50 protein-coding genes (1 of these 50 running past the window's edge) are annotated in these 57,671 nt (G+C 28.8%); 24 read left to right on the forward strand and 26 right to left on the reverse strand.

All coding sequences use genetic code 11. From position 1 onward, the window contains the following. The 3 genes from ASC36_RS08700 to ASC36_RS08710 all read left to right on the forward strand — a co-directional run. The coding region (locus tag ASC36_RS08700; protein WP_055426112.1) for a nucleoid-associated protein at window positions 1–966 on the forward strand (966 nt) is incomplete at its 5' end. Between the two features lie 54 nt (window positions 967–1,020). Then, window positions 1,021–1,650 (forward strand): 4'-phosphopantetheinyl transferase family protein, encoded by a 630-nt coding sequence (locus tag ASC36_RS08705; RefSeq protein ID WP_055426113.1) that lies wholly within the window; start codon window positions 1,021–1,023, stop codon window positions 1,648–1,650. A gap of 49 nt (window positions 1,651–1,699) precedes the next feature. Further along, entirely contained in the window at window positions 1,700–3,574 is a 1,875-nt protein-coding gene (locus tag ASC36_RS08710) for a glycosyltransferase (RefSeq protein ID WP_055426114.1), read from the forward strand. Window positions 3,575–5,493: 1,919 nt separating this feature from the next. Here the strand turns inward: ASC36_RS08710 and pncA are convergent. Next, a complete protein-coding gene (pncA, locus tag ASC36_RS08715) occupies window positions 5,494–6,093 on the reverse strand; it encodes a bifunctional nicotinamidase/pyrazinamidase (protein ID WP_055426115.1) in 600 nt (199 codons plus the stop codon). A gap of 162 nt (window positions 6,094–6,255) precedes the next feature. On the opposite strand from pncA, the gene pncB reads away from it, so the two are divergent. Then, window positions 6,256–7,425: a nicotinate phosphoribosyltransferase gene (gene pncB / locus ASC36_RS08720; protein ID WP_055426116.1), complete on the forward strand. Its 1,170-nt coding sequence runs from the start codon at window positions 6,256–6,258 to the stop codon at window positions 7,423–7,425. Window positions 7,426–7,587: 162 nt separating this feature from the next. Beyond that, the gene (locus tag ASC36_RS08725) at window positions 7,588–7,809 is read left to right on the forward strand and encodes a hypothetical protein (RefSeq protein ID WP_055426117.1); all 222 of its coding nucleotides are present in this window, start codon (window positions 7,588–7,590) and stop codon (window positions 7,807–7,809) included. Between the two features lie 300 nt (window positions 7,810–8,109). On the opposite strand, the gene ASC36_RS08730 is transcribed toward ASC36_RS08725, so the two are convergent. Together ASC36_RS08730 and ASC36_RS08735 are read right to left on the reverse strand one after the other, a co-directional pair. Further along, complete coding sequence (locus tag ASC36_RS08730) at window positions 8,110–8,994, reverse strand: GRP family sugar transporter (RefSeq protein WP_055426118.1); 885 nt, start codon at window positions 8,992–8,994, stop codon at window positions 8,110–8,112. Between the two features lie 27 nt (window positions 8,995–9,021). Then, window positions 9,022–9,801, reverse strand: coding sequence for an SDR family NAD(P)-dependent oxidoreductase (locus ASC36_RS08735; RefSeq protein WP_055426119.1), 780 nt, complete (start codon window positions 9,799–9,801; stop codon window positions 9,022–9,024). Between the two features lie 540 nt (window positions 9,802–10,341). Between ASC36_RS08735 and ASC36_RS08740 the strand changes: the two genes are divergently transcribed. The 4 genes from ASC36_RS08740 to ASC36_RS08755 all read left to right on the forward strand — a co-directional run bounded on the left by ASC36_RS08740 (window position 10,342) and on the right by ASC36_RS08755 (window position 15,775). Further along, the gene (locus tag ASC36_RS08740; RefSeq protein ID WP_055426120.1) at window positions 10,342–11,394 is read left to right on the forward strand and encodes a lactonase family protein; all 1,053 of its coding nucleotides are present in this window, start codon (window positions 10,342–10,344) and stop codon (window positions 11,392–11,394) included. Window positions 11,395–11,511: 117 nt separating this feature from the next. After that, window positions 11,512–12,804 (forward strand): phosphopyruvate hydratase, encoded by a 1,293-nt coding sequence (eno, locus tag ASC36_RS08745; RefSeq protein ID WP_055426121.1) that lies wholly within the window; start codon window positions 11,512–11,514, stop codon window positions 12,802–12,804. 329 nt (window positions 12,805–13,133) lie between these two features. After that, window positions 13,134–14,417, forward strand: coding sequence for a citrate synthase (locus ASC36_RS08750; RefSeq protein WP_055426122.1), 1,284 nt, complete (start codon window positions 13,134–13,136; stop codon window positions 14,415–14,417). A gap of 95 nt (window positions 14,418–14,512) precedes the next feature. Further along, window positions 14,513–15,775 carry a DUF2851 family protein gene (locus ASC36_RS08755; RefSeq protein WP_055426123.1) on the forward strand — a complete coding sequence of 421 codons (1,263 nt, stop codon included), beginning with the start codon at window positions 14,513–14,515 and terminating at the stop codon, window positions 15,773–15,775. A 136-nt stretch (window positions 15,776–15,911) separates the two neighbouring features. Here the strand turns inward: ASC36_RS08755 and ASC36_RS08760 are convergent, their stop codons facing one another. The 10 genes from ASC36_RS08760 to ASC36_RS08805 form a co-directional block, all read right to left on the reverse strand. Next, complete coding sequence (locus ASC36_RS08760; RefSeq protein WP_055426124.1) at window positions 15,912–16,580, reverse strand: rhomboid family intramembrane serine protease; 669 nt, start codon at window positions 16,578–16,580, stop codon at window positions 15,912–15,914. An 8-nt stretch (window positions 16,581–16,588) separates the two neighbouring features. Next, window positions 16,589–17,632, reverse strand: coding sequence for an NAD(P)/FAD-dependent oxidoreductase (locus ASC36_RS08765; RefSeq protein WP_055426125.1), 1,044 nt, complete (start codon window positions 17,630–17,632; stop codon window positions 16,589–16,591). A 106-nt stretch (window positions 17,633–17,738) separates the two neighbouring features. Continuing rightward, entirely contained in the window at window positions 17,739–18,674 is a 936-nt protein-coding gene (gene porN / locus ASC36_RS08770; protein ID WP_055426160.1) for a type IX secretion system ring subunit PorN/GldN, read from the reverse strand. 28 nt (window positions 18,675–18,702) lie between these two features. Next, a complete protein-coding gene (gene porM, locus ASC36_RS08775; protein ID WP_055426126.1) occupies window positions 18,703–20,229 on the reverse strand; it encodes a type IX secretion system motor protein PorM/GldM in 1,527 nt (508 codons plus the stop codon). Window positions 20,230–20,262: 33 nt separating this feature from the next. After that, on the reverse strand, window positions 20,263–20,940 hold the full coding sequence (gene porL / locus ASC36_RS08780) for a type IX secretion system motor protein PorL/GldL (RefSeq protein ID WP_055426161.1): 678 nt from the start codon (window positions 20,938–20,940) through the stop codon (window positions 20,263–20,265). A gap of 74 nt (window positions 20,941–21,014) precedes the next feature. Further along, on the reverse strand, window positions 21,015–22,433 hold the full coding sequence (gene porK / locus ASC36_RS08785) for a T9SS ring complex lipoprotein PorK/GldK (protein WP_055426127.1): 1,419 nt from the start codon (window positions 22,431–22,433) through the stop codon (window positions 21,015–21,017). A gap of 107 nt (window positions 22,434–22,540) precedes the next feature. Further along, window positions 22,541–23,659 carry an arginase family protein gene (locus ASC36_RS08790; protein ID WP_141656245.1) on the reverse strand — a complete coding sequence of 373 codons (1,119 nt, stop codon included), beginning with the start codon at window positions 23,657–23,659 and terminating at the stop codon, window positions 22,541–22,543. Beyond that, a complete protein-coding gene (topA, locus tag ASC36_RS08795) occupies window positions 23,660–25,978 on the reverse strand; it encodes a type I DNA topoisomerase (RefSeq protein WP_055426129.1) in 2,319 nt (772 codons plus the stop codon). A gap of 420 nt (window positions 25,979–26,398) precedes the next feature. Then, window positions 26,399–27,718, reverse strand: coding sequence for an aspartate kinase (locus tag ASC36_RS08800; RefSeq protein WP_055426130.1), 1,320 nt, complete (start codon window positions 27,716–27,718; stop codon window positions 26,399–26,401). Window positions 27,719–28,077: 359 nt separating this feature from the next. Beyond that, complete coding sequence (locus ASC36_RS08805) at window positions 28,078–28,365, reverse strand: hypothetical protein (protein ID WP_055426131.1); 288 nt, start codon at window positions 28,363–28,365, stop codon at window positions 28,078–28,080. Between the two features lie 317 nt (window positions 28,366–28,682). Between ASC36_RS08805 and dnaE the strand changes: the two genes are divergently transcribed. After that, complete coding sequence (gene dnaE, locus ASC36_RS08810) at window positions 28,683–33,053, forward strand: DNA polymerase III subunit alpha (RefSeq protein WP_055426132.1); 4,371 nt, start codon at window positions 28,683–28,685, stop codon at window positions 33,051–33,053. A 146-nt stretch (window positions 33,054–33,199) separates the two neighbouring features. Here dnaE and ASC36_RS08815 read toward each other — a convergent pair whose 3' ends face one another. The 4 genes from ASC36_RS08815 to ASC36_RS11235 all read right to left on the reverse strand — a co-directional run bounded on the left by ASC36_RS08815 (window position 33,200) and on the right by ASC36_RS11235 (window position 34,517). Further along, window positions 33,200–33,733 (reverse strand): hypothetical protein, encoded by a 534-nt coding sequence (locus ASC36_RS08815; protein WP_221400579.1) that lies wholly within the window; start codon window positions 33,731–33,733, stop codon window positions 33,200–33,202. 146 nt (window positions 33,734–33,879) lie between these two features. Then, window positions 33,880–34,053 (reverse strand): NAD(P)-binding domain-containing protein, encoded by a 174-nt coding sequence (locus ASC36_RS10700; RefSeq protein ID WP_156332324.1) that lies wholly within the window; start codon window positions 34,051–34,053, stop codon window positions 33,880–33,882. 6 nt (window positions 34,054–34,059) lie between these two features. Further along, on the reverse strand, window positions 34,060–34,314 hold the full coding sequence (locus ASC36_RS08820; protein ID WP_055426133.1) for an NAD(P)-binding domain-containing protein: 255 nt from the start codon (window positions 34,312–34,314) through the stop codon (window positions 34,060–34,062). Between the two features lie 98 nt (window positions 34,315–34,412). Beyond that, window positions 34,413–34,517: an NAD(P)-binding domain-containing protein gene (locus ASC36_RS11235; RefSeq protein WP_141656248.1), complete on the reverse strand. Its 105-nt coding sequence runs from the start codon at window positions 34,515–34,517 to the stop codon at window positions 34,413–34,415. Between the two features lie 139 nt (window positions 34,518–34,656). Here ASC36_RS11235 and ASC36_RS08825 point away from each other — a divergent pair, with 139 nt between their 5' ends. Next, window positions 34,657–35,040 (forward strand): winged helix-turn-helix transcriptional regulator, encoded by a 384-nt coding sequence (locus ASC36_RS08825; protein ID WP_245630763.1) that lies wholly within the window; start codon window positions 34,657–34,659, stop codon window positions 35,038–35,040. Window positions 35,041–35,072: 32 nt separating this feature from the next. Here ASC36_RS08825 and ASC36_RS08830 read toward each other — a convergent pair whose 3' ends face one another. The 5 genes from ASC36_RS08830 to ASC36_RS08855 form a co-directional block, all read right to left on the reverse strand. Further along, the gene (locus tag ASC36_RS08830; RefSeq protein ID WP_055426134.1) at window positions 35,073–36,083 is read right to left on the reverse strand and encodes an FUSC family protein; all 1,011 of its coding nucleotides are present in this window, start codon (window positions 36,081–36,083) and stop codon (window positions 35,073–35,075) included. A gap of 744 nt (window positions 36,084–36,827) precedes the next feature. Next, entirely contained in the window at window positions 36,828–37,700 is an 873-nt protein-coding gene (locus tag ASC36_RS08840; RefSeq protein ID WP_055426136.1) for a DMT family transporter, read from the reverse strand. Window positions 37,701–38,048: 348 nt separating this feature from the next. Beyond that, window positions 38,049–38,342, reverse strand: a complete 294-nt coding sequence (locus ASC36_RS08845) for a Dabb family protein (RefSeq protein WP_055426137.1) — start codon at window positions 38,340–38,342, stop codon at window positions 38,049–38,051. A 62-nt stretch (window positions 38,343–38,404) separates the two neighbouring features. Then, a complete protein-coding gene (locus ASC36_RS08850) occupies window positions 38,405–39,940 on the reverse strand; it encodes a YifB family Mg chelatase-like AAA ATPase (protein ID WP_055426138.1) in 1,536 nt (511 codons plus the stop codon). Window positions 39,941–40,093: 153 nt separating this feature from the next. Beyond that, window positions 40,094–40,495 (reverse strand): hypothetical protein, encoded by a 402-nt coding sequence (locus tag ASC36_RS08855; RefSeq protein ID WP_055426139.1) that lies wholly within the window; start codon window positions 40,493–40,495, stop codon window positions 40,094–40,096. A gap of 177 nt (window positions 40,496–40,672) precedes the next feature. On the opposite strand from ASC36_RS08855, the gene typA reads away from it, so the two are divergent. Further along, complete coding sequence (typA, locus tag ASC36_RS08860; protein ID WP_055426140.1) at window positions 40,673–42,427, forward strand: translational GTPase TypA; 1,755 nt, start codon at window positions 40,673–40,675, stop codon at window positions 42,425–42,427. An 84-nt stretch (window positions 42,428–42,511) separates the two neighbouring features. Here the strand turns inward: typA and trxA are convergent, their stop codons facing one another. Then, complete coding sequence (gene trxA, locus ASC36_RS08865) at window positions 42,512–42,847, reverse strand: thioredoxin (RefSeq protein ID WP_260182376.1); 336 nt, start codon at window positions 42,845–42,847, stop codon at window positions 42,512–42,514. 504 nt (window positions 42,848–43,351) lie between these two features. On the opposite strand from trxA, the gene lipB reads away from it, so the two are divergent. The 6 genes from lipB to ASC36_RS08895 all read left to right on the forward strand — a co-directional run bounded on the left by lipB (window position 43,352) and on the right by ASC36_RS08895 (window position 50,513). Then, window positions 43,352–44,065: a lipoyl(octanoyl) transferase LipB gene (gene lipB, locus ASC36_RS08870; protein ID WP_055426142.1), complete on the forward strand. Its 714-nt coding sequence runs from the start codon at window positions 43,352–43,354 to the stop codon at window positions 44,063–44,065. Between the two features lie 424 nt (window positions 44,066–44,489). Continuing rightward, complete coding sequence (locus ASC36_RS08875; RefSeq protein ID WP_055426143.1) at window positions 44,490–46,439, forward strand: DUF349 domain-containing protein; 1,950 nt, start codon at window positions 44,490–44,492, stop codon at window positions 46,437–46,439. 31 nt (window positions 46,440–46,470) lie between these two features. Beyond that, on the forward strand, window positions 46,471–47,523 hold the full coding sequence (gene ribD / locus ASC36_RS08880) for a bifunctional diaminohydroxyphosphoribosylaminopyrimidine deaminase/5-amino-6-(5-phosphoribosylamino)uracil reductase RibD (RefSeq protein ID WP_055426144.1): 1,053 nt from the start codon (window positions 46,471–46,473) through the stop codon (window positions 47,521–47,523). A 33-nt stretch (window positions 47,524–47,556) separates the two neighbouring features. Further along, a complete protein-coding gene (locus ASC36_RS08885; RefSeq protein WP_055426145.1) occupies window positions 47,557–48,174 on the forward strand; it encodes a YigZ family protein in 618 nt (205 codons plus the stop codon). A 459-nt stretch (window positions 48,175–48,633) separates the two neighbouring features. Then, on the forward strand, window positions 48,634–50,064 hold the full coding sequence (gene dnaA / locus ASC36_RS08890; RefSeq protein ID WP_055426146.1) for a chromosomal replication initiator protein DnaA: 1,431 nt from the start codon (window positions 48,634–48,636) through the stop codon (window positions 50,062–50,064). Continuing rightward, window positions 50,061–50,513, forward strand: a complete 453-nt coding sequence (locus tag ASC36_RS08895; protein WP_245630764.1) for a low molecular weight protein-tyrosine-phosphatase — start codon at window positions 50,061–50,063, stop codon at window positions 50,511–50,513. Before dnaA ends, ASC36_RS08895 begins: the two co-directional genes overlap by 4 nt. Window positions 50,514–50,528: 15 nt before the next feature. Here ASC36_RS08895 and ASC36_RS08900 read toward each other — a convergent pair whose 3' ends face one another. Next, complete coding sequence (locus ASC36_RS08900) at window positions 50,529–51,398, reverse strand: NifU family protein (RefSeq protein ID WP_055426147.1); 870 nt, start codon at window positions 51,396–51,398, stop codon at window positions 50,529–50,531. Between the two features lie 76 nt (window positions 51,399–51,474). Here ASC36_RS08900 and ASC36_RS08905 point away from each other — a divergent pair, with 76 nt between their 5' ends. Beyond that, complete coding sequence (locus tag ASC36_RS08905; RefSeq protein WP_055426148.1) at window positions 51,475–52,017, forward strand: gamma carbonic anhydrase family protein; 543 nt, start codon at window positions 51,475–51,477, stop codon at window positions 52,015–52,017. A gap of 109 nt (window positions 52,018–52,126) precedes the next feature. Then, entirely contained in the window at window positions 52,127–52,501 is a 375-nt protein-coding gene (gene crcB / locus ASC36_RS08910) for a fluoride efflux transporter CrcB (protein WP_055426149.1), read from the forward strand. A gap of 175 nt (window positions 52,502–52,676) precedes the next feature. Here crcB and ASC36_RS08915 read toward each other — a convergent pair whose 3' ends face one another. Together ASC36_RS08915 and ASC36_RS08920 are read right to left on the reverse strand one after the other, a co-directional pair. Continuing rightward, the gene (locus tag ASC36_RS08915) at window positions 52,677–54,236 is read right to left on the reverse strand and encodes an Rne/Rng family ribonuclease (protein ID WP_055426150.1); all 1,560 of its coding nucleotides are present in this window, start codon (window positions 54,234–54,236) and stop codon (window positions 52,677–52,679) included. 262 nt (window positions 54,237–54,498) lie between these two features. Beyond that, window positions 54,499–54,792, reverse strand: coding sequence for an HU family DNA-binding protein (locus tag ASC36_RS08920; RefSeq protein ID WP_055426151.1), 294 nt, complete (start codon window positions 54,790–54,792; stop codon window positions 54,499–54,501). A gap of 95 nt (window positions 54,793–54,887) precedes the next feature. Between ASC36_RS08920 and mutY the strand changes: the two genes are divergently transcribed. The 4 genes from mutY to ASC36_RS08940 all read left to right on the forward strand — a co-directional run. Then, window positions 54,888–55,880, forward strand: coding sequence for an A/G-specific adenine glycosylase (gene mutY / locus ASC36_RS08925; protein WP_055426152.1), 993 nt, complete (start codon window positions 54,888–54,890; stop codon window positions 55,878–55,880). 47 nt (window positions 55,881–55,927) lie between these two features. Continuing rightward, window positions 55,928–56,308, forward strand: coding sequence for a single-stranded DNA-binding protein (locus ASC36_RS08930; protein WP_055426153.1), 381 nt, complete (start codon window positions 55,928–55,930; stop codon window positions 56,306–56,308). 332 nt (window positions 56,309–56,640) lie between these two features. Then, on the forward strand, window positions 56,641–57,222 hold the full coding sequence (gldD, locus tag ASC36_RS08935; RefSeq protein WP_055426154.1) for a gliding motility lipoprotein GldD: 582 nt from the start codon (window positions 56,641–56,643) through the stop codon (window positions 57,220–57,222). A 22-nt stretch (window positions 57,223–57,244) separates the two neighbouring features. Next, on the forward strand, window positions 57,245–57,671 hold the start of the coding sequence (locus tag ASC36_RS08940; protein ID WP_073961260.1) for a hemolysin family protein. The gene runs 899 nt beyond the window's last position; 427 of the gene's 1,326 nt are visible here — the first part of the coding sequence; its start codon is at window positions 57,245–57,247; its stop codon lies beyond the right edge, outside the window.

The raw sequence follows: 57,671 nt of genomic DNA on the forward strand, positions 1-57,671 counted from the left end.
GATTTATTCCATCTAAACGAGAAAGAAGAAGAAGAAATGCAGCCCTATTTCCTTTCTCCCTTTAAAAAAAATCTGGAATATTTCCAATTCACACATTATACGAAAGACATAAATTTTAATATTTTATATTCTTTATGTAAAGATATTTTCGAAGATACCATCGATTTTGTTAGTTTTTCAGATAAAGTGTTGGATCATCTTTTTGAAAGATCCAATCATCCACAAATTAAAAATGGCGAAATTTTTATTGCCCTATTCAATGATATTGACATAGGACAAGAAACTAAAATATCCGGCATCGGAATATTTAAATTGGAAAATAAAAATAAATTTATCCGATTTCGTCATTCCGATATTGTAGAATGCGCCATACAGAAAGGTTTTAGGTTAGATTCGCCTATAGATAAGGGTTGTCTAATATTAAATACACATAAAGAAAGCGGTTATAGAGTATTGGTCCATGATGACGCCAAAGTGGAATCTGAATATTGGAAAAAATCTTTTCTGGAAGTAGATTATATTAATGATGATTCATATCAGACTAAAAATTATATTAATTTATTATCCGATTTTTCACAACAAGTAATTTTTGAAGAAAAAGGCAAAAAAATTCAAACCGAATTTATCAGTAATTGTCTACAACTATTTAACGAAAACGAAACTATTACCGAAGAAGTTTTGGAAAAGGAATTGTTAGAAAATTATAATGCAGTAAATGAATTTCAAACATATAAAAAAGATTACTCAGAAAATACAGGTATTCAATTCTCCGAAATATTTGATGTTTCCTCAAGCGCTCTGGCAAGAGAAAAACGAAAAATTAAAACAGACATAAAGTTAGATACTTATATTCAAATTAAATTAGATATTAATAGACCTGAAGCTTCTGAAGATTTTTTAGAGCAAGGATATGATGATGAAAAGAAAATGTTTTATTATAAAGTATTTTATAATTCAGAATTATAATTAACTTAATATAATTTTATATATTTATTTACTGATCTATTTAAATTATCTTAAATGCCTATTGTAGATTTTATTATACCAGATTATTTTACGAGAATAGTTACCTGGAAGGTTAGTGAAACCAATGAAGAATTATTACGGATATTAAAATTAGATAAGATAAGGCAAGGCAAATATGATTTATTAACTCCCAAAAGAAAACGTGAGTATTTAGGATTACGAGCATGTTTAATGGCATTAGGCTTAGATAACAAAGTGAAATACACTAAAGAAGGAAAACCATTTGTTGAGGGAACCTATAATATTTCAGTATCTCATTCACATGGGGTTGTATGTGTTGGCGCTTCTACTTTCAACATTGGGGTAGATATTGAGCTTGAGAGAGATCAAAAAATTAATACCATAAAATATAAATTTATCCGAAAAGATGAATTTGAATATATACCCGACGGCGAAGAGAAAGATTATTATCACATTTTATGGGGGTTAAAAGAGGCTTTATATAAAATACACCATGGTAATTTATGGTCATTTTTAAATCACTATAGGGTAGAACCATTTCATTTAAAAAGTGATAAACCGATAGTATGTTGGATTATTGATGAAAAAGCTAGCGTTAAATATTATGCATATTATAAGAAAATAAACAATTATTATATGACATATGTTCTCAATTATGAATAAAATTTTTTTCTACTTTTGCCGAACTATTTTATAATTAAATATTATATTTTTGAAAAAAGCATTAATTATACAAAATAAATTTATAGGAGATGTGTTAGTTTCCAGTGTACTCGCTAAAAACTTAAAAAAAATATTTCCTGACATCCAAGTTCATTTTTTTTGTTATAACAATGCCATAGATATTCTTCAAAATAATCCTTATATAGATAAAATAATTGGATTTGATGATATTGAGTTAAAAAAATTATCTGTTTTATGGGAGTATACGAAATATATAAAAAATGAAAAATATGATATTCTTTTTGATCCTTATGCAAAATTACAAAGTCGATTTATAACGTTATTTTCTAAAGCTAAAAGCAGAGTTAGTTTTGATAAGCCTTTTTTTAAATATTTTTATACAGATGTTTTTGTTGAAGAAAAATTTCCTAAATTCATTCATTGTACTTCAATTGAAAATAGATGCCTTTTACTTTCTCCCTTCGTAAAAGATTTTACAAAAATTGACTTTCAAACCGAAATATTTTTAACTGACCAAGAAATTGTAAATGCCAAAAATTTAATGATAGATTTCGGAATTAGTTTTACAAAACCTATCATTATTGTTGGAATATTAGGCAGTAGTTTAAAAAAATCTTGGCCTCTATCCTATATGGCTGAATTAATAAATTATCTGTTAGATCAATACGATATAGATATTTTATTCAATTATATACCTAATCAACATAAAGAAGCTGATGCTCTTTTAGAAGATATCAAGTGTAAAGAAAAAATATTTACTTCCATACTTGGTAACAATATAAGGGAGTTTGCAGCAATATTATCTAATTCCGACGCACTTATAGCTAATGAAGGAGGTGCAGTTAATATTGCTAAAGCTATACAAAAGCCATCGTTTTCAATCTTTTCCCCTCACAAATTTAGAAAAGATTGGGGTTGCTATGAAAATTTACTTATTCATAAGAGTTTTCATCTTATGGATGTCTTTCCTGAAATTTACACTGAATATTCACTTAAAGAAATCTTACGAAAGCCTGACCCATTTTATAAACTAATGGACCCGAAAATGTTAATTGGTAAAATTGAAGATTTTCTACAAAATATTCTTGGAATTACTAAATCGAATTCTAATTTATTACATGAAATTGAAAGCAAAAAACCAAAAATAACTGCTTTATGTATAACTTATAATGAAGAAGAAAATGTAGACCGTTTTATGAAGGATATTTCTTTTGCCGATGAGATCATTGTTATTGATTCTTTTAGCACAGATAAAACTAAAGATCGTTTCAAAAAATATCCTAATTTAATTTTCATTGAAAGAAAGTTTGATAATTTTACTAATCAAAAGAATTTTGCAATCGAACACGCTACCCATGATTGGATAGTCTTTTTTGATTTAGATGAACATATTCCAACTGCACTCGTCAATGAGATTTTAATTACTGTAAATTCTCCCAACCCTAAAGATGCTTATTGGATAAGAAGAAATTTTTATTTTAGAGACAAACTTATGCGGCATAGTGGTTGGAAAAATGATAAAGTTATACGATTATTTAAAAAAAACAAATCTATCTATAAAAAAAATAAATTAGTTCATGAAGAAATAGAATGTAAAACCGAACCAGGTTATTTAAAAAACAGATTGGATCATTATTCTTTTAATTCAGAAAAAAAATATTTAGAAAAATTAGATAAATATTCCAAGCTTAAAGCTAAAGAATTATTTGAAAAGGGAATAAAATCTAATTTTTTACATCATCACATTAAACCTATTTATCGTTTTATTCATCATTATATCATTCAATTTGGTTTTTTAGATGGTAAAGAAGGATATGCTATATCTAAAATGTATGCCAAATATGTATCTGATAGATATAAGTATTTAGACCAACTTTGGAAAACAAAAAATAAAAAAAATTGACTTTATAAGCCTATGATTGTACTTAAATAACACTGATGCTTATCCAAGTTATTAATCAAAAAAATATTCATATTATTTATTAAATTGGGAACAAGAACCAAAAATGAATTTGATTTCAATCAAAAAGTTCACTAAAAAACGGGTTATTTATCTTCTATATCTAAAAGGATTATACAAAATAAATTTGTAAAACTAATGAAGTTATAATAACTATAAGCACCAATAAAAATAACGACATTGGCAGATTTTAACGTAAAAAAAAGTTTCGATTGATGGTTCAATGGTATCAATGAAATTATACGAAATTGTAATAATTAATAAAAAAAAATATTTAATATCTAAGTCAGGAAATTTTCATAATAGTTAATGTTAATTTTAAGTACAGGTTTTATCTGTGGGATTTTTTAATTAAAAATCATTATCAACCTTAGTATTTCTATTAATTTATTTGGATTTATAACATATAAATATATTAAAATACTATGGCATGAATTTTGTTTTTATACAAATGTTCATAAGGCAGTGAATTTTCGTAGTAGTTAGTTTTAAGCCCTATTTTCAGTAATAGGGCTTTTTTCATCCCATTCAACAGTATTTATCATATTTAAAAATTATCAATTAAAAATATTTATATATTCATAATTAAACTCAATATATAAATTATAATTAATATTTGTTATGGCATGAATTTTGTTTTTATGTAATTGTTCATAAGGCAGTGAATTTTCATAGTAGTTAGTTTTAAGTCTCACTTTCAATAGTGGGACTTTTTTATTAGCACAATTATTTAATCATACTGTTTTATAGTTAAATTATTTCTATTGAATTATAACATTTAAATACAATTATATATTTACATTATTACATAAATTTTATTTTAACATAATTGCTTATCTGTCATTGAATTTTCATAGTAATTGGTATTAAGTCCTGCTTTGATCATTGATTTTTTATTTAAAAATATCAATATCAACCTTAGTAATTCTAACAATTTATTAAAATGTTATAATGTATAATTACTTTAAATACTATGGCATGAATTTTGTTTTTATATAATTGTTCATAAGGCAGTGAATTTTCATAGTAGTTAGTTTTAAGTCCCACTTTAATAGTGGGACTTTTTTATTTAACACTACATGTAAGTATATTATTCTAATTAACCAATCATTTTTATTAAATTATAATATTTAAATACATTATTTACCGGTGTTATGGCATGAATTTTGTTTTTATATAATTGTTCATAAGGCAGTGAATTTTCATAGTAGTTAGTTTTAAGTCCCACTTTGATAGTGGGACTTTTTTTATTTAACACTACATGTAATTATATTATTTTAATTAATTAATCATTTTTATTAAATTATAATATTTAAATACATTATTTACCGGTGTTATGGCATGAATTTTGTTTTTATGTAATTGTTCATAAGGCAGTGAATTTTCATAGTAGTTAGTTTTAAGTCCCACTTTGATAGTGGGACTTTTTTTTATTTAACACTACATGTAAGTATATTATTTTAATTAATTAATCATTTTTATTAAATTATAATATTTAAATACATTATTTACCGGTATTATGGCATGAATTTTGTTTTTATGTAATTGTTCATAAGGCAGTGAATTTTCATAGTAGTTAGTTTTAAGTCCCACTTTGATAGTGGGACTTTTTTTATTTAACACTACATGTAAGTATATTATTTTAATTAATCAATAATTTTTATTAAATTATAATATTTAAATACATTATTTACCGGTATTATGGCATGAATTTTGTTTTTATATAATTGTTCATAAGGCAATGAATTTTCATAGTAGTTAGTTTTAAGTCCCATTTTCAGGAGTGGGACTTTTTTTTACTATGAATAGGTTATTGAGCTAAAATTGAATTTAATTAGTTATTAATTATATACCTTAAAGGCCTATATATCATTAATAACATTACCTCCATTTTTAATAAATTTCTTTTTGCTATTTTCAAAATTTACTAAATTAATAGCTTTAGTTGCATTTTCAATAATATTTGATTTAAATCCTAACTCTAGTGCATCTTTAGCTGTAAAATATACACAATAATCTGCGGCCAACCCACACACAAAAACCTCATTCACACCTCGTCCTTTTAAAAAATCACCTAAACCTGTACATTTTAATTTTCCATTATCAAAAAATCCACTATAACTGTCAACATTACTATTCATTCCTTTTCTAAAGATCGCTTCAATTTTATTTTGGTTCAATTCCGAAGAAATTTCCGCTCCAAAGGTATTTTGAACGCAATGATCCGGCCATAGAGTCTGTTTAATATTATTTAATTCAATCTTTTCATATTCTTTTTTATTACTGTATTGAGAGGCAAAACTTTTATGACCTTCAGGATGCCAATCTTGAGTTGCAACAACAAGATCAAATTTTTCTTGGATTGAATTAATTATAGGAATTACCTCATTTCCACCTTTTACAGCTAATCTTCCTCCTTGAAGAAAATCATTTTGTATATCAACTATTATTAATGCTTTCATTTATAAAGTTTATGTTATGATCTGATAAAGATAAACTTTTTATTTTTATCTTATATTCAATAAAAATATAAGGTTTTATTAATTAAATAGTTTATAAATAATAGTTTTAATCATAAAAATTGTAACTTTGACAAATATCTTTTTAGAAAATATATTTTAATTATGATAATTAAGTATTTTACCGACAACGATTTATATAAATTTTCAGTAATGAATGCCATACAAAGATTGTATCCATGGGCATATGTTAGATATGATTTTATTAACCGTGGAAAAGATGATTTTCCAAAAGGTTTTGCGGCTAGGTTGAAAGAAGAAATAAATAAAATGATTAGTTTGAAATTAACTAATGATGAAAAAAATTTTATTTTACAAAGATGCTATTTTTTAGATCCATTTTTTGTAGATTTTCTAGAAGGATATAAATATAACCCAGATGAAGTACATGTTTCACAAGAAGGTGGTAAATTAAACCTATATGTTGAAGGATATTGGTATAGAACTGTTTTATGGGAAGTTCCGCTTATGGCCATGATTTCTGAATTATATTTTGAAATGATAGGCACTAAGCCAAAAGATATTGAAATAAAGGCTAAAGAAAAGGCCATTGGACTTAAAAATTTGAAAGCAGATTATTCTGAATTTGGCACTCGAAGAAGATATTCTTTTGACGTTCAAGATAAAGTAGTAGGAATATTAAAGGAAAATTCTGATAAATATTTTAAAGGGACCAGTAATGTGTATTTAGCTATGAAATATAATACTACTCCTATCGGAACTATGCCTCATGAATGGTTTATGTATCACGGAGCTTTATTTGGTTATCGCTCTGCTAACATAAAAGCATTAGAGGCTTGGGTAGATGTTTTTCAAGGAAGCCTCGGTATTACCTTAACTGATACTTATACTACACAGTCATTTTTTAAATCCTTTAATTTAAAATTAGCTAAATTGTTTGATGGAGTACGTTGTGATAGTGGCGACCCTTTGGAATTTACAGAAAAAATTATTGATTTTTATAATAAAAATAGAATTGATCCTTCTTCTAAAACTATAGTATTTAGCGATTCATTAAATTTAACTGAAATTAAAAAAATTAAAGAACACGTCAAAGATAGAATTCATGACACCTATGGTATCGGTACATACTTATCTAATGATGTTGGTGTTAAACCCCTTAACATGGTGATTAAATTAACTCATGTAAAAGAAAAACCAAGTGATGAATATTTAAATGCTGTAAAATTATCGGATGTGTTAGGAAAAAATACCGGCGACGAAAATGAAATAAATTTTAGTAAATTATCATTAGGCTTAAATGTAGATTTGTAAATTCAATGGAATAATAATTTTATTACTTTTGGTTGCTTTTAAATTTGAATTGTTTAAATATATTGTTTTTAACTATTTTCAGATGTTTTTTTGAACCTCTATAAGTTTTGATGATATAAACTTATTTATTTCTTTGGTTCCTTAAAATTATTTGTCAATCCAATGGATTGGCATATATTTGAGTATATTCTTATGTTAAAAATATTACAAAGATATACCTGCTTATCAAAAGTGATTCTTCAAGCTTTGTCATTGGAACGCAAACTTATTATGGAAGATTTAACCAAAGCCTTAAATTTAGAGCATATATATGCACCAACTACTCCTACACTAACATGCTCAGAAAATCTTCAATTATACCAGATAATAGTAATACCTGTATAGGTATTAACAGGTTTAACCTTATCAGACTAACAACTTATTATTGCTGTAAAATTAGGTGATGAAAATCGTGGAATAAAAGATTACAATCTTTATACTTAATTTTTAACAGGTTTCTCTAAATTTTATGATACATTAAGATATTAATTTATTTAAGAAGTTTTTTTGTATCAAATATTTTACATAGTTCCTTATCTAATTAATTAAACAACTGTTTCAAAATTAATTATACTTTTGCCATTCCTTTAAGTCATTCAATTAAATTTTTATATTATTTTCTATAATCGTTGTCAATTTCTAATTTTAAATATTATCAAAAAATCCGGATAAATAAATAAAAAACAATCCTAAAACGATGATAGCCATTCCCATTATGGATGATAGCCATTCTTTCTTGGTCTTCATCTCCTTATTAATATATACTCCGGCTATTACGGACACAATAATTGAAGCTTGACCTACCGGATAAGCTACTGACAGTCCTAATTTCATTTGAGAAACTAATATTGCTATATTACCTAATGCCCAAATAACTCCAACTATACTATTTTTGATAGCAATAATTTTATATGGATTGACTTTAAAAAATAAAAAGGCTATAATATTAATTCCAAGTATTTGTCCAACTGATTGTGGTAAAAGGCTAGACCATCCCTCTATATTATAATATTTTAAAATTCCTACATATAGAGTAAAACCTAAAGAAGAAAACAAATTAACAGTTATACCTTTACCCCAATATATTTTTTCCTCATTTTCACCTACTCCCAATTCCTTATATGATGTAAAAACGATACCTATAATTATTAATCCTAAGGCTGTAAAACCGCATATTTTAGAATTAAATGTTGACCAATCTCCTAAAAACATTCCCAATATAGAAGTGCCTATAATCTGTGTTCCATTTGAAATAGGCATAGATTTAGAAACCCCTAAATACTTCAATCCCATGTATTGCCCTACTGATCCAAAAGCCCAAAATAACCCGGATGCTATACCGATCCATATAATATGAGGATCTATTATAGGTTGTTTTATAGCATAAACTATACAAGCAAATATAAAGCTACCTATTGCAACACCCAATGATTGTTCAATAACTTTCCCTCCAATATAAGTGGAAATAACAGGAACAAAACCCCAAGATAAAATAGGAATACAGGCTATTAAAAAGTCCGTTATATTCATATTTTAAAAATTACTGTATAGATTCATCTAAGCATTTTGACCTAAAATAGATAATGCACCATCTACAGTATAGGTAGATCCTGTAACATAGGAACTTGCTTCAGAAGCTAAAAATAAAGCTACATTAGCAACTTCCTCAGGGGTACCTCCTCTTTTCATAGGGATGATATTTTCTTTTTCTTTCAATAAGTTAGCATCATCTGTAAATTTCTTATTTATAGGAGTAAGTATCATTCCGGGAGCAATATTATTAACCGTTAATTCCTTTGGTGCTAACTCTATTGCTAGAGTTCTTGCTAAATTTCTCATACCTGCTTTAGCGGTATTATAATCAGCATCACCCGGTCTACAGATGTATTCATGTATAGAAGTTACATTTATAATACGAGACCCTTTATAAGAATTATTTTTCTTCTTAAGATTTAAAAATTCCTTTATACAGTAGAAAGGACCATATAAATTGGTTTTTATGGTTTTATCCCAATCTTCAATATTCATATTTTCAACACACATATTTTTACCATTGATTCCGGCATTATTTACTAAAATATCTATATCTCTAAAATCTTGATTTATATGATCAAAAAAATTTTGCGTTTCTTTATAATCAGAGATATTTACCTGGTAAGCCTTAACTTTTATATTCAATCCGGATAATTCTTTTACTAAATTCTCTGCTCTATCTTTACCTGAGTGGTATGTAATAATAACGTTGGCTCCTTCTTGTGCAAATTTGGTGGCAATTGATTTACCTATACCTGAGCTTGAACCAGTCACCAATGCTGTTTTATTTTGTAAAATTCCCATATCTAAATTATTTTATTTATAAATTAATTCATATTTTTTTAGCTTTTAATGTAAAATATTATTATACTTCTATATAGTATTTAAAAAAATGATATATTTTACAGCATTAATTCATCAATAATTAACAACACTAACTGAAGTTTTAAATGCTATTTTTAAACCCTATTTTATTGACATTAAATTAAAATGAGCAATTAATCACAATTTATTGACTTTATTAACTCAATAACGCTATTAAATCTCTTTGTTAAATTCTAATTAGTAGTAAGTAATTCTAGTATAATAGTAAGTAGTTATGTAATAAAAACAAATATTTTATGTATCATTTTATTATCAAAACAAAAATATCAGTTTTTATTATAAATGTTTTCTAATATAAATAATACATGATTTAAATAAATGTTAAGCATTATAAATCCGTATAAAACCAAATATATTATTTAATTATATAGATACCTCATTTAGTATCACATTTATACTTCAAAGTTATAAAAATAATTTATAACTTTATATAAATATTTTAATATATAAAAAAGAAAAATGAAATTTTATTTAGTTATAGGTACTTATACTGACGGAGAAAGTAATGGTATCTATATTTATGATTTTGATTCAGAAACAGGTAATACCTCATTTATTGATAATGTTTCGATAAACAATCCTTCCTATTTAGTTATAAACCACAAAAAAAATCACATATATTCTGTTAGTGAAAATGAGGATAAGGAGAGTTCAACAGTTAATTCCTTCCTATTTAACAAAGTGTCAGGAAAAATATCTTTTCAGAATTCTCAATCTGCCTATGGTGCGGCGCCATGCTATATTAATATTGGATATCAAGATAAATATATAGTTACGGCTAATTATATCGGGGGTAGTATTTCAGTTTTTAAGACAAAGTCTGACGGAAGTCTAAGCCCTATGATTCAGCAAGTCAATTTTTCAGGAAGTAGTATACACGATGTAAGACAAAATCAATCACACCTTCATTGTGTAGTATTCTCTCCGGATTATAAATATCTTTTTGCAACAGATTTAGGTAGTGATAGAATTTATAGATTCAGTGTAAATTACTCCACAGAGAATAATTTTCTATCCTTTCTCGATCCTGCTTATATTAATGTTGCTCCCGGCTCCGGCCCGCGTCACCTAGTTTTTCATCAAAATAAAAAATTTGCTTACCTAATTAATGAATTGGGTGGAACGATAGTTGTTTTTAAATATAAAGATGGTAATTTAGAAGAAATTCAAACGACTGTTTCTGATGAATATAAAGCAGAAGGAAGTGCTGATATTCATATTCACCCCAATGGAAAATTTTTATATTCTTCAAACAGATTAAAAAAGGACGGTATCTCTATATTTGGTATTGATCAAATCACTGGTAAATTAACGCCTATTGATTATGAGAGAACAAATATTAATCCCAGAAATTTTGTAATATCACCGAATGGTAAATTTTTGTTAGTAGCTAATCAAGACAGCGATACCATTCAATTTTTTTCAATAGATCAAAACTCAGGATTTTTACAAGATACGAATCAAAATATTAAGATAGATATGCCGGTATGCTTAAAATTTATTTATCCATAAACAATTTTATGTTTTATATTAATTAAATTACATTAAAAAATAAACAATTCATAACCACTATATATTAATAAATGAGTATTTTTGTATAAAATTTTAACAAACAAATTTTATAATATTATGAGTCTAATAGCACAAATTCATGCAAGACAAATCTTGGATTCCAGAGGAAATCCAACAGTAGAAGTTGATGTAATCACTGAATATGGTACTTTGGGAAGAGCTGCTGTTCCATCTGGAGCATCAACTGGTGAATATGAAGCTGTTGAATTAAGAGATGGAGGAAAAGAGTATTTAGGGAAAGGAGTACAAAAGGCTGTTGAAAATGTAAATGATGTTATTGCACCTGAATTAGTTGGAGTTGATGTCTTTGAACAAGCTTTAATAGATAAAACAATGATTGACCTGGATGGTACTCCTAATAAAGGTAAATTAGGTGCTAATGCTATTTTAGGAGTATCTTTAGCTGTTGCTCAGGCTGCCGCAAAAGAATTAGGATTACCATTATATCGATATGTAGGAGGTGTAAACGGTAAAGTACTTCCTGTACCTATGATGAATATCATCAATGCAGGTGCGCATTCAGATGCTCCAATAGCATTTCAGGAATTTATGATTATGCCTGTTGCTGCAGATTGTTATTCTACTGCAATTCGTATGGGAACAGAAATTTTCCATTCTCTTAAGAAAGTTTTACATGACAGGGGGCTAAGCACTGCAGTAGGTGATGAAGGTGGTTTTGCTCCTAACTTTAAAAATATTGAAGATGCTTTAGATACTATTTTAGATGCTATTAAAAAAGCCGGATATACACCGGGTCAAGATGTTATGTTGGCTTTAGATTGTGCTTCTTCCGAATTTTTCAAAGACAATAAATATGATTATTCAATCTTTGAAGGTCAAGGAGGAAAAATAAGAACCAGTGAAGAACAGGCTTCTTATTTAGCTGAATTAACAGAAAAATATCCAATTATCTCTATTGAGGATGGTATGGATCAAAACGACTGGGCAGGTTGGAAAATCCTTACCGAAAAAATTGGTGAAAAAGTACAATTAGTTGGTGATGATTTATTTGTAACCAATGTTAAGAGACTTGAAGATGGTATTAAACAAAAAGTTGGTAACTCAATTTTAATTAAAGTTAATCAAATTGGAACTCTAACAGAAACGATTGATGCTGTACAAATGGCTCAAAACGCCGGATATACTGCCGTGATGTCCCATCGTTCCGGAGAAACAGAAGACAACACAATTGCAGATCTTGCTGTTGCATTAAACTGTGGTCAAATTAAAACAGGTTCTGCTTCAAGATCTGACCGCATGGCTAAATACAATCAATTATTAAGAATTGAAGAAAGTTTAGGTGAAGTTGCTGTTTATCCTCAATTCAAAGCATTCAAAGTCGAAAGATAATTTATTATATTAATAAAGACAAAACGGAAGGGTTAGTTAAATCTTTCCGTTTTTTATTATACTAATTAATCCAAACAATATCCAATATAAAAATTAATAATTAATTATATTGGAAGAATACGTTTTTTTCATATATTTGATAAGTACACTTATTTTTACTTTAAAAAACTATAAAGATGAAAAATTCTTATTTAAACTGGTAATTCTAAATTTACTGTTATTTTTACAGTTTTATTCAATAATTCTTGTATAATTTTTTTTCTAATAATTTTAATTTCATATATTTCACAAGCATAAAAAAACTAATAAAATTAGAAAGAACATAAAATATGTCAGAGACAGTAAAATTATTCCATGAAGGTAAAGAATATGAATATCCAATTGTTGAGAGTGTTATTGGAGACAGAGGTATAAATATTTCTAAATTACGAGATGAAACGGGACTAATTACTTTAGATGTAGGTTTCAAAAACACTGGCGCTACTAAGAGTACTATTACATATCTTGATGGAGACTTAGGGCAATTATATTATCGAGGATATCCTATTGAACAAATTGCTAAGAAATCAACCTTTACAGAGGTTATGTATTTATTATTAGAAGGAGAACTTCCTACTTTGGAGCAATTAAACAAATTTGAAGGAGATATAAAAAAGAATAGTTTAGTTAGTGAAGAGATGAAACAAATTCTAAAAGCATTCCCTCGATCTGCACACCCAATGGGCGTTTTATCAACTCTTACAAGTGCCTTAACTGCTTTCAATCCTCATGCTGTTAATGTCAAATCTGAAAAAGATCTATATAATGCTTATACCTTATTATTAGGTAAATTTCCTGTTTTATGCGCTTGGACTTATCGTTTAAAATTAGGTTTGCCATTAAATTATGCTAATAATAGGCTAGATTATCCTCATAATATTTATCAAATGATGTTCAGAATGCCAACTGAAGATTTAGAAATTGATGAAGTTTTTGTAGATGCAATCAATAAACTGCTTATACTACATGCAGATCATGAACAAAATTGCTCTGCTTCTACAGTGAGAATGGTTGGATCTGCACAAACCGGTTTATTTGCTTCAATTTCGGCAGGCGTTTCTGCTCTTTGGGGACCATTACACGGAGGGGCTAACCAAGCCGTAATAGAAATGTTGGAAATGATCAAAGACGATGGTGGTGACCTTCAAAAATGGATCGATAAGGCAAAATCTAAAGATGATAGTTTCCGTTTAATGGGATTTGGTCACCGTGTATATAGAAATTTTGATCCTAGAGCTAAGGTTATAAAAAAAGTTGCAGACGATGTATTTAGTAGACTAGGAGTTGAAGATGAAACACTTGAAATTGCTAAAAAGTTAGAAGAAGTAGCTTTAAATGATCCTTATTTTATCGAGAAAAAACTATATCCTAATGTTGATTTTTATTCCGGAATTATATATCGAGCCTTAGGTATTCCTACAGAAATGTTTACCATAATGTTTGCTTTAGGAAGATTACCCGGATGGATTGCTCAATGGAAAGAAATGAGAATGAATAATGAGCCTATTAACAGACCAAGACAAATCTATATCGGCAATCCAAAACGTGATTATATTGATATAGATAAAAGATAATATAATCTATCTTAAAAAAAGTTTTAGCTAAATTGCTAAAACTTTTTTATTTTTCATTAATTTTATCTTATTAATTACTTGAATAGGAATAAATTATGAAAGAAGAGTTACTACACCATATTTGGCAATTTAAAAAATTTAATACACAAAATTTATATACTATAGAAGGAAATAAAGTTGAAATTATTGATGTAGGTTCTTATAATACGAATGCCGGCCCGGATTTTATTTTTGCAAGAATAAAAATAGATAATATAGAATGTAATGGAAATGTTGAAATTCATGTAAAATCATCAGATTGGTCTAAACATAATCTTGACAACAACTATTCAAATTTAATTTTACATGTAGTCTATGAGGTCGACGATAATAACAATAAAATTCTTAATTCATATTTTCCAATTCTCGAGCTCAAATCTTATATATCCAATGAAATTCGGAATAACTACAATCTATTGGGAAATAGCACATTCCAATTTATTCCTTGTGAAAATTTGATTAACAATTCATTATTTTCAAATATTTTTTCTGTTTCTGAGAATTTATATTTGGATAAATTAGAAAATAAATGTGTCCATATTTATGATATTTTGAAAAGAAAAAAGAATGATTGGGAAGCTACTCTTACAACAGTTTTAGCGCATACGTTAGGTCTCAAAATAAATGCAGATGCATTTGAACACTTATTTTTATCTTTAGATTATAGAATCATTAGGAAAATTTCTAAGAGTCAATTTCAAATGGAATCTTTATTATTCGGAATAACTCATGATTTAAAAAATAAGAGGGATAGTTACCCTCAAGATTTATATAAAGAATTTAAATTTATACAAACAAAATTTAATATACCGAATAAGTTTATTGACGTAAAATATTTTAGGTTAAGGCCCTTAAATTTTCCCTCTATTAGATTATCTCAACTTGCAAACATTATTTCAAAATATCAAAATTTATTTTCATATATCATCGGAATAAAATCAGTAAATCAATATTATCGTCTTCTGGATGATGTAAAATCATCCGATTATTGGACTGATCATTATGTTTTTGATAAAAAAACAGTACGTGGTAATGAAAAAAAGTTATCTAAGTCTCAAAAAGACTTGATTATTCTTAATGCATTTCTACCGATAAAATTTGCATATTCTAAAAATATCGGTAAACCCTTGGAAGAGGAAATTTTTGAAATCCTTTATGAAATAAGATCTGAAAATAATTCGATTATACAAAAATATAATAATTTAGGAGTTAAATTCAATTCGGCTTTAGACTCACAAGCATATCTCTATTTATATAAAAACAAGTGCCTGAAAAAACAATGTTTAAGCTGTGTAATAGGATATAAAATTCTAAAATAAAAAAATTATTTACCTTTAATTTTTAAGGTTATTTAACTAAGAATTACAAATCTTATGAAAGTATTTATAAGGTTTAAATTTATGGTATAGTTATATAATACTTTCAAAAATATGACTCTATGATTAACTTACTAATTTAATCGTTATATTTATTAAAAGCTAAATATATCAAATAAATCAGTGGAATCAACATAAACAGTAAATATAATGGCCTAAAATTAATTAAAGGATAGTACGGATACATAATGACAAATCCTAAGCCACTGAGTATACCAAAAATTGCTCCACCTAAATGAGCATCATGCCCAATGTTTCCCAATTGAGTTTTCATACCATATAATGAATAGGTTAAATAAATAATACCGAATATCCAACCCGGTATTGAGAAAGGTAAGGGAAAAATCCCAATTGAAATTTGTGAATTTAGAATTATAGAAGCAAATAAAATTCCGGATACTCCACCCGAAGCTCCTATTGCACTGTAATATGGATTATTTTTATGCATCCATAATGCCAAAAAATTACCAATAATAATTGAACCGAAATAAGTTATAATGAAAAATGGTACACCATAGTTTAATATAAAGTTTGAAAAAAAATAAAAAGTATACATATTAAAAAACAGATGGGCAATATCTCCATGTAAAAATGCTGAGGTCACCATCCTATCCCATTGTTTTCCTTTTAGAATAGTATCAATATTAAATTTATATCTATTAAAAAAAATCTGATCATTAAAACCTTTAAAACTAATTAAACCGGTGATAATAATTATGCCTATAACAATAATATTTGAACTTTCCATTTATGCATTTATAAATTAAATCTTTTGATACTAACTTCCGAAAGTAATTCTTTAGAATTTTCCATAAAATGGTATAATTCTTCCGCCATAATAGGGGCTAACATTACTCCTCTACTACCTAAGCCGTTAAATATAAACATATTTTTAAATTCAGGATGCTCCCCTAATAAAGGTCGTCTGTCGACAACGGTTGGTCTTATTCCTGCAAATTTTTTGACAATTTTATAATCAATATTTAAAAATTTATTTAAACTATTAATTAATTCATTTTGACCTTCTTCAGATATTTCATCATTCACTTCACGATAATGGTAGGTAGCCCCTATATAATAATAATCCTTATCCATAGGCATAATAAAAACTTTTGATTTTACAATATCGGTAAGGCCTAATCCATTTGCATGTATAACCATAGTTTCTCCTTTAACACCTTCCATGGGCAGATAGTTAAAATAAGGATTATATTTCAAAGAATAACCATCACAAAAAACGATTTTTTTTGTTTTAATACCTTTATATTCATAATAATTTATTTCCTTGTTTAAATGATTAAAATCAAATATATCATCGATTAACCTATTATCCTTAAGTAAAAATTTTCTAAATTCTCTTAAAAGTTCTCTTACAAATATTTTACCTGATTTATAAACTTTCCCCATACCAAAATTTGCTATAATATTTGGATTAACTGAATCATAAATTTCCGGATCTAAAAATGGTTTTAAATTTTCATTCCTTTCAGACTTTTTTTTCCATGTTCTAACTTCATCCTCATTGGCAAAAATCCTGTATAAATCTGAATTATATATTAATTTTACTTTTAATAAAATTTCAAAATCTTTAAATTCTTTAAGTAATTTATTGATTTCTATTTCAGCATTCCAAACAGGTGTAAATCTTTTTAATACCACGGGATTATACATCCCCGATGAAACAAATGAGGCAGAATTAGAAACTATATCAATTATTTTATATGATTTATTTTCTTTTAATAATCTATGAGCCAAGCAAGAACCTGCCAATCCCTGGCCTATAATAAGATAATCTAGCATACATTTTTTATTATCAGGAAATAATATTATTTTTTAATAGTAAAGTTAAAAAAAAGTCCTGAATCAAAAGCTTGATTCAGGACAGTACAGGGTTAAAATTCGGTTATTAATAATTCCACATATTATTTTCTTTCTGTAGAATTTCATTTTTAATTCTATTACTTTCTTCAAGCTGAGATTTTGCATCTCCAGGTATATAATTAGAAATTAGCCCATCACCATATTCGGATTGTGATTTATAAATAATAGAACTAAATCTTCTAGCATTTAAAACGTCATCATATGTAATAGATGATGATCCATTTTTAGGATTATATATTGTACAATTTGATAAAACCTCTCTTGCTCCTGGATAAAAAATCCAAAATAAGTCAATCATTTCTTCATCTCCTTGATATCCTAACATTGTAGCTTCTGAAAGACCTAATACTTGAGGATCTGGTCCCATAGGTGCAATTCCCAACAAACGATACTTCATTTGTCCTAATCTTTTATCTATGTACCACATTCCTTTTATCTTAATTAATTTAACGCTACGCGTATCGGTTTTATAATGATCAACCCCCTCGATAAGATCTTGAGCAGTAATTTCTTCCCCTGAGGCTCTTTTATCTTGAAGCCATTCAGATTCTCTTATTGCTTGAATTTTACTTTGAAGATTTTCAGGAGAAATTCTTGATGTAAAGTTATCATCATCATATACTTCAGTTATATTACCTGAATCGATACCTTTAAATAGAGCATCGTATAAAGATATATAAGTTGCTGTAACATCTTCATAAGAATAGTAATAAGGTTGATTTAATTTTTCATTTAAATCTATAATCTCCCATACTACTTTAGACCACAAAATATCTTTATCTTCAATATACCCGTAAGGTAGAACAGTCGGAGCAGTTGAGATTGTGTCAGTTCCATTTACAATATCATACCCCTCTTCTCTCATTTCTCTTAATTCTACAGGGGATTTTGCATTTAAGATATTTTGTGCAAATGCTCCTGAACTTATTAAGACTGTTAAGCTAAGTAATAAAGATTTCATGTTAAAAATAGTATTATTAATTTCTTTTTTATTGAACATTTATAAGAATAGGTGAAATACTTTGTTGAGAAATTCCTGATGCTGTTGCAGCAATATCAAATATTAATACTTGATCACCTGATTTTAATCCTTTTAAATAATCTGCAGCTGATCTTAATGAATTACCTGAATAAGGTCTTGCAGCAGCACCCGGCCTCTTTAATTTGAATCCTGTAACGTTAAAGGTAACTGGGAATTCAAAATCCGGTATAGCCGCAGATACTGTTTGATTAGGCACAGAACTAGCCGGCATACTTACTACATTAGCACCTCGAATGGTACCTTGCGCTTTAGGTACATTCTTAATTCTAAATGCTACGGTAGTAGAAACAGTTTTACCTGAAGAAGTTTTACCTGATATCGTAAAGTTTGTTGTTGTTCCTGGTCCAGCTTTGTATATCCAACCTTTACCAGCTCGTGTTAGACTACCGTTAGATGTACTCATGCTTATGGTAGAAGCATCTACTCCAGTAACAGATCCACTCATTGGGTTTTCAACTCCTCTATAAACTACGTTCATTTTATCCGCTACTACAGTTCCTCCGGTTGGTAAATCTTTTACAACATCTTGAACAACTTCATAAGTTTCATTAAATGGTTCCGTTTTAATACCATTTGGTGTTTGGTAAGAAATATTTCCCGATAAACGTTGTTTGCCTATTCCAGATGCAACCATATTAACTACTGCTTTTCCTCCAGATAATGGTATATTTCTTCCATTTAAAGTTATTGAACCTTTTAATGAATTGTCATACGCCCCAAAACCAATAGTAACATTAAATTTCTCTCCTGCTCTAACAAATTTAGGAGCAGACACAATAGGTACAAAGGCTTTTAATTCAATTTCATCTTCAAGTTTATTAGCCAATAAATCTCTAACTCTATTACCTTCTTCAGTTCTAATGTTTGATTGTAATCTTGTCAAGTTGGTTAGTGCTGAGATCATAGGTTGATCGTAAAACTGATTTACAATCCATGGTTTATTTTGTTTATCTGAAAAATCAAACAATTGATCTATTCTCGCCTTTGCTTTTTCATTAGCTCCTTGCAATATAAATTTAGTAAAATCTTGTACTTTAGCTATCATTTCTTCTACAGCCTTAGTAGGTGTGTTATCATTTACAAAAAATATTTTATTAACTACATCTGTATTTTGAAGAGAATTATAATTGGTTTCTTCACCTGCTGATGGAGGAGTATAATCTGCAGCTGTTGCCAAATGATTTTTTACTTCTTCAATCGCTTCAATAGCTGTTTGTGCTTGTTTTTTAACCTCATCTGATTTTTTCGCTATCTCTACATATCCTTCATTTCCATCTGCCTTCTTAGCTTCTATTTGATCATAAAAGGTTTTATTATTTTCATCTGTTAATTTAGTGGATAATTGTAAAGATTCATTTATACCTTCAAAAGAACGTAAAACCTCTCTGTCCACATTCATTGCCAACATAGCAATAAACACTAAATACATTAGGTTTATCATCTTCTGGCGTGGTGTCTGTTTTCCTGCTGCCATTTTTACTTATTTAATTTTTAAAATTTAAAATTATTAAGCTTTCATGGCATTAAGCATACCACCATATACCTTATTTAAATTATTTAGATTTGCTGTTAATTCAGCCAATTGTTTTTGGAATGTATGAGAATACTCCCCTGCTTTTGATAAGTCATCTACAAATTTTTGGTTTGCTTCTGTATATCTCTTACCATTATCTAATTGTAATTGGTATAATGCATTTAAATTTTCTAAATGAGAGGAAGCTATACTTAATTGATTCTTATATTTCTCTGTAACAGTACTTGCCTCAACGGTTTTATTTATCCCTTCAACAGCATGACCAAAGTTTTCAATACCCCCTCGTAATCTTTCTAATAATCCTGCATCTAACTTGGCTTGAGAAAGCATTTGATCTAATTTCGTAGATAAAGAAATCTCAGCTTCTTGTATTGAAGAATCTTGAATTTTAGATTTTGATCTTTTCTGTGCTGATGATCCATCTATTAATTCCGGATATGCTTTTTCCCACTCATATTCTGCCGGAGGTGGATCAAAAGCAAATACAACAAATATGAACGCTTCCACAATTAAACCTATTGCTAATATAGCACTACCGGTTATAGGGCCTAATCCCCAGTGATTAATTTTAAATAAAGCACCAATGATAACTACTGCTGCACCTAAAGAGTACACCATATTTAACACCTTATCCTTTGAATTTGTTTTCATTGCCATTTTTTTAAATTTTTCTAAATTATTAATCTATATTATATATTATTTATTTATCAATGCTAATTATAATTTTATCTAACTGGAGCATGTTTTTTAACTATTGGAAATCTACCTTTTGAACCTTCCGGTATGGTTTGAACTCGTCTAAAGCCAATAAAACTTCTTGCAGAATCTTTGTGTTCCCAATCTCTTTCGCTCACCATAAGCATGTAACCTATATCTTTCCAAGATCCACCTTTTATAACTTTTCTTGGATCTTCAATTCTGTTGCCTAAATAAGGATTTAAAGTTGATGATATTGTATACGAACTACTATTATATGCCGATACAGTCCACTCTGAAACATTCCCAGCCATATCGTATAAACCAAATCCGTTTTTGTTGAAAGACTTTACAGGAGCAGTGTACAGGTATCCATTTTGGTTTTCCATATAATCACCTCTTTTAGGTTTAAAATTTGCTAAATAACAACCTCTATCATCAATTAAATACGGACCTCCCCATGGATAAGGGGCATTTTCTAAACCACCTCTTGCTGCATATTCCCATTCTACTTCTGAAGGTAACCTGTATGGAAAAATTTTATCTTTCTTTTTCTTCCTACTTTGGTTGTAATCATTCTTGGATTTAGTACTATATGCACAAAAAGCTCTTGCTTGATCCCAAGTTACTCCTACTACAGGATATTTCGAATAAGCTTTATGCCAAAAATATTGTTCAAATAAAGGTTCATTAAATGAATAATTAAAATCTCTTAACCAAACAGTAGTGTCAGGATAAATTGCAATTTCTTCTTTTTTAAGAAAATCCTTTCCCCTTCCCTTATTTTTAACTGCTTCTAATTGATCTATCCAAGTATACTGATATATTAATTTCCTGGAATCTATTATTCTTTCATTGTTAAATCTTTCTTCAGGTGGGTAATATAAAGATTCTAATACTTCAGCATAGGCAACATCAGGGTATCGAGAAGTATTCCATTCTAAAGGAACTGACCAATCCAATTTTTTAGATTCATCATAACCTTCTCTTCCTCCTTGTTCTTCTAACATTTGTTGATAGGCTGTCTGTTCATTTTCAGATTTTTTATTTAAATAGGAGTATCTACCTATTCCTTCGCCTTCTCCTCCTTCATTACCTACTCTTTCTGCCAAAAGTGAACGAACAATTGAATCTCTAACATAGTTTACAAATACTCTATATTCAGCATTAGTTACTTCGGTATCATCCATATAAAATGCTGATACAGTAACAGTAGTTAAAGGTGCTTTTGTATTTGTCCCGGTGAAATCTATGTCAGATTGTCCTAAAACAAATGCTCCACCTGGAATAGGTACCATACCATACGGTTTTTTATTATTCCATTGCTGACTCTTTTGCGCAACTACAATCTCTCCTTGTGATCCCGGCTTTCCTGCTCTTCCTTTTCTGGATGAGTTACAAGAAATTATTGTTGACGTTGCCAATAAGAGTAATAATACTTTTCTCATTATAACTAAAATGTTTCTTTTAAAAATTGTAAAACTACTATTTTTTTATTTTATTTAAAAATTTTTTTGCTCCTCAAATAAAATTAGAGTTAATTTATCTATTAGCTTTATAAAAATTTCTTGAAGGTTTTCCAATATCGTTCGGGAACATTTCCTTCTAATGCATCTCTGTAATCATTTATTGAACAAGGTACTAAGAAAACAGAACTTTCATTGTCCTCAAAATCTATAGCTAACCACCACCTGTCAACATATTGATCTTTTAGAAAGACCAGTTCTTTATCTTCATGTAAAACAGTGTATTTAATATATTCATCATTTTCATAATATTCTTGCTGATTTTTACCATCTAATAGATACCACAGTATTTGAGAAACTAATTTTTCATTCATTTTATTGTATGAATATCCTAAAAAATTATATATTCCTACTATTTTTACCTGCTTAGATAAGCCTATATACCTAGATAAACTACAAATTTCTCTGTTGGTAAATCCATTTACCGTACTTCCGGTAGAAAGAGTTCCATCATAAGACTCAACGGAATCCAAATTAATACCTACAAAATCAGAGCTTCTAAATATAGGCTCAGAATCTTTTATATTAGTTGTTATATTTCCTAAACGTATTCCTTCAAAATCTAAAGTGTCAAATTTTTTTAAGGTTGATTGTGGAACATAATAACTTTGATATCCAATATTAGTAAAATTGAACAATAGATTAAAATCTTCAACTATCATTTTAGAAAGATAGTTCTTATCTGTTAACTTTCCTTCTGTATTTCCTATTTCAATTTTAGTGTCAACTGCGGTATAATTTAAGGGCTTTTTTAGTATGGAAAGTGCTTTATAAGCTGTATAATTCAGCCCCATACTTCCTCCTAAAATGATGGGCTGTACTTTCATTTCCAATAATTCTTTTAAAACTTTTTTTAGAGCAAATTCAGTATCCTCCCATTCTCTCCCCGCTATAATATCACCCAAATCATATAATTTAAAATTCCAGTTATTCCAGATTAAACGATAAAATTCTTCCCTTATTAATCTTAAATTGGAATATTCTTTTATATGATCGGTACCTCTTAAATCGGGACAACCAATAATTACAATACTATTTTCTTCAAGTTTTTTTTCCCAATAAAATTGTATCTTGCTTCCTATGGATTCTGGTTGTCCATATAACATGGATTCATCAATTGGATGCAAAAAATCTCTCAGTGCTTCCACTTATTTCTTCTTTGTTTTAGTTTTGGATTTAGTCTTATTTAATGATTCCGAAATTAATTTTTTTACTTCTTCAAGGGTTAACTTATCTGCTTCCGTGTCTTTAGGTATTTTATAATTTTCTTTTCCTTGCTTTATATAAGGTCCCCATCTTCCATTTAAGATTTCTATAATTGGATCCTCTGTTTCAAACGATTTTATAAATTTATTTCTATCAGCCTCTCGTTTGTCTTCTATTAGTTCGATAGCTCTTTCTAAAGTTATGGTTGAAATTTCATCTCCTTCTTTGGGTTTCAGAGAAAAAAATTTGCTGTTATGCTTTACATAAGGACCGAATCTACCCGTATTGACTTCTACTTTTTTATCTTCATAATCTCCTAAATATTTGGGCAATTCAAACAGTTTAAGTGCTTCCTCTAAAGTTATTGAATTAATATGTTGTCCTTTCATCAACCCGGCAAATTTGGGCTTTTCCTCATCTTCTGTTTCACCCATTTGAATCATGGGACCGAATCTACCTATTCGTGCATAAATATTTTTACCGCTTTTAGGATCTTGTCCTAACAATCTTTCCCCTGTGGCTCTTTCAGCTGTTTCTTTTACTTCTTCTACATGTGGATGAAAATCGTCATAAAAACCGGTCAGCATTTCTTTCCAATTTTCATTTCCTCCTGCAATATTATCAAAATCTTCTTCTACTTTAGCTGTAAAACCATAATCTAATATGGTTGGAAAATGTTCGGTCAAAAATTCATTTACTACTAATCCAATATCAGTAGGCATGAGTTTTCTTCGATCCGCTCCATAATTTTCGACTTCAACAAATTCTTTTATAGTATTATCTTTTAAAAGAATCTTTTTAACCTCCCTTTGATTAGGATCCAAATCCCTAATTTCAACATATTGTCTTTTCTGAATTGTAGAAATGGTAGGAGCATAAGTGGAAGGACGTCCGATTCCTAATTCTTCTAATTTTTTCACTAATGATGCTTCATTGTATCTTGCTGCAGGCCTACTGAATTTTTCTTCTCCAATAATTTGTGATAATTGAACTTCTTCTCCTTTTTCCACTACAGGTAATAATCCTTCATTATTATCTTCATCTGCTGAGTCTTCCTCTTTTTGAATTTGATATACTTTTAAAAATCCGTCAAAAACGATCACTTCACCTTTAGTGACAAACTTCTCTTTTAAATGGGGATTTGATATATCAATAATAGTTCTTTCTAATTTGGCATCTGCCATTTGTGAGGCCAATGTCCTTCTCCAAATTAAATGATATAATTTTTTCTGAGAATCATCTGCTCCAGCTTCCTGAATAGATAAATTAGTAGGTCGAATTGCTTCGTGAGCTTCTTGTGCTGATTTATTTTTAGTGGTATATTGACGTGTATTTAAATATTCATTCCCAAACTGCTTAATAATAACATCTTTTGCAGAATGTAAAGCTTCTTCCGATAGATTTACACTATCGGTTCTCATGTAAGTTATATATCCCAACTCGTATAGCTGCTGAGCTAACATCATAGTTCGACTAACTGAAAATCCTAATTTAGAAGCTTCTTGTTGTAAGGTTGATGTGGTGAAGGGGGCTGAAGGGCTTCTTTTACTAGGACGTGTTTCAACATTGGATATGGTAAATGTTTTGCCTTTTGCTCTTTGTATAAAATCCAATGCTTGTGAATAGTCTTCAAAATCTGTATTTAACTTACTTTTTAATAAATTATTTGACTTATTATAAAAAACTGCTTCTACTTTATAAGTTGGAATCGGGATAAATTTTTCAATTTTCTCTTCTCTTTCACAGATTAAACGTACTGCTACAGATTGTACTCTTCCTGCAGATAAGCCAGCCTTTATTTTAGACCAAAGAATTGGCGACATTTCAAAGCCTACCAATCTATCCAAAACCCTACGAGCCTGTTGTGCATTTACTAAGTTAATATCTATATTTCTAGGGTTTTGAATGGCTTTTTGAATGGCATTTTTGGTTATTTCATGAAAAACAATTCTTTTAGTATTTTCTGATTTAAGATTTAGCTCATTAAATAAATGCCATGCAATGGCTTCTCCCTCACGGTCTTCATCGGAAGCCAACCAAACAGTATCTGCTTTTTTCGCTAATGATTTAAGTTTTTTAACGATCTCTTTTTTATCTGCAGAAACCTGATAAATGGGTTCTAAAGTTTTCATATTTATACCCATATCTTTTTTTGCTAGATCTGTTATGTGTCCATAACTTGATTCTACCTCAAAGTCATTTCCTAAAAATTTTTTTATTGTTTTGGCCTTTGCGGGCGATTCAACAATTACCAAATTCATGCTAAAATTTTTTTGCGAAATTAGAAATTTTTTACCAATATTATAGTTCAACTTTGATTTTTTATTTTCTAATAAACAATTTTATCCAGATATAAATAATTAATAATCATATTATTGTAATTCACCTACCTTCTTCTACCAACAACTTTATTTTATTTCATATTTTTTACTTCTCTGTATGTATTACTTAAGGATGTTCTTATACACTTTTAAATAATATTCAATTTTTATTTTAAACTAAAATTCATATTTCTAACTTAACTGTGTGAAAAAATTATCCTTTTTTTATTTAAATCAATTAGTAAATTTAAATTATTAAGATTTCAAAATTATATCGATAAAAAATGTCTTTAAGTGGTTACTTAAAGACATTTCGTTTAACAATATATTTGCTATTTAAAACTGAAAAATTCTATAATTTTAATATCCAAAAATATTAGTATTCAGAGCTTGCAAAGCCTCTTTTTTACTTTTGCTGTCTATTACCACTGAAATATTATGTTCACTTCCTCCATAGGATATCATATGTAAAGGTATATTTTTTAATGCTTCCAAAATTTTAACTGCATATCCCGATTCATTTTTTGCAATATTTCCTACTATGGCAATGATTGTTTGATCCTTTTCATATTCTACATTAGCTATTTCTCTTAATTCCTTTAAAATATTTTCCAAATTTGACGGATTGTCTATGGTAAGTGAAACAGCTACTTCTGAAGTCGTGATCATATCTATAGAGGTTTTATACTTATCAAATATCTCAAAAATAGTTTTAAGAAAACCATATGCCAATAGCATTCTACCACTTTTTATGGTTATTGCATAAATACCATCTTTTGCAGCAACAGCACGAATTCCTTCCGGTGTATTGATGTTACCAATTAACGTACCTTTAGCTTCAGGTTGCATAGTATTCTTTAAGGCGACAGGAATACCTCTCTTTTGTGCCGGAAGAATACAGGTCGGATGTAAAACCTTTGCTCCAAAATATGCTAATTCTGCGGCTTCTTCAAAACTTAATTCGTCTATTGGATGGGTTTGGTTAACAAATCTAGGATCGTTATTATGCATCCCATCAATATCCGTCCATATTTGTATTTCTTCAGCATCAACCACGGCTCCAATGATACAAGCCGTATAATCACTTCCACCCCTTTGTAAGTTATCAATATCCCCTTGAGCATTTTTGCAAATATATCCTTGGGTAATAAAAAAATCTATGTCGGGATACTTTTTAAGTTCTTCTTTTATATGTTTTTCTATATAAGGAAAATCCGGTTCTCCATCTTTGTTAATTCTCATAAACTCCAATGCCGGAAGCAGTATAGTCTTCTCTCCTATTTCGCTCATATAAAAATGAAACATATGTGTACTCAAAAGCTCTCCTTGTGCCAAAATTATTTTCTCTTCTTTTGATGTAAATATGGGAAAATTTAGGAATGAGGATAAATAACTAAAATATTCTTCCAAAAGTTCATTCCCTTTTTTTAAAATGGTTTCATTCTTGTATAAATTTTTTATTTCCTTCCTATATTTATCTTCAAGTACTTGTATAAGTTCTTTTGCCTTAGTTATATTTTTTTCGTACATGGCCTGGGATATTTCAACCAAGGCATTAGTTGTACCGCTCATAGCAGATAATACAACAATTTTCGATTTTTGCCCTTTAGTTAATTCAGCTAAGTTTTTTATACGTTCAGCACTTCCTACACTGGTGCCTCCAAATTTTAATATTAACATTTTTATCCTATTAGAGAAGAGATACAAAAATAAGTATTTTATGGGTTATTTACTATTTTTATATAAAAAACATTTCTATTTTTTACGATTATTTTATAACCAGTATTAAATATATTTACATTTTCAACATTGGTAATAAATTTAATTGCGGATTTATCTAAACCCATTAAAACTTAATGTTTAGTGATTCGATATTTTTCAGAAAGAGTTTTATCTTTATTTAAATAAGAGTTAGATAAATAAGTAGTATTTATAGTTTTTTTGAATAAAGAAAGATTTTATATTATTTTTAAATAAAAAAGAAGCTTAGTTTATAAGCTTCTTGTATTTAATCCATTTAATTTATATGCTTAATTGGTCTAATCTTTATTTTTAGATACATCTTTCATTTTTTGTTTCGCATCCGTTGTTAAATCTTCAACCTTATCTCCTATTCTATCACTCCAATCTTCAGCTTTATCAGATATTTTACTAAAAAATGTTGATACTGAATCTTTAAAATGCTCGTACTTTCCTTTAAAGAATTTTTCCCAATCAACCTGTAAATTTTCCTTATCCATATATTCCTTTATAACTTTCAAAGATTTTACCGCTTGATCTTCATTAAGACCTACTTCTTTTTGAAGCTTTTCAATAATATTTTCCATACTATATTTTTTAAATGTTTAAGCAAAATCAAAAATTAGACCTAATAAACGGTTTTCTTATAATTAGTTTATATTTTATAAATGTAAAACTGAAACCTATTTTTATTTTAAAAAATTTATTAAATTGTTTGAAAAACATGAAGCTTAAATGAATTAATTCTTCTTCTCTCTTGTATTTTTTTGTTATTTTTTAAACAATACCCCTCGTATATTATTTATTTACAATACTTTTTTAAGCACACAAATGAATTAATCAAACATTGTAGGATCTTTGAATTTAAAATTTAAATTCATTATAAAATTCCTAATTTTGCATAATGAAATTCCTAGTTTTCGATACTGAAACTACAGGTCTACCAGCAAATGCAAATGCACCTGTTTCCGATTCAGACAATTGGCCTAGAATGGTACAAATTGCCTGGCAGTTACATGATGAAAATGGTAATTTAATTGAAAACTACGATTACATTATTAAACCCGAAGGATACGACATTCCGTTTAATGCTCAAAAAATTCATGGTATAAGTACTGAAAAAGCTCTGGCTGAAGGTCATGATCTTAAAACAGTACTGAATCAATTTAATTCTGTATTAGCTGAAAATCCCATTTTGGTTGGTCAAAATATAGCATTTGATATACCTATCGTAGGTGCGGAATTTTATCGAAAATCGATACAAAATAATATTGCGGATCTTTCACTCATTGATACCGCCCGTGAGGGAACTAACTTTTGTGCTTTGCCCGGGGGTATGGGAGGTGGATTTAAATTCCCTAAACTTTCCGAATTATATGAAAAATTATTTGGTCATGGTTTTGATGAAGCTCACAATGCCGCAGCAGATGTTAACGCTACTGCTCAGGCATTTTGGGAATTAGTAAGACGTAACCAAATAAGTGCACAAAAACTGAATTTTACAGAAGAAGAGCTAAGTACTTTTATTGAAGAACATACCGAACCTTTTCAACCTTTTGATATTGTTATACGCGAACAGGTCAAAGATTTTAATAAGCAACTGAAAGGTAAATCAGAAAGTACTATAAAATCTATCAATGAAATAAATTATTCATCTTTTTTCCACTTTCATAATCATTCTGTTTATTCCATACTTTCTTCAACCAGTAAACATTCTGATTTGATAAAAAAAACTGTGGAATATAATATGCCCGCTTTAGGCGTAACTGATACAGGCAACTTGATGGGGGCTTTTGCTTTTCTTAATGAGATTAAAAAAGCTAACGAGTCTATCAAAGAACATAATGATAAAATTTTAGATGGTACCAGTTCGGAGCCTCTAAAAAAAGAAATTATACCCATTATCGGATGTGAATTATATATATCTGATCATTATTTACAAAACAAGTTTACTAAAGATAATCCGGATCGTAGATATACCCAGATATTAATTGCTAAAAATCATGAAGGATTTAAAAATCTTTCCAAATTATCAACTTTAGGGTATAAATTAGGATTATATGCAGGATTTCCAAGAATAGGAAAAGAACTTGTTGAACAATATAAAGAGAATTTAATTGCTACAACCGGAAACCTATCTTCTGAAATTCCCAGTTTAATATTAAATGTTGGTGAAAAACAGGCAGAAGAAGCATTTGTATATTGGTATGAATTATTTGGAGATGATTTTTATGTAGAGTTGTTTAGGCATCAGTTAGATGAAGAAGAACACCTTAACAAAGTTTTAATAAAATTCGCTAAAAAATACGGAGTTAAAGTTTTAGCTCAAAACGATACTTTTTATATAACCAAAAAAGAAGCAGAAACCCAAGATATCCTTTTATGTATTAAAGACGGAGAAAAACAATCTACCCCTAAAGGTAGAGGTTTCGGAAAAAGATATGGCCTTCCTAACGATGAATATAACTTTAAATCTCAAACCGAAATGGCTCAATTGTTTGCAGATATACCGGAAGCCATTGAGAATTTTGAAGAGTTTATCACAAAATTTGAACCCTATCAATTAACCAGAGATGTATTACTTCCTAAATTTGATATCCCGGATGAGTTTAAAGATCCACAAGATGAATTAGATGGAGGCAAAAGAGGAGAAAATGCTTATTTAGCCTATCTTACCTGGGAAGGAGCTAAAAAAAGATATGGAGAAAATTTATCCGATGATACTAAAGATCGTTTACAATTTGAATTGGAAACCATTGCCAAAACGGGATATCCGGGATATTTTCTCATCGTTCAAGATTTTACATCTCAAGCTCGTAAAATGGGAGTATCTGTTGGTCCCGGACGTGGTTCTGCTGCCGGATCTGCAGTTGCATATTGCATAGGTATTACCAATATAGACCCTATTAAATACGACTTACTTTTTGAACGATTCTTAAATCCGGACCGAGTATCATTACCCGATATAGATATTGATTTTGATGATAGAGGACGTGAAAAAATTATTCAATGGGTGGTAGATAAATATGGTGAAAACCAGGTTGCCCAAATTATTACCTATGGTACTTTAGCAGGACGATCAGCTATAAGAGATGCCGGGAGAGTTTTGGAATTGCCTTTAAGTGATACAGATCGTTTGTCTAAAAATCTTCCTTCCAGCTTAAACCTTACCAAGTTAAAAAATAAATCGGAAAACGAGCTGATTAAAGATTTCGGTAAAGAAGAATCCGTACCCGTGCTTCAACTAAAACAAAAATTTAACGACAATGACCTGGAAGGCCGGGTAATACAAAATGCTTTTCAATTGGAAGGAAGTTTACGGAATACGGGAGTTCATGCTTGTGGAGTGATTATCACTCCTGAAGATATAACTAATTTAATTCCGGTTGCCGTTGCCAAAGATTCTTCTTTATTAGTATCTCAATTTGACAACTCCGTAGTAGAAAGTGCTGGATTGTTAAAAATGGATTTTTTAGGATTACGCACATTGACTATAATTGCCGATACCGTTGAAATAATCAGAAAAAGGACCGGAAAAGTTTTAAATCCCGACGAATTTCCTCTAGATGATGATAAAACATATGAAATATTCAAAAATGGAAATACGGTAGGTATTTTCCAATATGAGTCGCCAGGAATGCAAAAGCACCTTAAAGCATTGCAACCCGATAAGTTTGAAGACCTTATAGCCATGAATGCCTTATATCGTCCCGGACCGTTACAATACATTCCTAACTTTATTAATCGTAAACATGGAAAAGAAGAAATTTCTTACGATTTAGAAGATATGGAAGAATATCTTGCGGATACTTATGGAATTACCGTTTATCAAGAACAAGTAATGCTTCTTTCTCAAAAGTTAGCCGGTTTTAGTAAAGGCGATGCAGATGTGCTTAGAAAAGCTATGGGTAAAAAGCAAATACAAGTCCTGAATAAAATGGAAGCTCGTTTTCTTGAGGGAGCTATTCAAAGAGGACATCCGGAAGATAAGTTAAAAAAAATATGGGAAGACTGGAAGGCTTTTGCTCAATATGCTTTTAACAAATCTCATTCTACTTGTTATGCATTTATTGCCTTTCAAACCGCTTATTTAAAAGCTCATTTTCCGGCAGAATTTATGGCCGCTTTACTCAGCAATAATCTAAACAACCTTACCACCTTAAGTTTCTTTATGGAAGAATGCAAAAATATGGGATTGGAAGTGCTTGGACCTGATGTTAATGAAAGTGATTATGAATTTACAGTAAATGAAAAAGGAGCTATTCGTTTTGGAATGGGAGCTATAAAGGGAATTGGTGAAAATGCCGTTGAGGCTGTGGTAAGTGAAAGATATAATAAGGGAAAATACAAAAATTTGTTTGAATTTTTTGAAAGGGTTGATTTAAAAAATATTAATAAAAAAGTACTTGAAAATTTAGTATTGGCAGGGGCTTTTGACGGATTGGCAAATAATAATCGTGCTCAATTTTTTAGTGAGGAAAATGGTTCCAGCACTATTGAAAAACTGGTAAGATACGGTATGGCTTATCAGGATAATAAAAATTCCGCTCAAAATTCTTTATTCGGTGATCTGGGAAATGAAGGGTTTGATGTTATGAAACCGGTAATTCCTGAAACTGAGGAATGGAGTACCATGTATAAATTGGGCAGAGAAAAAGAAGTAGTGGGAATATATATATCTTCTCATCCAATGGATAATTATAAATACGAAATTGCTTTAATTAAACCTGTTGACATTTCCGAAATTAATGAAAATAAAGAAAATTATATTAACAAGGAGGTTTATATTGCCGGGATGATCTCTCGTTTTGAACATAAAGAAATCAACGATGGCAGAGTAAGAATTGCTTATTTTGACTTGGAAGATAAAACGGGCACTATTTCTCTTAAGCTTAAAAAGAATTATCTGGATTTACAAAAATATTTAATTCCAAATTTATTTGTATTAGTAAAAATTACTGTAGGGATGATTAAAGATAACGGCTTTGTATATATAAATGTATTGAACATCGAGGAACTTAGCGAGGTAATAGGAAAACATGCTAAAAAATTAACCATTAAGATAAATTTAGAAAGTTTAGATGAAAATACAATTGTTACTTTAAACAAAGTATGCGATGAAAATGCCGGATCTAAAGATATACACTTTGAAATTATTGATAAAAAAAATAATATATATTTAGAATCTCAATCAATGAATCGGAGGGTAACTATTAATAAACAAATCTTAGATGTAATAAGCAATGACCTCTATTTGGATTTTAAATTAAATTAATAAATATTCCGACTTTTTTACAAAGTCGGAATTAGGTGGTACGTTTTATTGTAAATAGACCTTCAAATCTTTAAAATATCCTTCTGTTCCTACATCTACAAAAAGTCCGATTGCACCAGCTTCGTCACCCCCTAATTTTAAATCGTTTACGATAAGTGAGGGTTATTATTATTTATATATAATTTAGCTTTTTGTCCTTGAACTTCCAGCCTTAATTGTATCCATTCGTTAAGTGCCATATCTGCGTAAGATTCATATTTATTCTGAAATTCTTTTCGCAATCGTTGATATTTAAAATCCGGATATGAAAAATATTGTATACTTCTATTTCTACGAATTTGATCTTCCACTCTAGCATTTAAAGGATGTATATAAATACTTTCAAAGTTAGAATTTGAATCATTAATGTGAAATGCTATTCCAATGAATCCGCGAGCAAAATCTGGAGCATCGGCTAAAATTCGACTCAATACTTTTACTTCTATAATTCCATTGGTAAAATTTAAATGATCGATACGCACAAAAGTCGGTTCATCAAATTTTTTTACAATCGGATTTTTTACGAACCTTACTACTTTTTCACCATCCATTTTTTCCAAAGTCATAAATGTATTTACCGCTTTCAAATTGGTAGTAGTTAAGTCAATTATTTTTTGCGCTTTTAATTCAGAAATAATCATTACAATAAAAAAACCATAGTAAAAATCATGATTTTTTCATCATTTTTAAATTCAAATGTTTTCAATTTATATAGTTTAAAAACTCTCATTGGTTTTTTATATATAGTTTCCTCTATACTATATATTTAAAGGTTGTATTCCAATTTTTATAAAAAATTCCTTGCTCTTATATGCAACTGTCCCATATACTCCAACGCTCGAGAAGATTCGATTTTACCTGCATCATATGGATCCCACCCTAATGATTTAACAATTCTGGAAACTTTTTCTTGGGTCTGCTCATTGTTTCCGGCAATAAATGCGGTGCCGATTTCCTTCAACTCAGGTTAATACATAAGATGCACTTCAATGGTATTCATAGCTTTTACAACATGATATAAAGGTATAAGCTTTTGTACATTTTCAGAGAGGAATTCCTCTGAGGAAGAAATTAATTTTATTACTCCATTTACCGGAGCGTCCGACGAAAATGCATTGGTAATATCCCACACTGTTTTTCCTTCTAACTTTTTAATTCCAATATCTTTTATTGTTTCCAACAATGCAAATCCGGGAATTGAAAAAATTATAATCTCCCCCAACTCAACTACCTCTCTATAGGAAACAATTTTTATTGTATTATATACTTTTCTTAACTCTTTCGTATTCTCACTCTCATTTTCAAAATTTCTTGAGCCAATTACCCAGTTATATTTTTACTGATTAATCCTTTTATTAGAGCTTGTGCTACATTTCCTGTTCCTATTATTGATATTTTTATGTTTATGTATATTAAAATATTTATACTCCGAAATTAGCTTGTTCAGCTTATTTAAACAAGTAAGTTTGTTACGAACTATTAGGGTTATAATTACTAATTATCAATCAATTATATATAAATAATTAACATTTTTTAACAAAAATTATTGCTCTATAATTAATAGTTGTATTCTTTTGGAGAGTATTGTATATTCGATGGAAAAATAAAAACTCATAAACTCGATTTAAAATATCCCATCTGTCCCATAAGGAATATATTAAGCCGATTTAGTGATAAATGGTCTTTACTTATATTAGCCGTTTTATACACAGGCAAGACCATGAGGTATGGTGAAATAAAAAAAAGTCTTCCTGATATTTCTCAAAAAATATTAACCAGCTCACTTAAAAATTTGGAAAAGTATCATTTAATCAAGAGAAAGGCATATGCAGAGATCCCCCCAAGGGTTGAATATAGCCTTACTGAAACAGGAAACAGTTTAATACCGTCTATTCAAATGTTGATTACTTGGGCTGAAAACCATTTTGAAGAAATTTTAAGAAAATAAAAAATTACCCAATAAACTTAGTTATCTCCTTGTTAGTTTTTATTTTTTAAGAATTTAATAGGTAATAAGCTTAAACTCATAGTTAAAATCGCCGATATTCCTCCTACCGATGTGGCAATGAATCTATCAATAGCTATTTCATTGCCTGATGATCCATTAATGGCAAACATTAAAACTGTTGTAATGGTTAAAAAGATAGACAATATTGCATATCTATGATTGGCGAACACGTAGCAAACATATAACGAAACCAAAATTTCAAATGTCATGATATAGTTGGAGGGAAACCAAAATATTAATAAATCTGCTAAGATAATACCCAAAAATGTTCCCAGTAACCTAAGACTTGCCTTTTTAAGAGTATCGATAAAATCCGGCTTTAAAATAACTAAGGCGGTCATAACAGCCCAGTAATAATATTTGATATCAAAAATAGTAATAAAAAAAAAGCAAACAAGTATGGTTAATGCCGTATATATAATGGACATATGAAAGTGTATTTTTTTATCAATATCTTCATATATATTTTTAAAAATGATCAGCATTTTTCCGGGACTACTTATATTTCTTTTAAACGAGGATTTTTCAATTAGAAATATGATGCAAACTGATTGAAATAATCCTCCCGCAAGTATCAAAATTCCCCTATGCATAGCTGCATATATATCTCCAACATAATATCCACCTACAAAAAAAGCAATGGACCATTGTAAAACGATCCACCATGCATTTTGGTCGATGGCTCCGACACACGTTGCTAGGCATGCCAATAAAACACAACATAGTATGTACCAGAAGTAAAAATGTCCTAATAATGAACCTAAAGTGGCACATATGCTCATTCCTAATATAGCAATGATCATGGGGGCAAAAGGATATTTTAAAATTTTTTTATTTGCCCCATATCCCGCTGTAACAGCCCCTCCTGCAACTATACTGGCAAAAATGATATTATTAAATATAAATCCGATACTATAAATTATTAATATACCCGGTAAGGAATAAAGTGCCAGAATGAAGTCTTTTTTATTATCACTTAACATTAAAAATTAAAATTTTAACTATTTGGTATAAGTATTTTTCAGATTATTTATTTTAAATAAAATAATAATTTAAGTTTCAAAGAAATTTAATGCATTTAATGAATTCAAACGTTTTTTTTGATATTAATTTTCTTCCTCATTAAGTTAGCATAAATTAAACTTGTTCATCATGCATCCACTGGGTAATATAATATGTATGAGTAACTCATCAACATAGCAAATTTAATGCACAATCATAGTCAGATGTCAAAAGAATTCACTATGAATTAAAGCTTAAAATTGAAATAAAAGCCAAAAATAAAGTTATGATCCAAAATTTTAAAGAATAAGCATAAGTGCTTACTTCCTTTTCATAACGCAATGGGCTAATCAAAGAACATATTGTTTCCAAAATAATCACTCAGTATAAATTTATAATTTGCTTTAAATATAGCAGATCTTACTATCCATGTTGAAATTGCTGTAGATATCCAAAATATAATATCAATCACACTATCCATTCTTATTAAATTATAAATAATTACCTTGTATCTTATGGAAATGATTCCACCAAATATAGTAATTATCATACCTAGACATATTAGAAAAACAATCAAAGTACAACATGCATCCTTATAATGATAAAATAATATTCATGGGTACAAATATGAATTTGAATAACATCAGAATTTTAGGAATAGTACACATAATTCTAATAATTATCTTATACCAACTCAAAAATAGTGCAAATGCTACATTATTAATTTAGGATCTTTTATTTTTAGATTTTAAATAGCCATTGAAACAGATCGCAGCAATCATTACAGAGGTTGAAACATAAAATATTGGACTCATTTTTTCAGAATCTTTCCAAATTAAATAGGCTATTAGTATGGCATAAACCGGCTCCAAATTTATGGATAACATTAGTGTAAAAGGAGTGATATGCTTCATTAACTTCATGGTCATAACTAAAGGAAAACTTGTTAATAGTCCGCCTAAAACTAAAAGCCATACTATATCCCAACCTTTTATTGTCGTTATTGATCCCCAATCGTTGAACAAAAACATAAAAGCGGTTAAGGTTACAAAAGCTCCTGTCATTTCATAAAAGGTAATTATTTCAGGACTTTCATGGGAATGCATTATTCCATTTACTACTGAAAATAAAGCTGACAAAAATGCACATGCGATACCAAGAAGTATACCCTTCCAATAATTCATTTCTGTATTGAATATAAATAGTATACATATTATTATGACTAAACTTAAAATTATTTCGGAAATTTTTATTTTACGCTTGAAGAAAAAGGGTTCTAATAAAGCTACAAATAGAGTTCCTGTGGACAGTGTTGAAGTAGCTATTGATATATTAGATATTTTAATAGAGCTATAAAATAATGACCAATGAATACCCACAATTACTCCACAACCTAAAAGTTGAAACATTAGTTTTCTGGAAATTTTAATTTTTTTTCTTTTGGAAAAATATAAATAACCAAATAAAAAAAAGGCTGCAACTAATGTCCTACCCCATACCAAAGGTATAGCATTAAGAGATATAAGTTTACCAATTACCCCTGTAAATCCCCAAATAAATACAATACTGTGCAGTTGAACTATTGCCGGTAATTTCATAAATAATTAATGAGTTGAATATTAGGTGCAAATTTACATCCTTTATTTAAATACTAAAAAAAATAACCTTTTAATAAATTATTAATAATTTTTAAAAGTGAATATCTATAAAAATTACGTTATTCGTATTTTTTAACCATTATTGAACTTAATCATTTCTTCAAATTAAAAAATATTTCCTAAACTTAAATTTATGCATTGTACTAGAAGAAAATTATGTTTTTATCCACTTTTATATGGTGATATACAGAAGAGTGGTACTGTAAAATATAATATATTTATACCTAAAAAAGGATGAGCATTAAAAAAATAAACATCCTTTTTTTATACAATGATTTTTATTTTGAGCTATATTTCGTAATCGATAGCTACCCTTTGCTCAATTACTGTTTTTATAAAATTAACAACTTTAAGATGGTCAGGATGATTGGCATATTGGGTAAGATCATCAAAACTTTTAAACCTGGAATCTAATATCACATCAAAATTTGACTCGGGAGCCATTTCAATATTAGTATTTACTTGAATATGCTCCAGTTCCTTAATAATTCCTTTTAAAGCTTCTAAATCGTTTTTTATTTTTAAAGCATTATTTTTTTTATTGCTTTCTTTAAGTTTCCACATTACAATATGATGTACCATTTTTAATATTTTTTAAAATTATAACAAATCTCTTTAAATTTTTTCAATAAATTAATATTTAATTATTTACTCCAACTTTCCCTGTCAAGACTACGATATTGTATGGCTTCTCCAATATGATGTGATTGTATTATATCGGATTTTTCCAAATCGGCAATGGTTCTTCCAACTCTCAAAATACGATCATATGCCCTGGCAGATAATCCAAGTTTTTCAATTGCAGACTTAAGTAGTTTTTTAGAAATGTCATCCAATAAACAAAATTCATCTATTTGTTTGGGACCTATTTGAGCATTGTAATGAATACCTTCTGCTGTTTTATATCTTAGGGTTTGTATCTTTCTAGCTTCAACTACTCGGGTCCTTATCTCAGCACTTGATTCCCCTTTTCTTTTATTTGACAGATCATCAAAAGTAACGGGCGAAACCTCAACATGAATATCTATTCGATCAAGCAAAGGTCCGGATATTTTATTCATATACCTTTGCATCTCCTGCAATGTACTCGTGTTTTTAGGATCATTAGGAAAATATCCGGAGGGAGTAGGATTCATAGAAGCAATTAACATAAAACTGGCAGGATAAGTTATGGTAAATTTTGCCCTCGAAATAGTAACCACTCTATCTTCCAAAGGTTGTCTCATTACTTCCAGTACTTGCCTATTAAATTCAGGCAGTTCATCCAGAAAAAGTACTCCATTATGAGAAAGAGAAATTTCACCCGGTTGGGGATAGCTTCCACCGCCTACTAAAGCTACTCCCGATATGGTATGATGAGGATTACGGTAAGGTCTAACGGTCATTAAAGAGGATTCCGATCCTAGCTTTCCTGCAACGGAATGAATTTTCGTTGTCTCTAAAGCTTCAGATAAGGTTAAGGGAGGTAAGATAGATGGGATTCTTTTTGCTAACATAGTTTTTCCGCTTCCCGGAGGTCCAATTAACAGCACATTATGTCCTCCGGCAGCTGCAATTTCCAAGGCCCTTTTTACATTTTCTTGCCCTTTGACCTCAGAAAAATCAAATAAAAATTTATTATTATTTTCAAAAAACTCTTCTCTGGTATTTACTATGACTTGATTTAATTTAATGTTTTTTTCAAAAAAATCAATTACTTCTTTTATGTTATCCACTCCGTATACCTCCAGATCATTTACTATAGCAGCTTCTTTTGCGTTTTGTTTGGGAAGAAAAAAGCCTTTAAAACCATCTTCTCTTGCTTGAATTGCGATAGGTAACACACCTTTAATAGGTTGTAAAGAACCATCTAGGGATAATTCACCCATAATTAAATATTGATCTAAATCATCACCTTGTATTTGCTCAGAAGCTGCCAATATTCCCATGGCAATGGTTAAATCATAGGCGGAACCTTCTTTTCTTAAATCTGCAGGGGCCATATTAACAGTAATTTTTTTACCCGGCATTTTATATCCACAGTTTTTCAATGCTGCGGAAATACGATGGGCACTTTCTTTAATCGCCATATCCGGCATGCCTACCAATTGATATCCTACTCCTTTATCCACATTAACCTCTACAGTTATCAATTGTGCATGGACTCCATAGACAGCACTTCCAAAAGTTTTAATTAGCATAAAAAATAGTTTTATCCCTATAAAGATAAAAAATATTTTGGTTTATTTTATGTGTTGCATTGGAATAGATTAACAATCATAGATAAAAATTAAACTAATTATCTTTAAATAGCATTGATGAGCTATTAGTTATAATTCGGAAAGCCTCAGTTCTTACTTGGAAGCGGTGTCTACTAATTGCATGTACCATTCTGTAAGTTTTTTTTGTTGTTCTGTATTTAATTTCTTTAAAACCTTTTTATAGTTTTCATCTATATCATTGGCTTTAAGTTGCAATTCTATAATTTTATTGTCATTACCTATTTTATTGGCTTCTGCCATTTGCTCAAAATATATTTTGATTTCTTGAATAAAATTATTCACTTCTTTATTATCAAATTTTGGCACATTTTTTATGGGAGATAGACTTATCGTATTCAATGAGTCCGGCTTTATAACCATCGTACTATCCTTAGCTTGGAGTTTATTCGGATCTTTTTTAACAGTGTTATGTTCATTACAAGAGCTAACACTTAATACAACACCTAAAAAGAGTAGGGATAAGAATATTTTCATTATATTATTTTTAAATATTAACCAAAATTACAATTAAATTATTCATTTTGATAGTATTTTTAGCCTTCTACTGATAATATCATAAATATCGAATAAGACAATGCCTTAATTTAATAACACAAAACCATATATTTGGCAATAATATCTTACCTTTGCACCTGAATTTTAATATCATATATGCAATCAATTAGAAATATAGCAATAATAGCTCATGTCGATCATGGAAAAACAACATTGGTAGATAAAATTATTCAGTCATGTCATGTTGTTGAAAAAAATGACGGAGACTTAATTCTTGATAATAACGATCTGGAACGTGAAAGAGGAATCACCATTTTATCTAAAAATGTTTCTGTAAACTATAAAGGTGTCAAAATTAATATTATTGACACACCCGGACATGCTGATTTTGGAGGAGAAGTTGAACGTGTTCTTAAAATGGCTGATGGTGTTTTACTGCTTGTAGATGCTTTTGAAGGTCCTATGCCTCAAACACGTTTTGTGCTTAGTAAAGCAATTGAATTAGGATTAAAGCCCATCGTGGTAATCAATAAAGTTGATAAAGAAAACTGCCAACCGGAACATGTACACGATCAGGTATTTGAATTGATGTTTAATTTAGATGCAACGGAAGAACAATTGGATTTTGAAACAGTATATGGTTCATCTAAGCAAGGTTGGATGTCTGGGGATTATAAACACCCTACGGATAACATTACCTATTTATTAGATAAAATTATTGAGTTAATACCGGAAGCCCCTTATGTGGAAGGAACTCCTCAAATGCAAATTACCTCACTGGATTTTTCAAGTTTTGTAGGAAAAATTGCTATAGGTCGAGTATATCGTGGAGATTTATCTTCAGGAAAAGATTATACTCTTTGTCAAGAAGATGGTAAAAATAAAAAAATACGTATTAAAGAATTACAAGTCTTTGAAGGTTTAGGAAGAAAACCCGTTGAGTCTGTTAGAAGTGGTGATTTATGTGCAGTGATAGGAATTGATGATTTTGAAATTGGCGATACTATTGCCGATTTAAATGATCCGGAAGCATTACCTCGTATTGCGGTCGATGAACCAACTATGAGTATGTTATTTACTATTAACACTTCACCATTTTTCGGTAAAGAAGGTAAGTATGTTACCTCACGACATCTTAGGGATCGTCTGATGAAAGAAACTGAAATAAATCTTGCCCTACGAGTTGAAGAAACTGATTCTGAAGATAAATTCAATGTTTTTGGTAGAGGGATACTCCATCTGTCTGTTCTTATCGAAACGATGCGACGTGAAGGATATGAATTACAGGTAGGAAGACCTAAAGTTACCATTAAAGAAATAGACGGCGTGAAACATGAGCCGTATGAACATTTAGTAATTGATGTTCCGGATGCTGTTGCCGGTAAAGCTATAGAACTGGTTACCCAAAGAAAAGGAGAGCTCAAAGTGATGGAACCTAAAGGAGATTTACAACATTTAGAATTTGACATTTCATCTCGCGGACTTATCGGATTGCGTAATCTTCTTCTTACTGCAACTTCGGGAGAAGCTATCATTAATCATCGTTTTAAAGATTTTGAACCTGTAAAAGACATCATACCTCAAAGGCAAAATGGATCTATGACCTCATCAGAAACTGGACAAGCTTTGGCTTATGCAATAGACAGGCTTCAAGATAGAGGTAAATTTTTTGTTGAACCGGGGGATCAAATATATAAAGGTCAGGTAGTTGGGGAACATAGTCGTGATAACGATTTAGAAGTAAATCTTATTAAGGGAAAAAAGTTAACTAACGTAAGAGCCTCCGGATCTGATCAAGCAGCTAAAATTTTCCCTAAAGTTGAATTTTCATTAGAAGAAGCTATGGAATATATTAAAGATGATGAATATCTTGAAATAACCCCTAAGAACTTACGAATGAGAAAAATTTAATTTTTAATTTAAATAGTTAGCATTTATTATAAATAAAAATATCCTGAATAATTCAGGATATTTTTTTTCATGGATTAATTTGGTTTAACCCAATAATGCATTCATTTTTTCTGCAAGCTTTTCTTTGGGCTGAACCCCTATTACTTTATCAACAACTTGTCCGTTCTTAAAAAATAAAAGTGTAGGAATGTTCCTGATTCCATATTCCACTGAAACCTCTTGATTGGCATCAATATCAATTTTAGCAACTTTTACTTTTCCTTTAAATTCTTCAGACAATTCATCCACTATAGGTTTTAAACTCCTACATGGTCCACACCACTCAGCCCAAAAATCTACTAATACCGGTTCTTTGGAACTTAATACCTCTTCTTTGAATGTTTGATCACTAATTTCTAAACTCATTTTTGTACTATTTATATCTGTATCTTTACTAATGTTTAACAAAAATAATTTAAAAATTGTAATTTACACTATTTAAAAATCGTAATTTACAATTTTAAAAAAATTACATTTTTAATGATTTAAGTGAATAAAAAATTAATATATATTAATTTTTAAAAATAAAATGAAAGTAAATTATTTTTTTAACTTAAACTTTAACCTTAACATTATAGTAACAAGATTAAACATTTTATTAACAATTTTCCCATAAATCTATTAAATATTTTTGTATTTAAGAAAAATGATGTATATTTGCATCAATAATTAGTTGTTCTTTAATAAAGTTTTTTAGTGTTAATGAACCCTTTCATAGTTTCTATTGAAAGGGTTTTATTTTACAGTAAAGTTAATTAATATTAAAATTTACTTTCTTATCCCAATTACCATCTACAATTTAACCCGTTATTCCCCCCAATATCATCTTTTTTACAACCTATATAAATATTATCTTTTTTATATTTATAAAATTAATTTAACTAAATGAACAAAATTCAAAATAAAAAGGTAATATATAAAGATTTACATCAAGCTGATTATCTTAAAACTTGGAAGTTGCAAGAAAAATTACTCCAACATATTATTTCAATTAAATTAAAAAATAAAAAATCCGTGAATGATGAAATAAGTCTTACTCCTAATTATTTTTTATTTGTATCTCATCCACATATATTTACTTTAGGTAAAAATGGCAATTTAGACAATCTACTGATTAGTAATTTTAAACTCCAAGATATTAAAGCACAGTTTATAAAAACTAATCGTGGAGGAGATATTACTTATCATGGTCCCGGACAGATTGTGGGTTATCCTATATTTGATCTAGATAATTTTTTTAATGATATACATAAATACATGCGCATGTTGGAAGAGGTAATTATTAAAACAGTAAATTTTTATGGAATTAAGGGGGAAAGATCCAATGGTGAGACAGGTGTTTGGATTGACGTAAATAAACCCTTTGCGAGAAAAATATGCGCTATAGGGGTAAAGGCCAGTCAATGGGTTACCATCCATGGTTTTGCTCTAAATCTATCTCCTAACCTTTCGTATTTTGATTACATAGTACCCTGTGGAATAAAAAATAAATATGTTACTTCCCTAGAAAAAGAACTAGGAATATCTGTTAAGACAAATGAAGTAAAAAAAATCATTAAAAAATATTTTTCTGAAATATTTGATCTTGAATGGATTTAATGCTTAAATCCTTTAATTTTATCTCATATGACTTTTCAAATACAAAAATACAAAATCCACCTATTACTCCGATTTGTCAATTAATTGTATAAGTAATTTACTATCTAATTATTTAATAACTTTTTTATTATTATATTGGATTAACCGATTATACCTTACAACCTAATTTTTTGAACCTATTTTTGGTAATGATGCATTAAAAAAATATATAAATTCTAAATTTAAAAGATTTAAGATTTCTTCAAATTTACTTTAATAAACACTTTTTTGATTTATTATACTTCAAACCTTTTTTTTTGATTTATTTATTTAATAATATAAAAATTATGTTTTTTTGAATATTTAATCTATTTACAATTTATTATCACTTATATAGCACATATGCAATATTTTTTATATTTTTGTTTGGAAAAATATCAATAATATGGGCATTGAATCGGATAACCTGCAAAACGCAGAAGGAAATGAAAAAAAGGTAAAATCACTACAAAATTTAGAATCAACATATAATAAAGATTCTCATAAAGAAGATTCTATTGATGGATTAGATTCTGAAAAAAGTAAGGAAAACCTTTCCATTGAAGAAATAACCATCCCCGAAAAAGATTACGAATCACTTTCATTAGATAAACTTATTGATGAACTAAAGTATCTTATTGGCCAATATCCAGTTCATTTAATTGGAGAAAATATAAACTCCTTAAGGGATATATTTTCAAAAAAATTTGATGAATATGAAACAGAACGAAAACAAAAGTTTATTAATGATGGTGGTGAAGAGCTGAGCTATCAGCCCGACCTATTTTTGAAAAATAAATTCAATTCAGCCTACCACGATTATAAAACAAAGCTAAACTCATATTATAAAGAACAAGAACTGAGCGAACAAAATAATCTTAATAAAAGAGTTCAGATAATTGAGGAGCTAAAAGATTTGTATACGACTCCCATGGAATCGATCAGTACTTTTTTTAAAAAATTCAGAGATATTAAAGAAAGATGGCATAATGCCGGTAAAATTCCTAAATCAAAAGCTGGCGATATTTTCAAAACTTATTTTCATCATCTTGATAATGCTCATGAATTCATCAAATTAAATAAAGAGCTTGAAGAATTAGATTATGCCCATAATCTTGAGCAAAGAAAAGCAATCATAAGCAGAGCTGAAGAATTAACGACAGAGCCCAGTGTTCAAAAGGCATTAAATGAATTGCAATATTTACATAAGCTATGGAAAGAACAAGCTGAACCTGTTGCTGAAGAGTTTAGAGAAAGTACATGGCAAGAATTTAAAGCAATAACTCAAAAAATACACGAACGAAAATCTGAGTTATTTGAAAAAATTAATGAAGAGCAACAAGTTAATTTGGAGAAAAAGAAAGCTATTATTTCTCAGCTTAAATCCATAGTATCTGCAGAAAATCAAGATCATTCTTTCTGGCAAAATAATGTTAAGAAAATAGAAGAATTAAGAGAAGCTTTCTTTACTACAGGAAGAATACCTAAAGAAGTTAGCAGTGATACTTGGAGTATATTTAAAAATCTGCTTCATGAAATCAATAATAAGAAAAATACTTTTTATAAAGATTTAAAAAAAATACAACAAGAAAATCTTAAAAAGAAAAACGACCTATTGGAAATTTCTAAAGTCAATAAAGATAGTGAAGATTGGGATGTTGCCTTAAATCTATATAAAAAGATTCAGAATGAATGGAAAAATATTGGACACGTTCCAAGAAAATATTCTGATAAGCTTTGGGATGAATTTAGACAAAATTGTAATTATTTCTTTAACAGATATAAATTAAGAAATAATAAAATTAATGAGGAATGGACTGAAAATTTAAAAAGAAAACAAAAACTTTTGGATGAGATTTTATCCTTTTCTGCTGCTGATAAAGACGAGGCTCTTAATAAAATTAATGAATACAGCATACAATGGAACTCCATAGACAAAGTTCCTAGAGAAAATATGAACATTAATAAAGAGTTCAATTTAGCCATTAAAAATCTTATTAAAAAATTTGATATTGATAAAAACATTATTGATGAAATACAATTGAATATTAAAGTAGAAAATTACAAACAATCTAAAGATAATAAAAAGCTTGATGAGGATCTAAGAAAAATGAGAAAGCAAATTCAAGATCTTGGACATGAAATCGTTCAATTGGAGAATAATTTATCATTTTTTTCAAACGCAAATCAAGACAATCCTCTATTACAAAATACTTTAAACAATATCGAAACCAAAAAAACAAAATTGGAAGACTTAAAACAAACTTATTCAAAATTAATTAATCTAAATCTGTCAGAAAGTAATTCAAATTATGAAACCGATGAAAATATTTCTAAAGAAACAGAGACTGAGTAAGATATAATATTTTCCGGATAAAAATATATTAATGAGCAAAAATGTCGATGAAATCTACATGCTGCGCTGCATTGATCTAGCTAAAAATGGTTTAGGAACTACCTATCCTAACCCTTTAGTTGGTTCTGTAATAGTATATAACAATAAAATAATTGGTGAAGGTTGGCATAGAAAATCAGGTGAAGCTCATGCTGAAATTAATGCTATTTCTTCGGTAAAAGATCCAAGCATATTAAAGAACAGTACCCTATACGTTTCTTTAGAACCCTGTTCTCATTATGGTAAAACGCCTCCTTGTGCTTTAAAAATAGTTGATTTAAAGTTTAAAAAAGTTGTTGTTGGTATCACTGATCCAACCAGCAAAGTTAATGGAAAAGGAATTGAATTAATTCGTAATTCAGGAATCGAAGTTGTTACCGGAATTTTAGAAAATGAATGTAAAAAATTAAATAAAAGATTTATTACATACCATTTAAAAAAACGACCGTATATTATTTTAAAATGGGCAGAAACATTAAATAAGAAAATAGATAATGGTGAAGATAGGAATCAACCATTCTGGATTAGTAACCCCTTTTCAATTCAGAAATCACATGTAGTAAGGAATGAAGAGCAATCTATATTAGTTGGAAAAAATACTGCTTTAATAGACAACCCTAATTTAACAACCAGAACTATTTATGGTAAAAATCCGATAAGGTTACTCATTGATAAAAATTTAGAAATACCACTAAGTCATAATATTTTAAATGAACAAGCGGACACTTTTATTTTTAATAAAAAAATATCAAAATCAAATAATCATTTAAACTATTTCAAATTAAATTTTGACAAGGATATTATTCCACAAATAATAAAAATCTTATACGATAAAAATATTCAATCGGTAATTGTTGAAGGAGGTGAACGAACTTTACAGCATTTTATTGATTTAGGAATATGGGATGAAGCAATTATTATAACATCACAAACCCTCATAAAGAATGGAACGAATGCTCCCACACTTTATGGAGAAATTATTAATCAAGAACTATTGGGAAACAATCTGATATCATATTTAAAAAACTCATCAGCGTTATACTAATCACTAATTTATAAATCAATATCTTAAATATGCATGTTTGATAATTTTATTTATAAAACTATTGATTCTGAAATAACTGATGCCCTTTTGAAAATAAAAGGCAGTAAATTTTACGGTCTCATATTTAATGTCAATAATGAACAAGAAGTAAAAAATTATATAAAATTAAGTGTAACTCTTTATCCAAATGCGACTCATTACTGTTATGCTTTTCGAATTGGTATTTCGGGAGAATTATATAGAGTAAATGATGATGGAGAACCCTCCGGTACAGCAGGATTACCCATATATAACCAATTGCTTTCATCCGGACTTACTAATGTACTTTTAATAGTAGTACGATACTTTGGCGGAACTAAACTTGGAGTTGGAGGATTGATTAAAGCTTATAAAGAGAGTGCTCAGTATACTATTGAATCCGCTAAAATCATTACCAAAGAATTGAGCGAAAAATATGAGCTGGTTTTTGATTATACTTACCAATCTTCAATTATGACTCTTTTGAAAAAATTAACTATTGAAATATTATCAAGCTTGTTTTCCGATAAGTGTAATCTTACCATTGAACTTCCTATGAAAAAAAAAGATTTATTTTTTGAAAAATTTAACTCTTATTTCGCGCAAAATTTTGTTACTATAAAAAAGATTTAATAGCCCTAGTTGATAAAATAAGTGCTATTACGTATTTTTATTTTATAGTCATAAAATACGCATGCACCTTGTGAGAATTTTATTTATATATGAATAATTAATTCATCTCACACCTGACCGGTTTTATAAATTTATCAGATAAAACTACTACTGGAAGTATTAGACCTTTTTCTTTGATCTATTTATAAGGCATTTCCAGAACTCCCAACAATTCTACCCTCCCTGCTTCAAAAAACCATGGATAATAGCCATACTGGACATATCCCATTCAATTTTTTTATTATTTCTTACTCTTATTTTGTCATTATTTCAATCATAATAAAATATATATATTTACTTACTAATAAATTTCTAAAAATACAACAGGTAATCCTCTTTTTTTTTCTAAAATAAATTAACAATTTTGTGTTCCAATAGGTGATTAAAATTTCATCCTAATTTTTATACAAATTTAAAAAAATGTTAAATTCTGCGATTTCAATATGGGAAGCTTGTCTGCAATATATCAAAGATAATATCTCTGAGAAATCCTATTTTACATGGTTCCAACCAATCAAGGCCGTAAAGCTTCAAGATAAAATATTGACCATACAGGTACCCAGTAAATTTTACTACGAATATCTTGAAGAAAATTACATTAAGATAATTAAAAGTGCCTTAACAAAAAACCTTGGGAAAGATGCAAAGTTGGTTTATTCCATAATGATGGAAAAAAACCAACAGTCTGAAAATTCTTTTACCGTAAATATTCCAAGTTCCCAGAAAGCACAAATAAAGGTTCAGGAAGTAGAAGCACCCCTATTCATTGAAAGAGGCGTTAAAAATCCATTTATAATTCCCGGATTACAAAAATTAAAAATTGATAGTCAGCTCAATACTAATTATACATTCGATAATTTTATTGAAGGCGATTCCAATCGTCTTGCACGTTCAGCTGGTAAACAAATTGCAAAAAGACCCGGAGGTACTTCATTCAATCCTTTATTTATTTATAGTAGCGTTGGCTTAGGTAAAACACACTTGGCTCATGCTATTGGTTTAGAAGTTAAAAGGATACAAGCTGAAAAAACCGTCTTATATGTTTCCATGGAAAAGTTTTGTCAACAATTCCAAGAAGCTACTAAATCAAATAATAGAAATGATTTTATCCACTTTTATCAGATGATTGATGTGTTAATTGTAGATGACATTCATTTTATATCCGGTAAAAAAGGCACACAGGAAGTGTTTTTTCATATATTTAATCATTTACATCAAAACGGAAAACAAATTATTTTAACCTCGGATAAATCCCCAGTAGACATTCAAGATGTTGAGCAACGTTTGATATCTAGATTTAAATGGGGGCTTTCAACAGAAATACAATCTCCCGACTACACTACAAGACTAGCAATCCTTCAACAAAAAATGGAATTTGACGGTATTGCGCTTTCTGAAGAGGTTTTAGATTATATTGCTAAAAATATAAAAACAAATATTCGAGAACTGGAAGGATCTCTTAACTCAATAATTGCACAAGCAACTTTCAATAAAAAAGAAATTACGTTAGAGCTGGTTGAAAAAACGCTTTCTAATCTTATCACTAACTCGAAAAAAGATATAACGATAGAATATATTCAAAATCTAGTTTGTGATTATTTCAAAGTATCTATAGATGCTTTGCAATCTAAAACCAGAAAAAGAGATATTGTTCAGGCTAGACAACTAGCTATGTATTTCGCTAAAAAGTATACTAATGCTTCTCTTTCTTCAATTGGAATTCAGATTGGTAAAAGGGATCATGCAACCGTATTACATGCTTGTAAAACTGTTGATAATTTATTTGAGACTGATAAATTATTCAAATCCTATGTTGACGATTTAAATAAAAAATTGACTTCTGATATATGAAAATATTAATGGTTTGTTTAGGTAATGTTTGTCGCTCACCAATGGCAGAAGGAATTTTACGATCAAAACTTCCTGATAGTTTTACTGTTGATAGTGCCGGAATTACAGATTATCATGTGAATGAAAAACCTGATAAACGTGCAATAGAAGTTTGTAAAAAAAACAATATTGATATATCTAAGCTAAGAGGAAGAAAATTTATTACTTCTGATTTTGATGAGTTTGATATTATTTATGTAATGGATCATGCCAATTACAGTGATATTATTTTTAAAGCAAAAAAAGAAGCGGACAAAAAAAAAGTTAAGTTAATTATGTCCGAATCACCTACTGCAGTTAAACAAAGTGTTCCTGACCCTTTTTATGGTGATATCGAAAATTTTGAAAAAGTTTTCAATCAATTGAATGAAGCTTGTAATTATATTGCTGAAAAACTTATAAAGCATTAATAATGGGAATTTTACTTACCCATTAATCGCTTCTACTGCTTCAATTTCATTGGGCAACATTTGTTTTAAAAGTTCCTCAATACCATTTTTTAATGTAAAAGTTGATGATGGACAACCATTACAAGCTCCTTGTAAAAGCATTTTAGCAATTTTAGTTTTTTCATCAAAAGAAATAAGTTCGATATTCCCCCCATCTCCTGTTATGGCCGGTAATACATACTCATCTAATATATTCTTAATTTTAATTTCAATTTCTGAAAATTTTTTCTCAGAATTATCTATAGATTTATAAGTTGAAAAATTTTTTATGTTGCTGATTTCTTTTTCTTCTTTAATATATTCAGAAATATTATATCTTATTTCCATAGAGATATCCTCCCAATTAAATTCATCGATTTTTGTTATAGAAACAAAATTATCTGATATAAATACTTCTTTGACATAAGGAAAGCTAAATAAGAATTGTGCTAACGGTACTTCTTTAGCTTCATGGATATTTTTTAATTCAATAATTCCTTCTATTAATATTCTGTTAGTAACAAATTTCATTACAGAATTATTGGGTGTCCTTTCTACATACACAGAAATGGGATTGTAACGTGGTTGCAATATAACTGAAGGATTCGCTAACAATTCGTCTTCAATTAGCTCTTTTACTTCATCTAGAACCATATCCCATTCAACCATGTCATTTTTTTGAACAGCAATAAAATTTGCAGTAATAAAAATATTGGTAATAAATGGCAATTGAAGTAACTCTTGAGCTATAGGAATATAACCAGCCTGACTCATATCCGTTATTTCATAGCTTCCTTCTACTAATGTTGAGGGAGCGACAAATTTAACTATATTTTTATTAGGGGTAATTTCAATTTTTAATTTCATATCATTTAGTTTAATTCTTCAAAAATACATAACTTGCTAGTATATATAAACAGAATCTTATAATATTATTTAAAATATGGCTCTAATTAAAAAAATATTAGATAAATATCCATCTATTGAAAAAGATTGTTATATATCGGAAACAAGTGTAATTATTGGGGATGTGACGATTGGAAATCAAAGTTCTGTTTGGTTTAATGCGGTAATACGCGGTGATGTTAATTTTATAAAAATCGGTAACAGAGTCAATATTCAAGACAATGCAGTGATTCATTGTACCTATATGAAATATCCAACTTTTATTGGTAATAACGTATCGATAGGTCATAATGCAGTTATTCATGGTTGTACTATATACGATAATGTTTTAATTGGTATGGGCGCCATAATAATGGATAATGTAACCGTTGAAAGCGATGCAATTATTGCTGCCGGAGCTGTAGTTACACAAGGTAAACTTGTTGCTAAAGGTGAAATATGGGGCGGTGTTCCTGCAAAGAAAATAGGTATTACTTCAGAAGAAATAAAGAAGGATAAAATACATCAGACTGCTTCAAACTATATCAAATATAGTAAATGGTATACCAATGGTGAAGATGATGATGACAATGGAATTTAATGTATCATTTATAAAATAAAAATTAGTAAATTTTAATGGATATATGCAATTAAAATTATTAACCTCGATATTCTTATTTTTTAATTATTAAACACTTAAATTTTATTTTATGATTAATAACTTATTTTTAGTTGGATTTGGTGGATCTTTAGGTTCAATAATTCGTTATCTTATATCTATTAACATTCAAAAATATTATTGGGGAGGATTTCCTTTAGCAACATTTCTTATAAATTGTAGCGGTTGCATAATAATTGGATTATTTTTCGGCTTATCAGAACGATTTGATTTTGTAAATAATGATATAAAATTATTTTTAATAACCGGTTTTTGTGGAGGGTATACTACTTTTTCAACCTTTTCAGCCGAAAATTTACAATTATATCAAAATCATCATTTTATAACTTTAGCCTTTTATGTATTTATCAGCATTTTTACCGGAGTCTTAGGTGTTTGGTTAGGTTATTTTATTTCTAAAATATAAAAAAATCTAACTTAACATATCTATAAATTTTTATAAAAAATTATTATCTTGTAGGACCCCTTATGATTATATATACAGGTTGAAATATAATCCCAATTAAAATAATTTAAAAAAATTTTTATTTACTAATTGGAAATCCAGAATAATTAAAGCTAATAAAAGAATATTAAAAGGTTTAATTAGAAAATTTAAAAATTACCTCCTTATCTTCATTTTGAATTTGAAATTCAAGATATTTAAAACTATCCCTCGGTATTACTCTTATCCATCTTTTATAATTAAGAAACCATTCATTACGAATGCTTTTAATACCCTTAGTCAAATAAGCTGCTACAAAAGGATGAGTGTGCAAATACAGTTTTCCTTTATTATATACTATGGCATTTAAAATTTGTTGTTGAATTTTATCCACAAGTACAATAGGGGATTCTACTTTACCATTGATATTAGGATTTTCTTCAGTTGTATTCAACTGTTTTTGGGGGCGTACCCTTTGTCTTGTGATTTGAACTAAACCAAATTTACTAGGAGGTAAGATTTTATGTTTTGCTTTGTCGTCTTTCATCACTTTTTTTAAATATTCATAAAGATCTTTTTTGTGTTGAGAAGATGTCAAATCAATAAAATCAATAACTATAATTCCTCCAATATCTCGTAAACGCAATTGGCGAGCAATTTCTGCTGCGGCTAACTTATTAATATGTAGAGCTGCATCTTCTTGAGATTTTTGATTGGCTGTTACATTTCCTGAATTAACATCTATAACATGCAAAGCTTCAGTATGCTCAATTATCAAATATGCTCCTTTAGATTGATATATATTAACATGCTTACCAAATAATTGCTTGATCTGCTTATCGATATTATAATATTCAAAAATAGGGATGTGGGAATCGTAATATTTAACTAATTTAGATTTTTCGGGAGCTATAGTATTGAGATATTCCTTCATCTCTCCGGCTAATTCTTCATTATCACAAACAATGCTTATAAAATCTTCATTTAAATTATCCCTGAGAATCGATGATGCTTTATCCAGCTCTCCTAGAATTTTAGCAGGTGATTTGCTTTTTTTAATGTTCCTAAAACATACATTGTTCCACTTATTTAGCAAATTAACTAATTCCAATTGTAATTCTTGAGCAGATTTACCTTCAGCTACAGTTCTAATAATAAGACCGAAACCATTAGGACGAATTTGTTCTCCTATTTGTTTTAGTCTATCCTTCTCTTCAGCAGTAGATACATTTCTGGACACAGAAGTTTTAGAAGCAAAAGGTATTAATACAAGATACCTTCCGGCTAGAGAAATTTCTGATGATAAGCGAGGACCTTTAGTTGAAATAGGCTCTTTAGTTATTTGTACAAGTATATCCTGATTGGGAGCTAAAACATCTTGTATGACTCCATCCTTATTTATATCTTCTTCGAAAGAAAATGAAGTTAACTTGGGAGAATTTATTTTACCGGAAGAAACTCCTTTACAGTATTTTAATGAAGATTTAATTTGTGGTCCCAAATCTAGATAATGTAAAAAAGCATCTTTTTCGAACCCAATATTCACGAAACAAGCATTAAGACTTGGAGCAAGTTTTTTTACTTTGCCCATAATAATATCTCCAACAGTAAAATTATTTCCTATCTCTTCTTCATGAAGTTCTTGAATTCTCCCCTCTTCTAATATTATAATCCTTACTTTTGAATGTTCGTATGATACTATTAATTCTTTACTCATCTTTTACATTAATTATCCACCCATTTATATATTCATTTTGAACAAAAACATTCTTTACCTATTGTTTCAACATTAAACTTGGGTAAAGAATGTACAAATATCTTAAGTAAAAAAACTTAGTTTTATTGTTAGAAGAAAATTATTTATTTTTCTTTTTATGACGATTTAATCTTCTTCTTTTTTTACGTTTATGGGTCGCAACCTTATGACGTTTTCTTTTTTTTCCGCTTGGCATAGTATACTTTTATTTAATTAATTATTACTAATTTTTAACTTTAACATTTATTTTAACGTTTTCAACAAAAGATTTAGCTGGTTTAAAAGCAGGTACATTGTGAGCCGGAATCTTTATAGTTGTATTTTTAGAAATGTTTCTTCCTGTTTTAGCAGCTCTTTTTTTAATTAAAAAAGTTCCAAAACCTCTTAAATAAACATTATCACCCTTAGCCATAGCAGTTTTAATCTCATCCATAAAAACTTCCACGACTTTTTGAGTTTCAACTTTTTCAAGACCCAGTTTACTTGAAATCGAATTTACGATATCTGCTTTTGTCATACTTTAAATATTATATTATTATACTTCTAATTAAATTTTGAGTTTGCAAATATAATATTATTTTTGGAAAGTAAAACTTATAAACATTTAAAAGTGTGAATTTTATTAGTCTTTTACAGAAATGGTATAAAAACAATAAACGCTTATTGCCGTGGCGGGAAACCCGTTCTCCTTATAACATTTGGATTTCGGAAATCATTTTTCAACAAACTCGTATTAATCAAGGATATGAATATTATTTAAATTTTATAAAACGGTTTCCTAGTATAGAGATTTTGGCAAATGCCACAGAAGATGAAGTTTTAATTTCTTGGCAAGGATTAGGATATTATTCAAGGGCACATAACTTACACTTTACCGCAAAATACATTTCAAGTAAATTAAATGGTATTTTTCCCACTTCCTATGATGAGATAGTCAAACTTAAAGGTATTGGTAAATACACAGCTGCTGCCATCGCCTCCATATCCTTCAATCAAAAAATACCTGCCATTGATGGTAATGCTTTTAGAGTATATACCAGAATTTTTAGCTCTGAAAAAGATATAAGTAAAAGTAGTACGTTCAAATACTTTTTTGATTTGATTAAACCTTTAATGCCGGAAAATCCGGGCGATTTCAATCAAGCTGTTATGGATTTCGGTTCTTTGGTTTGTACTCCGTTAAATCCTAAATGCAATCAATGTATTATACAAGATGAATGTCTAGCTTATAAAAATAATTTACAAAATGTTCTTCCGATCAAATCATCCTTTATTAAAATTAAAGAAGAAAAAATTCATTACGTCTATCTTTTTTATAAAAACTTAACATTGATAAAAAAAAGAAATAATAATTCCATATGGAAAGGATTATATGAATTTCCTTTATATGATAATAATTTCAAAAATTTCAGCATTCTCTATAACCATCAAATTAAACATAAGCTAAGTCATAGGTTATTAACTATTACCATTTCAGAGATTGAAATTAATAAAGATGATTTTTATCAAGTCGCTAATAAGATAAACGCTATAATTTTGAATAAAAACAACTTAAAAAGGTATGCTTTTCCTAAACCTGTGGAAAATTTTTTATTTTATAATTAAATTTTTTATTACTTTTGTTCATTAATGCGATCAATTTATATATAAAAATGAGTACATCTATTAATAAAGTAATTTTAGTTGGAAATTTAGGTACCGACGTAAAATCTTATAGGTTTAGTGATGGAAATATTGTTGTTAACTTTCCTGTTGCTACATCTGAAAGTTATTTAAACAAAGAAACAGGAGAAAAAGTAGATGTAACTGATTGGCATAATATAACTGTAAGAAATAAACTGGCTGAACTTTGTGAAAAATTTCTTAAAAAAGGGAGTAAGGTTTATATTGAAGGTAAGCTAAAAACTCGAAAATTTGATGATAACGGTATCACCAAACATATTACTGAAGTTATAGCAGATAATATTTTATTCTTATCTAACTTATTGGGTAAGCAAGCTGATAATGATGATATAGTTCAGCATGATTTTTAAATCTCAAAAATACTTATAAAAAAATTTTAACTTATATGGATGAACCCGGGCCCACGAGTATTTCATTAATTTATCTCCCATTATTTAATATTTTTCTCTTTTCATATTATTTTAAGAGGATTGATATTTGTAAATTACTTATTGTAAGTTTACAGAATTATACATTGACTACTTTTGTTTATACTAAATCTTCTACAAAATATATTCATTATAACATAGAATATTTACATAAAAATCTTCTATTTATCTATAATAGATATAACAATATACGTATTATAGTTAAAAATCAGTTATATATTATTTAAATTAAATACCAAAACATATTTATTTAGATGAGTAAATTATTAAAAAAATTATATATTTTATATTCCATACCCCTATTTTCTTTTACATTAATAAGTTGTAAGAAAGAAGAGTATTTACCTAAGCCGACTGGTCAAGTAAGATTAGAATACCCTACTCCAAGTTACATACTTTTTAAAAGAGAAAATTGTCCCTTTGAATTTCAATATTCAGCCTTCACAAAAGTAATAGATAAACATAAAAATTGTTGGTACAATTTTAGTTATCCATCAATGAAAGCTACTTTATACTTAACTTATTCTGAGGTTGATGGAAATTTGAATTCATTATTAAAAGAAGCTCAAAGACTTGTTTATGAACATACAATAAAAGCTAATTCAATAAAGGCCAAGTCATTTTCTTACCCAGAGAAAAAAATATTTGGAAATCTTTATCGATTGGGGGGCGAATCTGCTTCAAACATTCAATTTTATGTAACAGACAGTACTAAACATTTCCTTTCTGGTAATTTGTATTTTAAAGTTCAGCCTAGACCTGATTCTTTACAACCTGCTGTTGACTATATTGAAAAAGATATTATTAAAATGATTGAAACAACTACCTGGGAATAAACTTAATTTTTTTTGTATTAAAATGTTAGAAATAGGAATTCTTTTATTATTAACTTTTTTAAATGCCTTTTTCGCTATATCAGAAATTGCCTTAGTATCTGTTAAAAGGCAAAAGATTGAAAATAAAGTAAAAAAAGGAAATAAAAAGGCTCAAACAGTTCTAAATCTTTTAGAAAAACCTGAAGATTTTTTATCTTCTATTCAAGTAGGTATCACATTTATCGGAATTATATCAGGTGCATATGGTGGAGCTACATTAGTAAAACATGTCATACCATTTTTTGAGCATTTCTCATTAACTCAAGCTCATGCTAACGAACTGTCTTACATGGTCATTATAGCATTAATTACCTATGTATCCATAGTTTTAGGAGAACTTATTCCCAAAACTTTCGGCATGAGAAATTCTGAAAAAATTGCTTTGTTCGTCGCTCCTATTATCAAAGTTT

Origin of the sequence: Apibacter mensalis (assembly GCF_001418685.1) — a bacterium.
Taxonomy (GTDB): Bacteria; Bacteroidota; Bacteroidia; order Flavobacteriales; family Weeksellaceae; genus Apibacter; species Apibacter mensalis.

Bases quoted from the DNA above. Each gene is read 5' to 3' on its own strand.
- ASC36_RS08705 (WP_055426113.1), top strand. From the start codon at position 1,021: ATGCCTATTGTAGATTTTATTATACCAGATTATTTTACGAGAATAGTT.
- pncA (WP_055426115.1), bottom strand. From the start codon at position 6,093: ATGAAAGCATTAATAATAGTTGATATACAAAATGATTTTCTTCAAGGA.
- pncB (WP_055426116.1), top strand. From the start codon at position 6,256: ATGATAATTAAGTATTTTACCGACAACGATTTATATAAATTTTCAGTA.
- ASC36_RS08725 (WP_055426117.1), top strand. From the start codon at position 7,588: ATGGATTGGCATATATTTGAGTATATTCTTATGTTAAAAATATTACAA.
- ASC36_RS08730 (WP_055426118.1), bottom strand. From the start codon at position 8,994: ATGAATATAACGGACTTTTTAATAGCCTGTATTCCTATTTTATCTTGG.
- ASC36_RS08735 (WP_055426119.1), bottom strand. From the start codon at position 9,801: ATGGGAATTTTACAAAATAAAACAGCATTGGTGACTGGTTCAAGCTCA.
- ASC36_RS08740 (WP_055426120.1), top strand. From the start codon at position 10,342: ATGAAATTTTATTTAGTTATAGGTACTTATACTGACGGAGAAAGTAAT.
- eno (WP_055426121.1), top strand. From the start codon at position 11,512: ATGAGTCTAATAGCACAAATTCATGCAAGACAAATCTTGGATTCCAGA.
- ASC36_RS08750 (WP_055426122.1), top strand. From the start codon at position 13,134: ATGTCAGAGACAGTAAAATTATTCCATGAAGGTAAAGAATATGAATAT.
- ASC36_RS08755 (WP_055426123.1), top strand. From the start codon at position 14,513: ATGAAAGAAGAGTTACTACACCATATTTGGCAATTTAAAAAATTTAAT.
- ASC36_RS08760 (WP_055426124.1), bottom strand. From the start codon at position 16,580: ATGGAAAGTTCAAATATTATTGTTATAGGCATAATTATTATCACCGGT.
- ASC36_RS08765 (WP_055426125.1), bottom strand. From the start codon at position 17,632: ATGCTAGATTATCTTATTATAGGCCAGGGATTGGCAGGTTCTTGCTTG.
- porN (WP_055426160.1), bottom strand. From the start codon at position 18,674: ATGAAATCTTTATTACTTAGCTTAACAGTCTTAATAAGTTCAGGAGCA.
- porM (WP_055426126.1), bottom strand. From the start codon at position 20,229: ATGGCAGCAGGAAAACAGACACCACGCCAGAAGATGATAAACCTAATG.
- porL (WP_055426161.1), bottom strand. From the start codon at position 20,940: ATGAAAACAAATTCAAAGGATAAGGTGTTAAATATGGTGTACTCTTTA.
- porK (WP_055426127.1), bottom strand. From the start codon at position 22,433: ATGAGAAAAGTATTATTACTCTTATTGGCAACGTCAACAATAATTTCT.
- topA (WP_055426129.1), bottom strand. From the start codon at position 25,978: ATGAATTTGGTAATTGTTGAATCGCCCGCAAAGGCCAAAACAATAAAA.
- ASC36_RS08800 (WP_055426130.1), bottom strand. From the start codon at position 27,718: ATGTTAATATTAAAATTTGGAGGCACCAGTGTAGGAAGTGCTGAACGT.
- ASC36_RS08805 (WP_055426131.1), bottom strand. From the start codon at position 28,365: ATGGAAAATATTATTGAAAAGCTTCAAAAAGAAGTAGGTCTTAATGAA.
- dnaE (WP_055426132.1), top strand. From the start codon at position 28,683: ATGAAATTCCTAGTTTTCGATACTGAAACTACAGGTCTACCAGCAAAT.
- ASC36_RS08815 (WP_221400579.1), bottom strand. From the start codon at position 33,733: ATGATTATTTCTGAATTAAAAGCGCAAAAAATAATTGACTTAACTACT.
- ASC36_RS08830 (WP_055426134.1), bottom strand. From the start codon at position 36,083: ATGTTAAGTGATAATAAAAAAGACTTCATTCTGGCACTTTATTCCTTA.
- ASC36_RS08840 (WP_055426136.1), bottom strand. From the start codon at position 37,700: ATGAAATTACCGGCAATAGTTCAACTGCACAGTATTGTATTTATTTGG.
- ASC36_RS08845 (WP_055426137.1), bottom strand. From the start codon at position 38,342: ATGGTACATCATATTGTAATGTGGAAACTTAAAGAAAGCAATAAAAAA.
- ASC36_RS08850 (WP_055426138.1), bottom strand. From the start codon at position 39,940: ATGCTAATTAAAACTTTTGGAAGTGCTGTCTATGGAGTCCATGCACAA.
- ASC36_RS08855 (WP_055426139.1), bottom strand. From the start codon at position 40,495: ATGAAAATATTCTTATCCCTACTCTTTTTAGGTGTTGTATTAAGTGTT.
- typA (WP_055426140.1), top strand. From the start codon at position 40,673: ATGCAATCAATTAGAAATATAGCAATAATAGCTCATGTCGATCATGGA.
- lipB (WP_055426142.1), top strand. From the start codon at position 43,352: ATGAACAAAATTCAAAATAAAAAGGTAATATATAAAGATTTACATCAA.
- ASC36_RS08875 (WP_055426143.1), top strand. From the start codon at position 44,490: ATGGGCATTGAATCGGATAACCTGCAAAACGCAGAAGGAAATGAAAAA.
- ribD (WP_055426144.1), top strand. From the start codon at position 46,471: ATGAGCAAAAATGTCGATGAAATCTACATGCTGCGCTGCATTGATCTA.
- ASC36_RS08885 (WP_055426145.1), top strand. From the start codon at position 47,557: ATGTTTGATAATTTTATTTATAAAACTATTGATTCTGAAATAACTGAT.
- dnaA (WP_055426146.1), top strand. From the start codon at position 48,634: ATGTTAAATTCTGCGATTTCAATATGGGAAGCTTGTCTGCAATATATC.
- ASC36_RS08895 (WP_245630764.1), top strand. From the start codon at position 50,061: ATGAAAATATTAATGGTTTGTTTAGGTAATGTTTGTCGCTCACCAATG.
- ASC36_RS08900 (WP_055426147.1), bottom strand. From the start codon at position 51,398: ATGAAATTAAAAATTGAAATTACCCCTAATAAAAATATAGTTAAATTT.
- ASC36_RS08905 (WP_055426148.1), top strand. From the start codon at position 51,475: ATGGCTCTAATTAAAAAAATATTAGATAAATATCCATCTATTGAAAAA.
- crcB (WP_055426149.1), top strand. From the start codon at position 52,127: ATGATTAATAACTTATTTTTAGTTGGATTTGGTGGATCTTTAGGTTCA.
- ASC36_RS08915 (WP_055426150.1), bottom strand. From the start codon at position 54,236: ATGAGTAAAGAATTAATAGTATCATACGAACATTCAAAAGTAAGGATT.
- ASC36_RS08920 (WP_055426151.1), bottom strand. From the start codon at position 54,792: ATGACAAAAGCAGATATCGTAAATTCGATTTCAAGTAAACTGGGTCTT.
- ASC36_RS08930 (WP_055426153.1), top strand. From the start codon at position 55,928: ATGAGTACATCTATTAATAAAGTAATTTTAGTTGGAAATTTAGGTACC.
- gldD (WP_055426154.1), top strand. From the start codon at position 56,641: ATGAGTAAATTATTAAAAAAATTATATATTTTATATTCCATACCCCTA.